We start from the raw sequence: 57671 nt of genomic DNA, 5'->3' as shown, positions 1-57671 counted from the left end.
CGGTAACGAATCGAGCGCGACCTTGACCTGCAACGTGCCGGTCTGCGCCGAGACGGCAGGCGTCACTTCGCGCACCTTGCCGCTGACTTTTATATTCGGGTTTTCGAGCAAAGTGACTTGCACCGGCTGATTGACAGGCGGCTGGACAAACAGCGATTCATACACGTTGAACACCGCATCGCGCTCGCCGTCACGGGCCAGATCGAAAATCGGTGCAGTAGCTTGCACGACTTGTCCGACCTCAGCCTGACGCGCAGTGATCACCCCTGGCGCATCTGCAATCAGCGCGGTGTAGCTCAGTTGCTCGCGAGCATTGGCCAGCTGCGCCTGCGCCGCTTTCAACGAACTCTCGCTACCGCGCACAGCCGCCTGAGCAGAGTCATATTCACTGCGGCTTGTGTAGCCCTTGGGCAACAGCTTTTGCTGGCGGACGAAAGCTGCGCGGGTCTGGCTCACGCGAGCCTGCTCGGCAGCCACCGAGGCAGCGGCGGAATCGACATTGATCTGCAGATCCTTGGGATCAAGTCGGGCCAGCACCTGCCGGGCAGTGACGCGATCGCCGACATCCACATTGCGCTGGATGATCTTGCCGTTGACCCGGAAAGACAGGCGGGTCTGCACACGGGCCTGAACATCGCCCGTCAACGCCACGCTGGCCGCGAAGTCGGCACTTTTTACCGTTTGCACATAAACCCTTGGCAGCTCCGGAGCGAGCGGCTTTTCCTCGCCACACCCCGCCAGCATCGCCAAGGCAGCAGCGAGACCGAATGTAATCAGTCTAGAAGGACGAACGGGCATGCAGACTCCTTGTGCGGCAGCCAGGGGTGGGGAGATATCAGGAGAGAATAACGTGAGCATGCGACTTTGCGCGAGGGGCAGGGTTCATTGGGCGAAGAACTTTTGCACTGGAATAACCCGGCGTGGGCCAGACCTGCGATGTCTTTTTGAGCCGAAGAGCAAGAATGAGTGATCTGACGAGGAGGATTACCCTCCGATGCCCCTCAGAGACGCCGGCTGGGAAACGCGGGGTCACCGGTGCAACATGAACAGCCGCACACAGTGCCCCTTAAATCCACACATCTTTATTCAGCGCTTTCTTTGTAGATATTCACACAGGATAATTTCCCGTCAATACCGTCTTTATAAAGCCCCTCAAAATATTCCAGCCCGTCTGTTACATCACCCGGCGGAAGGTCCGGCGCTAGAGAGTTAGGCCAGAAATTCTCTATAGACTTGGTCAATTTGTACTTATAATAATCGTCGTCAAAACGATTGCCGTCATTGCATCTATCGTCATAAAAAGCGATGACGGTCGGAGTGCCGTCTAGAGGATAAACATTGCTTAACCTGTAGGCAGTAGCAGCATCATTGTCGCATGAATAGTCGCCGCCCATTTGAACGAGTTTTTGACCCCACGGAATGCTGCAGGTCATTTTCCACCCGCCAGGAGCATTCTTGTCTCGTTGCCATAATTCCAGTGCAGCGGCTTTGCCGGCAGAGTGTGGCACCTCAAGAGGTACTGTCGGGGTGGTCATGCGAGGCTGACAGCCCAGCAATGTCGACAGTACTGTCACCGTCGCTATCGTTTTGATAAGAGTACTGTGCGGCCTGCACCCTTTTTTTATATATACCGCCGTCTTAATATTCATGACCTCTCCGTGCTGTCAACCATCAAACTTCCGTTTAGCGCAACATGACGCAGCATGTTGCAGGGAACGTCAGAGTGGCACGAGGGGTTGTCAGAAAATACTATCAACGTCGATAGGTATTTAGATCAGCGCTCAGATACGTATGACCTATAAGCGGGTCACTTCATCTTCGTTACGGATATTTGCAGTTCGGCGTGCCGCGCGCTTTGCCGCTTCTGTACGCGCAAAACCCCAGCTACGCATGCCTACAGTTGGAACAAAAAAAGCTACAGCGACCGCTGTCAATGGGAGAGCGACAGCTGAGTCAGGATCGACATTTCGGACAACAAAAGAAGAGGCCCACGTAATACCACTTGCCACCGCCCCTATCGCAACAACAGCTGAAATTCTCTCCGTCGTATTTGCCTTTCTTCTGGGCACCGTGACGAGCTGACCGGGAGGTGCATCCAGATCGGAATTCACCTTTACTCCTTTGATCACCGCTCTTATCGATGAACGATTAAGCATCAGACCAATGCCTGCCGTGAAAAGACCCCCACCGATATAGACAGATGAGAGTAATACATCTATGAACTCACGTCCGTCCGGATCAGCGCGATTAACCGGATCCCCCCCACAATATGCATACGCATTCAGCCCGCCTTTGCCGAATGGGCTGAGACTGTCGGGGCTGTTGAAGCGCATCAACACGGGGTTGTAGGCGCGGTAGCCATTACCCAGTAAATAGTGACCGGTAATGGAATCAAGCAACTCGCCATTGAAACCCGGCAGCGGGCCGGACTGCCGGGATACCTTCGTGATGGCCTTGGCGAGCGGTGTGCGGGTCGCGATACGGTCAAGCGCGTCGTAACGGTATCGGCACAGACTGATTTGCTGAGGCATGGCGAGTAACCAGGTAGCGGTGGGTAAAGCGAGGCACGCCTCACTGCTCCTCACAGTGAAGGGTTGAAGAGGCATCCGCTACTCGTAGAGTTGCTAGGTTTTCATACACTGATCAACTGCCGTCAGTACCCTGCGCTTCTTCGAAAAAGTAATCCTTCCAGCTCGCGGCCTTGTTTTTCAGCACGCCCAGCTCATGCAGTTTCTCGGCGTAGATGAAGGTGCGCTGCGGGGTGATGGTGAAGTCGATTTCCGGGTCCGAGACGATTTTCTCTACCAGCGGCAGCGGCAATTTCGATTGTTCGACGCGGATGTAGGTCTGCGCGGCAGCCGGCTTGTCGGCCTTGATGATCTTCTCGGCTTCGGCCAGTGCGGCGTAGAACGCCTTGTAGGTCTTGGGATTTTCGTCGTGGAATTTTTCGGTGGTGTAGAGCACGTTGAACGTCGCCTGACCACCCAGCACGTCATAAGAGCTGAGCACCTTGTGGACATTGGGGTTTTCCAGTGCCTGATACTGGAACGGCGGGCTGGAGAAATGCGAGTTGATTTCCGAGCCGCCAGCAATCAACGCTGACGTTGCATCCGGGTGCGCAAGGCTCACCGAGATGTTGTCGAATTTCTTGTAGTTGTCGTTACCGAATACCTTGGCGGTCTCGATCTGCAAGGTGCGCGACTGAAAACCCACGCCGGCAGCAGGTACGGCTATGCGGTCCTTGTCAGTGAAATCCTTGATGGTTTTCACGTTGGGGTTGTTGGTCAGCAAATAGTTGGGCATCGATCCCAGCGAAGCGATGGCCTTGACGTTCTGCTTGCCCTTGGTACGGTCCCAGATGGTCAGCATCGGTGGCACGCCTGCCGATACAACATCCAGAGCACCGGCCAGCAGCGCCTCGTTCATTGCCGTAGCACCGGAAATGCTGTTCCAGTCGACCTTGATGTCAAGCCCCTGCTCCTTGCCGTGTTTCTCGATCAGCTTCTGATCACGCACCACGTCGAGGATCAGGTAGCCGATACCGAATTGCTGAGCGATGCTGATCTTGCCTTCCGCCTGCGCGCCGCTGCTGAGCAAGGCACCGCACAAGCCGAGAGCGGCTGCCAGCACAGTCAGTGCCTGGCGTTGAAATGCAGTTGTCATGTGGTTCTCACCCTGATTATTCGAAAGAAGAAGGCGTTTCAACGCTGCATGCCCCAGCGCTTGACGGTCAGGCGCTCAATGTTGGCAAACAGCAGGTTCTCGACCAGCAGCCCAATGAGGATCACTGCAGCCAGGCCAGCGAAAACCTTGTCGGTATACAGCTCGTTACGATTCTGGAAGATGTACCAACCCAGCCCGCCTTTGCCGGACGAGGCACCAAATACCAGCTCGGCGGCGATCAGAGTGCGCCAGGCAAAGGCCCAACCGATTTTCAGGCCGGCGAGAATCGATGGCAGGGCAGCAGGAATCAGAATGTGCCAGACGAAGCGCAAGCCCTTCAGGCCATAGTTGCGCCCGGCCATGCGCTGGGTTTCCGAAACGCCGAGAAAGCCCGCGTAGGTATTGAGCGCCAACGCCCACAGCACCGAATGCACCAGCACGAAGATCAGGCTGTTCTGCCCCAGTCCGAACCACAACAGCGCCAACGGCAGCAGCGCAATGGCAGGCAGCGGGTTGAACATGGCGGTCAACGTGCTCAGCAAGTCGCGGCCCAGTTGAGTGGACACTGCCAGTGTGGTCAGAGCGAACGCCAGTACGATGCCGATCAGGTAGCCCTGGATCAGCACCGTCAGAGAGATCCACACCTTGCCCGGTAGCTCGCCGGAGATCAGCCCGTCATAAAAGGCGGCGGCCGTCTGCAGGAAACTCGGCAGCAGCAGATCGTTATTCTGCAGCCGAGCCGCAAGCTCCCAGATAACGGCCAGGGCGATCATGATCACGCTTTTGCGCACCCAGCTCAGCTGCCAGATGCGCTGCGCGAGCGGCAGGTCTCGGGCCAGGTCTTCCTGAGTGAAAGGCTCCAGCGTGATTTCGTACTCTTCGCGAGCAGGAGGTGCGAGGCTCATGGTTTGGGTTTCTCGGTAGTCGTAAAAAGCGTATACACAGCGCTCTGGGAAACGGTTTTTTTGTGAGAGCGGACTTGTCCGCGAAAGGGCCGGTGCACTCTCTGAAGATGCATCGTCTGAACTACCGTCTTCGCGACCAAGCTCGCTCCCACGCCCCTGCGGGCAGAAGCGCGTATCAATAAGCGATCCGGATGTCCTGGAAGTTCAGTTCCCGATCGACCGGCTCAGTCTCACCTTCGTCAAACAGCAGGCGATGAATACGCTGGGCGGTTTGCTGAAAGCCGACGCCGCCAAGGCTTTTCAGATCGTATTGATGGCTGTTGATTTCCGCCCGCACACGTCCCGGATGCGGCGACAGCAACAGGATGCGATTACCTACCACCAGCGCCTCTTCGATGGAATGCGTGACGAACAGCAAGGTGAAACGCACCTCCTCCCACAGCTCCAGCAGCTCTTCCTGCATCTTGCGTCGGGTCAGTGCGTCAAGCGCGGCGAACGGCTCGTCCATCAGCAGTATTTTCGGCTGCATGGCCAAGGCTCTGGCAATCGCCACACGGGCTTTCATGCCACCGGACAGGGTATGTGGATAGGCGTCGGCAAATGCGCTGAGGCCCACCTTTTCCAGGTAATAACGTGCGCGCTCCAGCGCCTCGGGGCGCTTCAAGGTGCGCGATGCCAGCAGCGGAAACATGACGTTCTCGATCACGGTTTTCCAAGGCGGCAACTGGTCGAACTCCTGAAACACCACGATGCGATCCGGACCGGGCTCGGTGACCTGGTTGCCAGCCAGACGAATCTCGCCTTCGCTGGGCTGAATGAAACCGGCCACCGCCTTGAGCAAAGTGGACTTGCCGCAGCCAGATGGACCAAGCAGCACGAAGCGATCTGCCGGGTCGACCTCGAAGCTGACCTGATGCGTTGCCCGCACCACACGTTCTGGCGTGCGGTATTCGAGGCTGACGCCGCGAACCTGCAGCAAGGGTTCGGCGGTGTGCTGAACAACCGGTTGCAGTTGGGCACTCGTGCTGGCCGTGTGGCCTTGCGCGACAGCATTCATGAAAGGCTCTCCTGACTCAAAACGGCGCGGAGCCTTGAATGGTCGTGCGATGCAGCTTGCGTCGCAGATGGGCCGGGCAACCGGCAGCCAGGTGAATCAGGGACCGGTTGTCCCAGAACACCATGTCGCCGGGCTGCCACTGATGCCGGTATATGTGCTCGGGCTTCACGCTGTGGGCGTAGATTTCGTCGAGAATCTGCCGGCTTTCAGCTTCAGGCAGGCCGAGAATACGCGTGGTGAAACCCTCGCTGACAAACAATGCCTTGCGACCGTTTTCAGGATGAGTGCGCACAATAGGGTGACTGACCTCGACCACCTGAGCCAATTGCTCGGCTGTCAGGGTCGGCCGCCAGCTAGCGGCGTTATGGCCTTCGGCATAGCGCGCGGTATAGCTATGAACCGCCGAGCGGCCTTCAACGGCATCGCGCAGATGTTGCGGCAATGTGTCCCACGCCTGGTGCATGTCCGCGAACAACGTGTCGCCGCCCTCACTGGGCAGTTCCTGGGCGTAGAGCATTGAACCCAGGCTCGGCAGTTCTTTATAGGACAGATCCGAATGCCAGTATTTACCGGCATCGCCCAAACCTACCGGCTGACCGTTTTCGACGATGTTGGAGACGATCAGGATTTCCGGGTGATCGGGCAGCAGAAACTGCTTGAGCACGTGGATCTGCAGCACGCCAAAGCGACGGCTGAAATCGATCTGCTGTTGCGGCGTGATGTGCTGGTCGCGGAAGACCACGACGTGATGATTCAGGTGCGCTTGATGCACACGTGCAAAGTCTGCGTCCTTTAAAGGTCTGGACAGATCCAGCCCGACGACTTCAGCGCCCACCTTGTCGGTGAATGGACGCACATCAAACGATTGCGAGGCGATGTGAGCGGACGATGAAGCGAGGGAGGCTGCTGGCATGAGAACTCCGACTCCAGAACAGACAATACTGAAAGAAGAAACTCTATAGGCATAAGAAAGAGTTTTTAAATACCGTTAGGGAATATCGATAGCGCTGAATATTTCATACCCATTTCACGCAGGCCTGATTCACCATAAATGTGTCATGACAGTTACATCGAAGTGTCAGAACTGCTTGCTAGGGTCGGCGCCTCATCCGAATCGAGTGAAGCGCCCGCTATGCGATCCAATAAACCGGTTGCCCATGTAATAGTGTCGTCATTGATACTTTCGTTGCTCGCCGTATCCGTTCAGGCGGCAAGCCGTTCAGGTGACAACCGTATAAACGGTGTCGACCTGCTTTCCGGGTTCAATACCTTGTGGACCACCGGTGCAACCTGGGATACGGGCACGCCGACCGCTCTGGGCCAGAGCCTGCTTCGGCGCAACCTGCAGATCGTGGTCGATCGCGCGAACTCGCGTACCCTGGCGCAGGAAACAGCCGCCTATTTTGACGACCGCCGCGATCAAAGCTACAGCGCAATCAGCGGTCTGGGTTCATTGAGTGCAGCCTACAAGACCGGCGCGGGTGCCTTCACAACCATCACTCAATTCGATGACAGCAACAAAACCGTCAAGTACGACGATAAAGGCAACGGCGCCGGCAGCTCGACTTCGGCACTGGGCAAGGTGGTCGATCTGGTAGGTGCTGTGCGCAACGATGCATCCACCACACCGGCCAAATCCCACTATCTGTACCCACGCCCGTGGCGACAGAGCCTGGACGGTCAAAACCTGGCGTTCGTGGTTGCGCCGTCCCTGCGCCCGGCCGAAAGCACCACGCCAGCCAGTGACTCGGGCTTCCCCAGTGGCCACACCAACGCGGCTTATCTTTCTTCCTACGCACTGGCCTACGCGATTCCCGAACGTTTCAGCGAGTTGATGCTGCGCGCTTCGGAAATTGGCGACAACCGCATCGAAGCCGGCATGCACTCGCCCTTCGACGTGATGGGCGGGCGCATTACCGCAACCTATTTCGCCATCGACAACCTGTCCAACCCGGCTAACGCCCAGTTACGCGCCGACGCCCGTGCGCAGGCACTGAGTTATTTCACGACGCAGTGCGGCGGCGACGTCAACAACTGCATGGCGAGCATCGACCCGGCTACCGATCGCACGTCCCAACACGCACAGGACAAGACGCTGTACACCTCGCGCATGACGTACGGCTTCGATCCGGTAGGCCCGACCAACCTGGCGCCAGTGGTGCCGACCAACGCTGAAGTCCTGCTGGAAACCCGCTTCCCGTACCTGGACGCCAGCCAGCGCCGCGAGATTCTGGCGACCACCGAGATTTCGTCCGGCTATGCAGTCATCGACCAGTCTGGTGGTTACGGCCGCCTGAACCTTTACGCAGCGGGCGACGGTTACGCGGCGTTCAACTCAAATGTCACGGTCAACATGAATGCCAGCCTTGGCGGCTACAACGCCATCGACGCATGGCGCAACGACATCAGCGGCAGCGGCGCGCTGATCAAGAACGGTACCGGCAATCTGATGCTGACCGGCAACAACACCTACTCGGGCGGCACCGTGATCAACGGCGGCGTGCTGACCGGTCACGCTCAGGCCTTCGGCAGTGGAACGATCACCGACAACGCGACGCTGGTGGTCGATCAGTCCACGAACGACACACTCGCCAACACCCTGGCGGGCAGCGGTGCGTTGATCAAACGCGGTGCCGGTTCGTTGAACCTGACCGGCAACAACAGCCTGTCGGGTGCAACCACTGTGCAAGCGGGTCGCCTGGCGGTAAACGGCAACCTGGGCAACTCCATCGTCAGTGTGCAGCAAGGCGCCACACTGGGCGGCAATGGCACGGTCGGCGGCATCAACGTTGCTCAGGGCGGCGTGGTTGCACCTGGCAATTCGGTGGGCCAGTTGAACGTGAACGGTAACGTCAACCTCGCTCAGGGCGCGGCTTACCAGGTAGAGTCTGACGCCAACGGCAACGCCGACCGCATTGTCGCCAGTGGCCGCGCAACCATCAATAACAGCACGCTGTCACTGGTCGAAGGCGGCAGCTGGCTGGCCGCGAGCCGTTACTCGATCATCTCGGCAGCCGGCGGCGTGAGCGGCGCGTTTACAGCAGTGCAAACCAACTTTGCGTTCCTTACGCCTACATTGAACTACACCGCGACCGATGTCGGGTTGACGCTGGATCGCAACGCACAGAGCTTTTCCAGCCTGGCGACCACCGACAACGCCCGCGCCGTCGCGCAAGGCCTGGACAGCGCTGGCGCTGGCAATGCGCTCTGGCGTCAGGTGGTGCAAGATGATGCGTCGACCGCGCAGGCTACGTTCAAGGCGCTGTCCAACGAGCTGCATGCATCGACGCAGTCTGCGCTGATCGAAGACAGCCGTCTGGTGCGCAACGCCCTGAATGACCGCATGCAGCAAGTGCAGTCCGCACAGGCTTTCGGCAGCTCGACACAAACCCTCGCCGGCGACGCTTCACGTGGCGTGGTCTGGACTCAAGCCATCGGTGCTACCGGCAAGACTGAAAGCACCCGCGATGTCTCGGGCCTCGACACGCACACCAGCGGCTTGCTGTTCGGCGCTGACGTACCGCTCGACGACACCTGGCGCCTGGGCGCAATGGCCGGTTTCAGCAACAGCAGCTTCGACCTGCGCCATGCGACGGGCTCCACTGACAGCGACAACTACCATCTGGGTGTCTATGCCGGGGCCAAGTGGGGCCAACTGGGCCTGCGCCTCGGTGCAGTGCGCACCTGGCATGAACTGACAGCCAAACGCACGCTGGACCTGCCGGGCTCGTCCGAGCATTTCAAGGAAGATTACAAAGCGGCGACCAATCAGGTCTTCGGCGAACTGGGTTACGCCATCGACATGGGTAACGCGCAGCTCGAACCCTTCGCCAACCTCGCACACGTACGGCTGGACACTGACGCGTTCGATGAAAACAGCAACGCGATCAGCCTGGAGAACAAGTCTCAGGATAATCACATCACCTTCAGTACCCTCGGCCTTCGCGCAGCCACGCGTCTGAGTGTCGGCAGCGTCGCCGTCAAACCCAACGCCACGCTGGGCTGGCGTCGAGCTTATGGCGACGTCACTCCGGAAAGCCGTGCAGCGTTCAGCGGCGGCAGCACCTTCGAACTCTCCGGCGCACCGATCGCACGCAGCGCAGCGGTACTCGGCGCAGGTGTTGATCTGGGGTTGAGCGATACGCTGAGCGTAGGGCTGAGCTACAACGGACAAGTGAGCAGCGATGCGTCTGATCAGACGCTGAATGCGCGGGTGACGTTGGCGTTTTAAAACTGAAAATTCCCAACTGTGCAGCTCTCTGCAAGTTTAGAGAGCTGCACTGCATGCAGGACTTTGCGACTCAACGTGTAGGACCCATCAGAAAACCTCAGGTCGCTTTGACTTCATTATCGGCCTTCTCTATCGTGCCCCTACCAGCCGGAGCAGTCAGGGAGACGCCGAATGCCGTTATGGAGCATTGTGCCAACGTGGTTCGATATAGAACGACGTTTTAGCCGAAGCATGGGCTACCAGCCTGGAGCCAGCTTCCAGCGCAGCCCCAACAATGAGCCTGTTTCGACGTTACAGCTCAACCTTCGCCGTATCAGCAATATCAGAACCGCATTCATCCGCGCCGAATGGCAAGCGGCCCGCCGACTTGGGCGGCGTTTCGCAGACATCGACATCGCCAGCATCATCAACGACCTGATAGACGTGGTTAGCCAAATGGCCATGATCGTCGCGGGCAGTACGCTCGTCGGGGGCGCGATAGGCGCGGGGATCGGCTTCGGTTTCTTTGGGATCGGCGCGCTTCCTTCTGGCGCAGCGGGTGCAGCAATCGGCCTGGAAGTCAGCACCTGGATTTTGGCGATTCTCGGCCTGGCCTCCATCGCCGAATTTTTCGTCGACGGCCTTCCTCAGATTGTCGACCATTACGTGCGCGGCATCAAAGTCGCCTGGGAAGGCACCCGTGGCGAGCCTGGCCTCAACCCCTTCGGCGGCGATGATCCCCAGGTTGTAGACCGCGCCGCCTATCACATCGCCCAAGGCCACGAAGAAGTGGTGATACTGCTACTGGGCGCCATCGTCGCCTACCTGACGCGCGGCCGAGGCAATGCAAGCGTGCTTGCCAGCGAAATGCAGGCCAGTTCAAAAGGTGCGAAGCTGGGCCAATGGATGCTCCAGCACGAAGAAGCCCTGAAAAGACACCCCGACCTGCAAAACGCCGGCCCTCGTAGAGGGGCGCTGGACAAACCGGAGTCACCGCCCCCGCCTCCACCACCCAATCGACGTGCGGATGAACCTGAGCCGAAGAAACCGTTGGGTATGGCGGAGCATGAGGTGCCATGCTTTAGATTAAGTGAAAAGCACCGCAACCTTGCTAAAGAGTTTGATGACCAGCTAGAAGCTCAGCAAAATGGGCTGAATGACCTGACGGTGGATGAGTACCTGAAAGGGCGGAAGGCTTTTACGGATGGCGATGTTGTAAGGGATCCTAAGGTGGCGAGGGATGCACGCAATGAATTTAGACAAAAGTTAAAACAAGACTTCATAGATGAACTAAGGTCAAAAAATATAAGTGCATCGGAAGCAGAGAGTCAAGCAGAGCTACTGGCCGCACAAAAAATGTCTACATTAGCAGCCTTGCATAATCCTGACTTATTTGCCGGAGGAAAAGACATTATCGGGGGCTTTGGTGACAAACGGATCAATTCAAGCATAGGCCCTCAGTGGTCGAACCGTATAGGCGGATTGGACAGCGCTGCCAACGATATTCCTGAGTCAATTCGTGATAGCACGAAGATTAACGCGAAACTTGAAAGATGTGATAAGAAAGGGGTTAAAAATGGATGAGGATTTCGCTTTTTTTCTAGAAAAATTCGGCACAGAATTTAGCCGCCAAGAGGTTCCCACATCAAGTATTGATCGGTACAAAAACAAACTACCTAATCAGCTACTTGAATACTGGAAAGATCATGGCTGGAGCGGATATGCTCAAGGAATATTCTGGACGGTCAACCCTCAAGACTATGAAGAATTACTTGAACAATGGCTTGTGGGCACAGATATATTTGAACAGGACAACTATCATGTTATAGCCCGTAGCGCTTTTGGCAAGCTTTATGTGTGGGGTGAAAGACAAGGTAGTTGCCTGACCATTAACAGCTACTTAGCCCGATACACTCCACGAACCTCTAAATTTACAGGCGAAAAGCTTGACTTCGGCATAAAAGTTTTTTTCTCGTCAAAAAAACCTGACGAAAGCGATTTAGACGATCTATTCAGACCGGCTCTCGAAAAACTCGGCCCACTCAAAAGTGACGAAATGTACGGCTTCGTTCCTGCGTTGGCACTCGGTGGTCCAATGGAATTAAAAAATCTGCAAAAAGTAAAAACCATCGAACACTTAACATTCCTATCTCAGCTCTCTCCACTTCAGGACTGGGGATTTCCTGATGTTTGAATTCGGGAACCAGAAATTGGCTTTCTTTGTAATAATGCTAGCTTGGACTGCATGATGGACGAGCACTATGCTTTTTTTCTCAAAAAATTTGGCCCTGCAGTTGAACGACAGCTGGTTCCAGCGCCAAGCATTGCCAGGTACACAAACAAACTTCCTGAACAGCTATTAAATTATTGGGAAGATTTTGGCTGGTGCGGATACGCTGAAGGCCTGTTTTGGACTGTGAATCCGCTGGATTACGAGAGCCTGCTCAACACTTGGTTTGCAGGTATAGAAGCTTTCAAAAGTGACAACTACCACGTCATCGCTCGCAGCGCATTCGGAGAGCTTTGTGTGTGGGGAGAGAAAAGTGGCTATAGCCTGTCCATCACCAGCTATATGTCAAGATACTCAACCAGAAACTCTACATTTACGGGAAGCAAATCCGATCTTGGAGTTAAAGTGTTTTTTCTATCAATGAATCCTGAGGTCATTAATGTTGCAGATCTGTTTGAGCCTGCCCTGGAGAAACTGGGAAGGCTAGACAGTGACGAAATGTATGGATTTGTACCTGCTATAGCCCTTGGTGGTTCCATGGAGCTGAAAAGCTTACAGAAAGTAAAAGTTTTCGAACACTTAGAGTTTCTATCCCAGCTCTCGCCACTTCAGGATTGGGGTTTTCCTGATGTCTAAATTCGGAAACCATGAACTGGCTTTCTTTATGACACTGCTGGCTCGGACTGCATGATGGATGAAGACTTCGCTTTTTTCTCAAGAAATTTGGCCCTGCAGTTGAACGACAGCTGGCTCCAGCGCCAAGCATTGCCAGGTACACAAACAAACTTCCTGAACAGCCATTAAATTATTGGGAAGATTTTGGCTGGTGCGGATACGCTGAAGGCCTGTTTTGGACTGTGAATCCGCTGGATTACGAGAGCCTGCTCAACACTTGGTTTGCAGGTATAGAAGCTTTCAAAAGTGACAACTACCACGTCATCGCTCGCAGCGCTTTTGGAGAGCTGTATCTTTGGGGAGAAAAAAGCGCAGACAGCTTGTCAATAACCAGCTATATGTCACGCTACTCTACCAACAGCTCAGTATTTGCTGGCGAAAACCTGGACTTTGGAATTAAAGTATTTTTCTCATCAATGCAGCTTGAGCATAATGACTTAGACAGCCTTTTCAAGCCCGCGCTAAAAAGTCTTGGCCCGCTCAAAGCGGATGAAATGTATGGCTTCGTACCCGCATCGGCGCTCGGCGGACCAGTGGAATTAAAAAATCTGCAAAAAGTAAAAACCATTGAGCACCTTACGCTTTTATCTCAGATCTCTCCACCTCAGGATTGGGGATTTCCTGATGTTTAAACTCGGGAACCAAAAGTTGGATTTCTTTGTGACGCTGCTATCACGGACCGTGTAATGGACGAGCATTATGCTTTTTTCCTCGAAAAAATCGGCCTGGCGATTGAACGCCATGAAGTACCGGTATCAAGCATTGCCAAGTACAAAAATAAACTTCCCGATCAGTTATTAGACTACTGGGAGGAATATGGCTGGAGTGGCTATGCGAATGGAGCGTTCTGGACTGTCAACCCACAAAATTACGAATACTTATTAAAAAGCTGGCTTACGGCTGTTGATATGCCAAAAGAGAATTACTGTGTCATAGCGCGTAGTGCATTCGGCAAGCTATATGTGTGGGGCGAAAAAAGCGGATGGTGTTTAACTATATCATCATATAGCCCTCGCTACTTTAGGCGAACATCTAAATTTACAGGTGAAAACTTGACTTTGGCGTGAAAGCCTTCTTTTCATTCGTTGATCCTGAACACAATGACTTGGAGGGACTTTTTCAACCTGCCTTTGGTCATCTTGGCCCACTAAAAAGTGATGAAATGTACGGTTTCGTTCCTGCTTTGGCACTCGGCGGACCGATGGAATTAGAAAATTTACAAAAAGTAAAAACCATCGAGCACTTAACATTCCTGTCTCAGCTCTCGCCACTTCAGGATTGGGGATTTCCTGACGTTTGAATCCCCCAACGGATCAGCGCTCACGGAGGTATTGACCCGGATTGCGTAATGGACAAAAACGGTGCTTTTTTTAAGGATTCAGCCCCGGCTCTCGCCTGATTCGGCGAAACGGAGTCAGCCCTATTTTTCATTTTCCGGCATCCCGATCAGCCTCAAGCATCGAGGGCGGGAATGGCGCGTGGGCCTTTGCAAACCACCACACTGCGCCTGCCCCGAGCATGGAGGTCAGCACGGCCAGTATCAGGATTACCTTTTGGGTGCCCAAGGGTGCGGCCAGCAAAGCCACCAGCAAACCTGCCAAAGGCTGGGACAGGTTGTTCAGCAACGTGATCACGCCCACTGTCTTGCCGAAGTCCTGGGCCGGTATCACCCGCTGCCGGATAGTGCGCATGTAGACGTTGAACATCTTGTCGAAACCGACGATCAACAGAAACCCCACCGCATAGCCGATCAGGTTAGGGCTCAGGGCGCTGATAAATGCCCCGATCGCAATCATTGAATACCCGACCCCGCCCAGAACCCGCAGAGGCAGCACGACACGGGCCAGAAAGAACAGGATCACGATAGTGGTCACCGCACCCGCCGCCTGCAGTCCTGCATAGTTGTCTTTGCCTGCGCTGTACTCGCCGATCATCATGGCTGCCGAGGTCGCCAACGTCACACCGACGATCAGGTTGACCCCTACCGCCAGCGTGATGATCTTTTTCAATTCCGCCAGGCCACGGATGTGCCCAACAGCAATCCGCAAAGGTTGCAGCCAGATGTCCTGATGCTGCTCGAACACCGCAAGCGTAATACGGCTAAGACGTTGCCACGCCAACATACTCAGGTCTGCCAGCAGGAATAATCCGGCGACCCAGAGCACCACCCAGTGCCAGGCCCATACCTCCAGCATCAGAGCCGCCACCAGAGGCCCGAGCACCAGCCCCGTTTGGTCGGCGATCTGGGAATAGGACAACGTTTTGGTGTAGCTGTAGTGCTGAAAGATATGGGGCATGAGCACTTCGCGAGCCATGATGCCTTGCGTGGTCAACACCCCGCACAATGCCGAAAGCACCACAAGCCATCCAATGCCACCAAAGATTGCGTAGAACCCCATCGCCAGCACGCAGAGCAATGCCCGGTAGACCTGACTGATGTGCAGAATTCTGATAGGCGAGTACTTGTCGCACAGGGCACCGCACAACGGAAACGCGAGAAATCTCGGTAAAGATTCGACAAAGAAAGCCAGCCCGGCCCATGAGGCGCTGTTGGTGGTCTGGAACACCACCAGCGGCACGATAAACAACAGGATCTGATCCGCCAGTCTCGATAGAAAAAGCGAGATAAAAAAAGCGAGGTAATCCTTACGCATGGAGAACTCCTATCAGTAAGCAGTGTGGCATAGCGGCCAGAAGAAACATCAGTAGGCGGATCCCGTACCGTCATTGAGGTTATGTCGCTCGTCCCCACGCAAAGGCGGATTGAAGACGCTGACCAGTATCAGGTCCTGCTCCTTGCCTCCGCGCAGAAAGTGCCGATCATGCTGGTCAAGCACATACACATCCCCAGGCCGGATCGGAAATACGTTGCCTTGCATGTCCTCGACTTCGCCTTCGCCTCCAATGCAATAGCACGCCTCAAGATGATTACGGTAATGCAAGAGCGACTCTGTGCCCGCGCGGACAATGGTGTGGCACAGCGTAAAGCCCATAGCATCACGTTCAGTGAGCAGACGGTGACTGGTTCCGGCGCCCCATTCGACGAAATAAGGGGTGTTCTCGACATCGGTTTTGTTGCGAACAAACATGTGAAATCTCTCTGAGGTGGCCGACGGGGGGAAACTCAATTCTTTTGAGCGTTGTCAGTGGCAGGCCGCAGAATCGCGTCGCCACAGGCCTGCATCGTTTCGTTCCAGGCCACGTCTCGGTGCGCGGCCATCGCCTGGATATCACGCCAGTGACGCTGAAGCGGGTTACTGGCGACCAAGGAAGACGCACCGAGCCTTTCCACTAACCGGTGCACGGCATGCACGCATTGTTGCGCCAGATAGGCGCGGTCGCGCTTGAGCTGCAACAATTGCGCTGCGTCCAGAACCCGGTCACTGAGTCCCGCCTCGTGCAGCCGGGAGATCAACGAGTCATACAACAGCTCGACGCTGTAGAGCTGTGCGGCCGAGTGAGCAGCCTGTTCGGCGATCCGGGGATCACTTACCGCCCATGAACTGTTGAAGGCAGCTACAAACGCGGCAAGAGCACCCTCTGCACAGCCCAGTAGCGGGCCAATGATCGAGGTGGTCAGATAGGGCACGAGGGGCAACCTGTCGATGTAGTCGCACGCCAATGCAAGCGGGTCCTGCGCAAACACTTCGTGCAGCGCGAAGACGCGGTCATGCGGCACCAACAACCGCCGGAGCAGCACGTCGTGAGAACCGGTTGCCGCCATGCCGCAGCTGTCCCAACTGTGAAGCCTCTCCACTTCGTTGGCGGCGACCAGCACCAGAAAGCGCGGGGTGCAAGCGGCTTCGGGGTGGTCAGCGCAGGGGGCGTTGAGCATTAACCAGGTAGCATCCTCAATGCCCGAACTGAAGCGCCAGCGCCCGTCAACCCGAACACCTTCTGGCTCAAAGGACAGCAGGCTATCGGTACTGGTAGATGCTGAAGCGAACAACTGTCGTGGACCATGCCTGTAAAGCTGGTCTACGCAGGAGGGGGGCAGTCGCCGGGCGATTGAGCCGTGACCACCCACCAACGCCAGCATCCAGCCTGTAGAGGCACACGCCCGAGCCGCAATCCGTGCGCTTTCTACCAGAGTGGGCCAGTGACCCGTACGTGTGACAGGCGCGCGTGGCGACACCAGATCCAGCCAGCCTTCGGTAAACAGTTCGTCGAATGTGCTACTGCTCAGCCGGCGATTTTTTTCGGCCACAGCAGCCCGCTCTCGCCACAAAGGCAGATACGCGGCCGCCCGCTGACACATTAAGAACACTACGTTGCGCTGGAGCGCTTGCTCGGCAGGCTCAAGCATCGCCAAACTCCACAACACCTTTTTGCGAAGGAGCTATGGCGCCAAGACGCGAACGTTCAAAGCAAAAATCCGCTGGCTGGACTGTCGGGCCCAGTAGATCCAGAAACTGTTCTAACTGTTGCGGGTCGTCCGAGGCAACGAACTCACAGAAGTTGCTGCTGCTCCATAGAAGGTGCACACATTTGAAGCGAGCGCAAAGAGCGCTCACCAGCACCTCCAGCGCGACTTGACCGTTTTGCATGTGTTCGAGCATCTGCTGGCGCTTCCAGCGTATCTCTTCTTCACTGAAGTAGCGGGTCTTGAACAGCTCATCCTTGATCCGCTCCCGCAAAAGGTATTCTTCCGGCTCGGGGTGATCGAGCTTCTCCAGAAAAAATACCAGGCCGCCCGGCTTCAGAAATTGCTTGATGTGGGAAATCTGGCCAACGCGGTCACGGGTATAGAACTGGAATGCGGCCATCTCATAGATGAAGTCGAATCCCCCCCTGAAGCGATCGTATTCGGGGGTAGCCAACAGAGCGCCTGTTACCTTGAACACCGACTGCGCAAAGAACAACGACAACGCCGGGTCGGCATGCCGATTGAAGGTAATCTGATTGGCTGCGTTCGGAGAGGACGTAAAGCTTTGAATCAAGCCATGCGAATGACCCGCGAGTGCGCGGCCGTTACTTCCGTCAAAGGCGTCCACTTCGAACAGGCTGAAGGTTTGACCTGTTTCCCTGCTATTTAGCTGAGCAAAACGGGTCAGCGCAACGCCGACTCTGGCCAGTTCCTCGAGGATGTAGGGCACGCTGGCCAGAAAGTGGGAAAATAATGGCCCGGCACCCGAGATGAGTCGATCGTGGTAATCAAGGACCTGCGGGTCCTGGATTTCGCACCGTAGATGACTGTCCAGGGACTGCAAGGGCACTTGAGTGGCACCTGTTGCCAAACTGTGGAAGTGTCCTGAAAGTTTCAACATCGCACTCTGTTGCAGGTCACGGTCGAGGGGCGTGTCGACATTTGGCTGGAGTGACGTCTTCATGGCATAGCTCCTTCTATCAGATTAGTCCTTTGGCGGAAAACTTGCCCGAATCGGTTTTTGGCAGAGCCTCAAGAAACACGCACTGAGTCGGGACCATGTGCCAATCCAGATGCGCCTTGCAATAGTCGATCAGCGTTTGTCCGCTGGTCTGACGGTGGTCGCTATCAAGCACGATGCAAGCCTTGGGCACATGCCCGGCCGACTCGTCAGCGACCGGCACCACCAGCACTTCGGCAACCGCCGGGTGCGAAGCCAGACACTGCTCGATCTCCCGCGGGTTCACGTTCCAGATATTGCGCGCAAATACGTCGTCCTTGCGGGCAACATAGTAGAGATAGCCCTCTTCGTCCTGCTTGAACAGATCGCCCGTGCGGTACAGCCGCGAGTGACCGAAAGCATTGTGAACAAAGGCTCTGGCGTTCGCTTCAGGCATGTCCCAGTACTCAAGCATCAGGTAGTCGCTTGTCACCAGCAGCTCGCCAACCTGCCCAGGCTGGTCGATCACCCGGTCATGCTCGTCCAGCAAGTACAGACTGACACCGGGCAGAGGTTTGCCTACAGATGTTGGCCGGCGATCAATTTCCTCAGGGGGCAGGTAGCTCACGCGCTTGCATTCAGTGAGTCCGTAGTTAGAGAAAATCTGCACCTGAGGCAGCGCCTGGCGAATGCGCTGAATGTGACGGCTATGAAGGGCCTGTCCGCTGCTGGAGATATAACGCAAGGCAGGTACCCGTGCCTGCCACTCAGATCCGGCATTGGCCAGCAGGAAAAATACCGGAGGAAAGACATGCATTGCGGTCACCGCCTCGCGTTCGACGACCGCGAGTATTTCTTCTGCACTACCTGCAGGCCGGCTCTCAATGACACTGGTAGCCCCTGCGTACAACGGCATCATTACGTTATAGACGCCGTAGTCCGATGCCAGTGTTGAATAGCTGAGGATTCGGTCATCGGCTTCGTTACCCAGGTAAGCCGTGACCCGACTGCTGGCCGCCAACATGATGCGGTGATTGACGAGTACGCCTTTCGGATTGAAGGTCGATCCCGAGGTATAAAATATCGATGTGGGGCGTTCAGGGTCATCGGTCAATAATGAGGCTACGGCGCTCACTTCCTCGCGGTACCCCGAGACAGCCTCGGCAAGTTGAATAACCCCAGGTATTGCTGTTGGAATCGGGACGGTGAGCAAAACAAGCTCGAGACCGGCCTCATTGATCAAGTCAGGCAACTCATCAGTGCAGTCGGTGATCAGCACCCGGGCACCGGAATGCTTGAGTTGATGAATCAGCTTGGTACGGCTGAGGGTGTGATGAGTCGCAGCGGTGATCACTCCGGCTTGCAGCATACCCAGATAGCTTGCGATCAGGTCAATGGAGATAGGCGCATAGAGACCTACACGGTCGCCAGGGAGGATACCGAGCGTTGCAAGCAACGACGCGATGTCATCTACCCGCTGTTGCAATTCCCGATAAGAAGTCGCTTGCCCGTCTAGAATAATGGCCGGCTTGGTCGGATATCGACTGGCGTTATCTGCGATAACCTGATGAAATAACTGCATCGTTTAACTTCCTTTTAAGCGAAACATCCCTGGCATCACTTACGTTTTTTAGCACACACCGACACATAAGTACCTTGCCAAGTATAAGGCTCTATTGGCAGGCTTACGGAGTCGGTAAGTGGCCAACTTTGATTATCAAAAAAGTGACTAAAATCAACAATATCGAATCCACTAAGCCATCGATCAAAAAAGCCCTCGCTGTCCTGAATGGAGAGCCCGGCTTCTTTATCCCAGATAAACGGCTCTCCCGTAGCTTGAAAGAAACGAGTCAAGTCGGACAACAAGTCCAGAACGATATACCCGCCGGGTTTCACTGCACCGATTATTTTCGGCATGACCTGTTGAAGCTCATCTTTAGTGAAAAAGTGGAGCACTTCAGAACACACCAGTACGTCGTAACCTTCAGGTGCTGGAGTGTAGTTCAGGATATTCGCTTGCTGAAAATTCATGTCCTTTAGCCATGGGTTGAGCTGGCGGCTATGTACCGTGCTGTCAACCATGTCCACGCCGCTAAGGCTGTAGCCTTTAAGCGCCAAAGCCGCGAGGTTGCGACCGTCTCCGCAGCCAAGCTCCAGCACATCACCAGGACCATCAGGCAAGTTTGATAAAAACCGTTTTAACTCCTCCCTTAACTCGCCAAACAAAGTACCACTACTGCACGCACTGTACTCGCTGTCGTACCACTTTTTCAGAACGGAACTGTCCACTACTCTCATAGTAACTCCCTGTCCATTTTAGAGGTCAATGTACAACACATTGTTTCGCGCTACCGGCGCGACCTGCAAATACCAACAATGATATTATGGACTTTGAAGCGCTGTAGCGAATAGAAGATGGCGATCGAGACAATAGGGCATCATTTAAAATCCATTTTATTATTAGTCGTGTCGCATCCATTTTTAACAGCCTAATAAACGGATTGCAGCGGGCGAAATATCTACACCTAACCCCACTTTCTGTCAAGAAAAATCAAGGTATTGGATCCGGTGTTTTGTCACCGACGAATGTCAGGATCCATCCATATGAGGGTCTTAGTTCAAAAGTACGAATAGAATAGCAGGCTTGCTCACATCGCTCGATTCATGCACTGGACCTGCTGCACTCAGTGACGCTGGTACTTCAATCGGCTTACTATCGAAGACACTGATACACCCTCTCCTGTGAACGTGCGGAGAAATATTCATGTACTCGTCGCCAGGATCCTCGACCGCTCTGGTCGCCTTGCTGATAGCTCTGCTCACAGGCTGTAGCGGAGCACCAGGCACTAGCGCGAAAACTGTCGCCGCTACCCAGCCAGGCGAAGGCGGTGTTCCCGCGTTTTACGCATGGACAGATAAAGTGCCGTCAACGCCCGGACGAATGCTGCGCGCCGAGCCACTGACGCCCATTCAGAGCCTTGATAATGCTGGCCAGAATGTCCGTATTTTGTATACCTCCACCGATGGGCTCAACAACCAGCCAGTCGTAGTCTCCGGCGCACTGTTCACTCCCAAGGGCACGCCGCCGAACGGTGGATGGCCGTTGATGGCGTGGGCGCATGGCACGGTTGGTAGTGCGGATGTCTGCGCGCCTTCTTTTGCCGGGCGCAGTGGTCGCGACACGCGCTATCTGAATGAATGGCTCGGGCGCGGTTACGCGATTGTGGCCACTGACTATGAGGGTCTGGGGACGCCGGGGCTGCATCCATTCGGGCTGAGCAGCCCGTTGGCTTACGGCGTTCTGGACAGCATTCGTGCGGTTCAGGGGGCGGATTTCAATCTGTCTTCGCGGGTTGTTGTGTTTGGTCAGTCGCAGGGCGGTCGTGCTGCGTTTGCGACGGCGGCCTACAAGAAAACCTACGCACCGGAGTTGAATATTGTCGGTGTAGTTGCGACCGGGACGCCTTATCCGATGGCTTCAGGGTATGCGGGGGTTATCGGGCGGGACACGTCACGCGATCAGGTCACGCCATCCTTGGCTTACAACCTGCTGCGGCTGAGCACTGCCGGGCTGATCAACCCGTCGTTCGTGCCCACTGATTATCTGAGCGACCGTGCACTGCCTGCGTTTGGAGTCAGTCAGCGTGATTGCCTGCATGCCATTGAGCGTGAGGTTGTTGCAGATGGGCTGACGTTCAACAACAGTTTCAGGCGCTCGCCGGAGGCTGCGCTTGATCAGGTGAACCGCGAGTCGTCCTACCCGACGTTGACGTCGGACATCCCGATTTTTATAGGTACAGGCGGCAAGGATGTCGTTTCACCGGTCCGCAGCCAGATCGCGCTGGTCAAGGATGCGTGCGCCGCTGGTGACCGCGTTGAATGGCATTACTATTCGCAACTGGATCATTCGGGGGCTGTGAACGGCTCTCTGCCGGACTCGACACGTTTTGTCGAGAAAGCGTTTTCGGGGGAGTTTATGGCGGGGAACTGTGGGGCGATTGGGGCGATGCGCCAGCGCTGATCTTGAGCCAGGCACTTATCGTTCCTCACGCTCCAGCGTAGGAATGCCGTGGGTGACGCTCCGTGTGTAAAAGATCGGACGCGGAGCATCCAGAACGGCATGCGACGCTGAGCGTCGCACAATAGTTGAGATTATCGTTCCTCAGCGCGGGAGCGATAATCAGTGGGTCAGAACGCAGGCAATACCGCGCCTTCATACTTCTTGTTGATGAAGTCTTTGACTTGCTGGCTGGTCAGCGCTTTCGACAGCTTTTCGATGGCGTCGGTGTGGGCGTTATCTTCGCGAGTGACGAGGAAGTTCACGTACGGCGAATCCGCACCTTCGATGATCAGCGCGTCTTTCTTCGGATTGAGTTTGGCTTCCAGCGCGTAGTTGGTATTGATCAGCGCAAGATCAACCTGATCCAGTGCGCGCGGCAGTACCGCCGATTCCAGCTCGCGGAACTTGAAGTTCTTCGGGTTGCTCGCGATGTCTTTCGGGGTAGACAGTGCGTTGGTCGGATCTTTCAGAGTGATCAGACCACCCTTCTGCAACAGCAAAAGCGCACGCCCAGCGTTGCTGCCTTCATTTGGGATGGCGATGGTTGCGCCTTTAGGCAGATCGGCAAGGTTCTTGTACTTTCGGGAATAGCCGCCAAACGGCTCGACGTGGACACCAACACCAGTCACCAGATTAGTACCCTTGCCTTTGTTGAAGCCATCCAGGTATGGCTTGGTCTGAAAGTAGTTGGCGTCCAGACGCTTTTCGCTCAACTGAACGTTCGGCTGTACGTAGTCAGTGAAGACCTTGATTTGCAGGTCCACACCTTCCTTGGCCAGGGTTGGTTTGATCAGTTCAAGGATTTCCGCATGGGGCACCGGCGTCGCGCCGACCACCAGCTTTTCGCCGGCATGAGCCAAGCCAATCGAGAATACTGCCGCCAGTGCGGTCATCAGAAACGTCTTTTTCATGCGGTGTCCTTAGCAAGATCCAGGAGCGTCATCAAAAGATGGCGCCTTAATATTCAGGGGTTTGCCGCAGCCTTATCCAGTGCTGCGACATCATGTAGACATTACCGATGTTTTATATTCCGAGAAAAGACTTTTTAAGCGAATGCTTATGCTTTTTCGCGCAGTGCATGTCTGAGTGGGCCCGCCACCGATTTGTCAGGCGGTCTTTTGGTCAAGTTGTGCAGTGACGGCTTCCAGCAGTTTGCGTAACCCGGAAAGCTGTTCGCGGTTTCCTTTCTGCAGCAGCAGACGCGCCTGGCGCTCGATCAGCGTCAGCGGGGTGGCGATGTCCGGCAAGTTGATGTCTTCGGCCTGAATCTCGTCGCCGCTGCTGACCAGCAAGGCAAAGTGGATGACGTTCTCCAGCTCGCGAGTGTTGCCGGGCCAGCTGTGTGCTTCAAGCGTGCGTTGCGCGTCTTCGCTGATCAGTTGCACTGGCAGGTTAAGGCGCTGGCTATAAATGCCGACAAAGTATTCGGCCAGCGGCAGGATGTTGCCCGGCTGCTCGCGCAATGCAGGCAGGTCTAGCCGCCCTTCGCTGAGATAATGGTAAAGCCGCTCGTGAAATTTCCCGGCGGCCACCGCTTGCGCCAGATCGATACTGGTGGCGGCAACCAGGCGTACATCAACCGGGCTGGGCTGGTGTGCGCCTACACGGGTGACTTCGTGATTTTCGAGCGCGGCGAGCAGCTTGACCTGAATGGGCAATGGCAAATCGCCGATCTCATCCAGATACAGGGTGCCGCCATTGGCAGAACCAAACCATCCTGCCCGGCTGCTGACGGTTCCAGTGTGGGCTCCGGCTGCGTAGCCAAACAGTTCGGCGTCGGCATAGGTCGGGCTGATCGCTCCGCAGTTAACCGACACGAACAAGCCAGCGCGATCACTGCCGCGATGAATATGCCGTGCCAGCAATTCTTTACCGGTCCCCGACTCGCCGCGGATCAGAACAGGCAGCGAACGAGGCGCCAATTGCTCCATCTCCTCGCGCAGACGACGCGAACGCGGATCGATGAAAACCAGCGCCTTGGCGCGGATACTGAGGGGGCTTTTTTCCGCATCGGGAAAGGTCAGCAGCGGCTGGCCGAAAGTTTCGTGAAGGCTCATGACACACTCCCGCGCGAGCCCTTGCGACGGCTGACGCGTTAAAAAAACAGGGCCAGACAGGCCCGATAAACAGGTAGTCCGGTCATGCGCGACGGCGCGCGCGTTGCTCCAGACGATTTTGCAGCCTGTAGAGATAGGCAAAACCCTGTTCCCACCGCTTATGGCCGGACTTGACGTTGATGTGCCCGGCCTGACTCAGAAAGCCGAGTTCGGCCCCCCAGTGACGCGCTATTTCGATAGCACGCTGGGAGCTGACGGCAGGATCGTTGTCGGAGCTGACAATCTGTGTAGGAAACGGCAGCAGGTCACCAGGAATCGGGGCGAAGTTGCGCAACGCGGGTGGGCAATTAGGGCGCTCGACATCGGCGGGCGCGACCAGCAGTGCGCCTTGCACCTGGCGTAGCGTTTCCAGCGGCGCGAGCTGTGCCCAGTGCGCGACCGTGACGCACCCCAGGCTGTGAGCGATCAGGATCACCGGCGTGCTGTCGGCCGCAATCGTGCGCTGCAATTCGCCCACCCAGTCTTCACGGCGTGGTTTGAGCCAGTCGGCCTGCTCCACGCGTGTGCTGTTGGGCAGGCTGTTTTGCCAATGGGTTTGCCAATGATCATCAGGAGACCCTTGCCAGCCTGGCACGATCAGATACCGGATCGACTCTTTATGCATGGATTCGCCTCCTGCACATATGCGTTCATAAGGCGAGTATAAGGATCGAAGCGTAATCCTCTAAGGAATAAGAAGGTATTTATTAATTCCCAAAAGGAATATTAATTCACAGGCAAAAAAAAAGGGACTGCACCCTGCCTTCAAGGAACAGCCCCTAACAAATCACTTTCAGAGCAAAGACTACTCGTCGTTGGTTACAGGAATACGACGGACCTCATGTCGCCGGCACAGGACGCACGCCTGACTGGCAGGTCTCCGGCATCGCCAACGCGTCGGTCTGCGGGACTTCCCGAGCCACGTTCCAGACCACGATCGCAGCGATCAGATCGAACACCGCCAGCACCACGAATAGTGGGCTGTAACCGATTTTGGTGACCAGCACGCCAAACACCATCGTGAATGCCGCCGCACCAAAAAAACCGAACATCCCGCCCATGCCGGTGGCCGTGGCGACCTCGTTTTTGCCGAACGAATCCGAGGTGATCGAGTACAGCGCACCTGACAGGGTCTGGTGTGCGAAGCCGCCGATGCACAGCAATGCGATCGCCGTATAAGGGCTCTCGACCAAGCCAATACAGGCGGGTCCGATCATGCAGGAGCAGCCGAACAGCATGACCATCTTGCGGGAAGTGAACAGCGATACCTTGCAGTATTTGTGAAACAGCGGGCTGAGGTAACCGCCCAGCACGCAGCCGACATCAGCCGCCAGGAACGGCAGCCAGGCGAACATCGCGACTTCCTTGATGTTCATGTGGCGCTCCGTCATCAGGTACAGCGGAATCCACGCGTTGAAGGTTTGCCAGGCAGGCTCGGAGAGGATGCGCGCTGAAGCAATGGCGTAGAAGTTGCGGTTCTTGAAGAGCCGCTTCCAGCTGCCTTTTTGCGCGGGAGCATCCTTCAGGCGTGCTTCCTGGCCACTGAGGATGTAATCGCGCTCAGTGTCGCTCAGCAGCTTTTGATCGCGGGGATGCTTGTACAGCAGCATCCATACACCGCTCCAGATTATTCCCAGTCCACCCACGATCAGAAACGCCAGCTCCCAGCCACTTTGCAGAATCGCCCAGACCACCAGCGGCGGTGCAAGCAATGCACCGAACGACGAGCCGATGTTGAACCAGCCAATGGCGACCGAACGCTCTTTGGCCGGGAACCACTCGGTTGTGGTCTTCACGCCGGCAGGCAGGCCGGCAGCTTCGGTGAGGCCGAGCAGACCACGGAAAATCGCCAGACTCTGCCAGCCCGTTGCGAACGCTGCCGCCGCACAGGCTGCAGACCAGGCCACCGCGAAAATGGCGAAGCCCATCTTGGTGCCTATTGCATCAATGATGTAACCCGCCACCGGCTGCATAACGGCATAGCAAAGCTGCCAGGCAACAACGATGTGCGCGTATTGCTCAGTGGAAATGCTCAGCTCACTCATCAGCGTCGGCGCTGCGACGGACAGCGTGTTACGTGCGAGGTAGTTGACGACCAGGCCGGCCGTGACCAGGCCCACCATCCACCACCTAATGCCTTTTATCTTCATCTCTTCACCTGATTATTTTTAGATTGGCGATGAGCGTCCCGCGGCCGAAACCGAGAGGCGGCTGGATTTATGTAACGTCAGATTTCAATTGTACAGGGAGGGAAAACGCCACTGATCGCAGCTTTTCGTGCAAAAAATAAGATTTTTTTGCGTAACGCAGGCGTATTTATTGCCTGAAGGAAAAGACTGACCATAGACTTGTTACTCTTTGAATTATTTTTATGGTTGCAATTTTATCGAAGTCTTATGTTGTCGTACAACATGCCGCAGTTATAGTCATTTGCCATGACGCTGTCAATTGTCAAAACGGTGCTCGACCATGCTGTACGGACGCCCGAAGGGTTTTTCGATCACGGCTAGCCTTTCGCGTTATACGACAACTAGCGTAAACCGGCGATTTTGGGCGGCGCATCGCCCTTATGGCTGCCGACTTCCAGCGGGCAGTGCCAAAAGATTTCAGACCGAATGCAAGAAACCTCTTCAGGCGCTTGCACAACGGTCACAAATGATCTCATTCTGGCGCTGGTGTCAGGCAATGGAACTGCTGGCGACATCTGTCCGGGCCTGACCCGGTGTTAACTGCCACCGATCCAAGGAAGAGGCGCCCGCATGCCTGAACCAAGCAGTCTCGCCAGCTGGAACCGCGCTCTGCGCAAGCAACTTGACGCTGTGGACACGGACAGCGAAGCGCTGTGCCGCAGGGCCGGAATAGACCCAAAGTCGCTGGACGACGCGAGCATGCAATTTCCGGCAGACGTCACCGCCAGGCTTTGGCAACTGGCGGTTGCATCCAGCCGCGATCCGGCGCTCGGGCTGCGCGTTTCGCGCTTTGTCAGCCCCACTGCGTTCCATGCGCTGGGCTATACGCTGGTGGCCAGCGGTTCACTGCGGGAGGTTTTCGAGAGAATCGTGCGTTACCGCTCGACGGCTGAGGACTCTCTGGAGCTGGACTTCAGAACAGTCGGCGAGCGCTATGAATTCCGCTTCGGCACACCGAAGTCGTGCCAATCGCCGGTTCATGAACTGCTGGACGCTTTCGCAGCCATTTACGTGCGCACTTGTCGCAACCGGCTGGGCAGAGGCTATGCCCCTCTGGCCATACACCTGCAACGCCCCGCGCCTGAAGATCCCCGACCATGGGAAGACCTGTTCCGTTCGCCGTTGAATTTCTCGGCAAACGAAAACCTGTTGGTGTTTGGCGGCGAAGATTTCGACAGTCATCTGGACGATGGTCCGATGCAGGTAAATGAGCAGGAAAGCACCAGCGATCTTCTACCTTCGCTGATCTGGGAGCAACGCGTGCGCTCGGCCATCGAGACGTTGCTGCCGGATGGCGAGCCCACTGCGCAAAACATCGCAGAAGCCCTGCACCTCAGCCCCCGCAGTCTGGAGCGCCATCTGGCAGATGAGGGCTGTTGCTATGACCTGCTGCTCAACCAGTGCCGACAGAATCTGGCGCTGCTGCACATGAGCGAGCCACAGACTTCATTGAGCGAGATTGCCTGGCTACTGGGTTTCGGCGATACCGAGAGCCTGAGCCGCGCGTTCAAACGCTGGACAGGACTGACGCCCGAGGAGTATCGAAGTGCATCGGGGCGGTGATCCCGACTACCGTGCGACGCTCCACGTCGGCATAACGCTCTGGGCGCTCTGCGTCCAATCCTGAACAGGCCGTGCGGCGCAGATCTGTGACGCAGAGCGTCACCCAAGGCATTCCCACGCTGAGCGTGAGGAACGATAAGTGCGGGTGGACACTATCGCTCTGCGTCGAGCCTAGCGGGCGTCGATACGCGCCAGCTCAGGCAAGTCGCCGGACAACCCCAGTGCTTCGCGCACGAACAGGGCTTTCGCTTCCGGCATCTGATTGACCATCTTGAGCCCGGCATTACGTAACCAGCGCAAAGGCAGCGGGTTGGCCTGGAAAAGACGCTCGAAGCCTTCCATCGCAGCCATCAGCGCCAGATTGTGCGGCATGCGGCGCCGCTCGTAGCGACCCAGGACACGTGTATCCGCCACGCGCTCGCCGCGCAGTGCAGCGTGCGTCAACACCTCGGCCAGCACGGCAGCGTCAAGAAACCCCAGGTTCACACCCTGCCCCGCCAGCGGATGAATGGTGTGCGCAGCATCACCAATCAGTGCCAGCCCTTTGGCCACATAGCGTTTGGCGTGACGCTGGCGCAGCGGCACACACAGGCGTGCGTCGGCACTCAATACCTGACCGAGCCGGCCCTCGAACGCGCTTTCCAGCTCGCGGCAGAACGGCTCGTCATCCAGCAGCATCAAGCGTTCAGCCTCGCTCGGCGTGACCGACCAGACGATCGAGCACCAGTGTTCACCCTCGCGATCCAGCGGCAGAAAAGCCAACGGGCCGTCGTCGGTAAAACGCTGCCATGCGGTTTTTCTGTGGGAATCGGCCGTCCGCACGCTGGTGACAATCGCGTGGTGCTGGTAATCCCATTCCCGGGTTGGTGTTTCGGTGAGACGGCGCACCGCCGAGTTCGCTCCATCGGCCGCAACCACCAGCGGCGCCCGCAGCAGGCGCCCGTCGGCAAGCGTCAGCAGCCAGTCATCACCGGAATGACGCATCTGCTCGAGACGCGCATTGGCCAGCAACCCGATATCGCTGTCATGCAGCCGGTCGAGCAGCGCATCCTGCACCACACGGTTTTCGACAATATGACCCAACACATCGGCATGCACGCTGGAGGCAGAAAAGTGAATCTGCCCGGTGCCGCTACCATCCCAGACGTGCATGTGCGCGTACGGGCTGGTACGACGTGACACGATGCCTTCCCACACACCGAGGCGCTGCAGGATCCGCTGGCTGGCGGCCGACAGGGCACTGACCCGCGGCTCGAACGTTGACTGCCTGTCGAACGGCTTGACGCTCATCGGGCCACCATCGACCACCAGCACGTCAAGCCCGCTTTCCTGCAAGGCCAGCGCAAGAGCGCTGCCGACCATTCCGGCTCCGACAATCAGCACATCTGCGCGCGTTTCCATGGTCAAACCATTCTCGCTTGCGGCCGTAGCCGGTTATTGAAATTGTTTGTTTCACACATCGGTTCGCGTCCCCAACCCCATGGCCTGACGAGCAAACCAGCGCTTGGCAACGGGCAGCAGGTCCAGCCCCAGCAACCCAAGATTACGACCAGTGGCGACTGCCGACCGGCTGCTGCCGAAAAGGCGCGTCACCTTGTCGGAAAAGCCAACGGTCAACTGCTGATCCTGCCGCTGACGCTCGCGGTACAGCTCCAGCGTCGGCAGGTCGCCGAGCGGTGCGTCGCTGTTCAGCAATGTCTCGGCCAGTGCATCGGCATCGCGCAATGAGAGGTTGAAACCCTGCCCCGCAATCGGATGCAGGCTATGGGCAGCGTTGCCCAGAATAACCAGATGCGAGCGCACCTGTTCCTCGGCCTCGACCAACGCCAGCGGGTACACATGGCGCGCGCCGACCTGACGCAATGCACCCAGACGATAACCGAATACGCCCTGCAGCTCTTCGAGAAAGCTGCGGTCATCCAGTTCGGCCAGTCGCTGAGTGTCGTTGCCAGGACGCGTCCAGACCAACGCACAGCGATTGTCAGGCAACGGCAACAGGGCCATCGGCCCGTCATCGGTAAAACGCTCGAACGCCTGACCACAATGGGCTTCGCTCGGCGAAATGTTAGCGATCAGCGCGCTCTGGTCATAGGGACGCTGCCGCACACCAATCCCCAACTGGTCACGCAGACTGGAACGACCACCGTCGGCAAGCACTGCCAAGTCGCACTCCAGCTCGGAGTCATCGTTCAGCGTCAGACGATAACCATCAGCCAGCGGCTGCATTTGCCTGACCTCTGCCGGCACCCGCCAGCTGACGACATCCCGATCGAGCCCGGCCCAGAGAGCCTGTCCGAGCCAGGCGTTTTCCACCACATAGCCGAGCGCCGGAACGCCCTCTTCGATCGCGGACAAACGGGTGGCGCCGAAGCGGCCCCGGTCCGAGACCTGAATTTGCAGGATCGGCTCGGCGCGGCGGGAAATCTGTTGCCAGATACCCAGCCGCTCGTAGATACGCCGGGCACCGAACGACAGTGCCGAAGAGCGGGCATCGTAACTGGGCTGCCAGGCTTCGCCAGGCGCAAAAGGCTCGATCAGCACGATCTTCCAGCCGCGCGCCTTGGCTCCCGCCTGAAGCGAAAGCGCAAGACTTGCACCAACCAGACCACCGCCGACAATCGCGATATTGAACCGGCTCATGCGACCTGCCCCCGTGCAGCAGCCATCAGCGCCTCGATTTCGGCGACGGTCTTGGGTACGCCGCCGGACAGGATTTCACAGCCCTGCCTGGTTACAACCACGTCATCCTCGATTCGCACACCTATACCTCGCCATTTCTTCGCGACATCCAGATTGTCGGGGGATATATAGATCCCGGGTTCGACGGTCAGCGTCATGCCAACCTCCAGAACTCGCCATTCGCCGCCGACCTTGTATTCGCCGACGTCATGCACATCCATGCCCAGCCAGTGGCCGGCGCGGTGCATGTAGAACGCTTTGTAGGCCTCAGTCTCGATCAATTGATCGACATCGCCGCGCAACAGTCCCAGCTCGACCAGGCCCGCAGTAATAACCTGGACCGTCGCTTCGTGCGCCTGGTTCCAGTGCTTCTCGGGGCCGATGGCGTCGAACGCTGCGTACTGGGACTTGAGCACCAATTCATAAATGGCTTTTTGCTCGGCTGAAAACCTGCCATTCACCGGGAAGGTGCGGGTGATGTCGCTGGCGTAACAATCGATTTCGCACCCTGCGTCGATCAGCACCAGATCACCGTCCCGCAAGGCTGCGTCATTCTGCTGATAATGCAGGATGCAGCCATTACGGCCCGAAGCGACAATCGAGCCGTATGCCGGCATCTTCGAGCCGCCCTTGCGGAACTCGTAATCCAGCTCGGCTTCCAGGCTGAACTCGTGCAGACCGGCGCGACAGGCCTGCATCGCACGCACATGAGCACGCGCGGAGATAACTGCCGCCGCCCGCATGACCTTGATTTCTGCTGCAGACTTGTAAAGACGCATATCATGCAGCAGATGATCCAGCGCGACAAACTCCTTGGGCGGCTGGGCGCCCAGGTGCGCCTTGGAGCGAATCACGTTGATCCAGTCCATCAGGTGCCGGTCAAACTCGGGGTTGCTGCCCATCGCCGAATACACCCGGTCGCGGCCTTCTATCAGCCCCGGCAGGATCTCGTCGATATCCGTTATCGGGAACGCATCGTCCGCACCAAAATCCCGAATCGCGCCTTCCTGCCCGGCGCGCAAGCCGTCCCACAATTCCCGCTCGGGGTTTCGCTCGCGGCAGAAGAGCACGTACTCGCCGTACTCGCGTCCGGGAATAAGCACCACCACCGCTTCTGGTTCGGGGAAGCCGCTCAGGTACTGAAAGTCACTGTCCTGCCGGTAGACATGCTCGACATCGCGATTACGAATGGCAACCGCAGCAGCCGGCAGTATCGCGATACTGTTCGGCTCCATCTGAGCCATCAGAGCTTTGCGGCGGCGGGCGTATTCGGACTTCGGGATTTGAATCATTGGCAGCATGAGTCCTGATGGAGTCTGCCGGCGCAGGCGGTATCAGCCCGCGCCGGTGTCGCAGTAGTCGCTATCGGTCAGTGCAGGGAAGGCTTTGGTTCCGGCGCGGCAGGTTCGTTGAACTCGGTGAACAGCAGCAACGGTGCCACGCGCATGTATTCCATGACCTCCATGTAATCGGTCTCACCGTCCTCGGACTCTTCCAGCGCATCCTGCACCTGGGCGATGGCAGCCAGGTCTTCGAGCACCGCTTTTGCTTCGCTGCCGAGCTCCTTGTCGCCGATGGCCAGGCCAAAGCCCGACAAAAAGCCCTGACACCACTGGCCCAGTGCGGCGGCGCGCTCGGTGAGCGGCTCGTCATCACCGGGCAGCAACAGCACGACAGTCATGTCGTCGCCGGTGAGCTCACCTTTGGCCATCTCTTGCAGACCGACCAGCGCAGCACGAATGTTATCTTGCGGCTCGGTTTCGAGCAGCATCGAGGCATCGGCGAACCAGCCTTCGCTGTCGAAGCCGGCCCCCGCGCAACTGCGGCCCAACAGCAGGCCGTGCAGCTCGGCAGGTGATACGTTGTGACCGCCACTGTTGAGCAGAGTGGCAAACGCTTTGTACGGAGAATTCTGAATGGGCATGGGTAGCTAGTCGCCAAACGGCGCAATGTCTAGAATGGAGGCCTTGTATCCTAGACTATCCGCGCGACAAGATCACCCGGACGGCGGTTCGAGCTTGAGCATGAGCATCGCTCCCCCCTGCCATTCATCAGAAAGTATCCAGTGGAAAACAATGGAAGACACCGACCTGCAAGCGCTGATGAAACGTGTGGAGTTGCTCCTGAAGTACGCCGAGCAACTTAAAGGCCAAAACGCACTCCTATTAGCTCAGGAAAAGTCCTGGCGCGAGGAACGCGCCCAACTCATTGAAAAAAACGAAATCGCCCGGCAGAAGGTCGAGTCAATGATTTCGCGCCTCAAAGCCCTGGAGCAAGACTCATGAGCAATGGCAACAGCGTTACCGTTCAAATCCTCGACAAGGAATACTCCATCATCTGCCCTCAGGAAGAGCGCACCAACCTGGTCAGCGCCGCCCGCTACCTGGATGGCAAGATGCGTGAAATCCGCAGCAGCGGCAAAGTCATCGGGGCCGATCGCATCGCCGTGATGGCTGCCCTGAACATCACTCACGACCTGCTGCACAAGGAGCACGTGCCTGACGTGCAGACCAGCGGCTCGACCCGTGAACAGGTGCGCGACCTGCTCGACAAGGTGGATCTGGTGCTGGCCACAGACACGCCCGGCACACCGGATTCAACTCGGGGCTGATTATTTCGGGGCATTTCTGTATACTTGCGCCGCTCCCTGGAGTGCTTGCCAGTCGGTCATGTCCCTGAGCCGATACGCACAACCACGGGGGTTGCACGTTGGGGTTGGTGTGCATGTCCGCTAGACGGAAAGCCTTAAAACCTCCTGCAATCTCCACCTTGAACTTTCGGGTTCAAGGGCTACACCGACAGCGGTACGTCGGGGAGTCCATATTCAACACGTTGCCTGGCAACCCGCCTGGCAACGACGATCCAGCTTTGGTTTCAACCTCTCGGATCAGCCTGCATGACCTCTCTCATGATCAGCGCTCAAACGCTCACACGTCCGCAACTGCGTCGCCAGCTACGCACGGCGCGCAGGGCGCTGAGTAAAGTCCAGCAGCGCCAGGCCGCCCGTGGCATCTTCCATCAGCTGGCGCAGCACCCGTTGTTTCGTCGCGCCCGGCACGTTTCGCTGTACGTGCCGATGGATGGCGAGATCGACCCGCGCCTTCTGCTGCGCGAAGCGCAACGTCGTGGCAAGGCAACTTATCTCCCGGTACTCAACGCATGGCCGCGCACGCGCATGGTGTTTCAGCGCGTGCGACCCGGCGAACGGTTCGTCCCCAATCGCTTTCGCATCCCCGAGCCACGCATCAACCGTGCGAAGCAACGCAGGGTCTGGGCACTCGATCTGGTTTTGATGCCACTGGTGGGTTTCGATGACGAAGGCGGTCGCCTCGGTATGGGCGGCGGCTTCTATGACCGCAGCCTGGCTTACCTGGCGCGCAGAAAGACTTGGCGCAAGCCGATTCTGCTGGGACTTGCTCACGAATGTCAGAAAGTGGATCGGCTGGCACAGGCCAGCTGGGACGTACCGCTACAAGGCACGGTGTCGGACAGGAACTGGTATTTGAATAAAGGTATCTGAAAAGCGCACTCTGATCGCGAGGCATTCAACGATCAGAGTATCAACAGGGCTTAATGCCTGCCGGGGACTTTCTGCTGTTGCTGAGTGATCTCTACAGGCGCGTTGTCCTTGGTGGTCCACAAGCTCTGCGCATAACCCGTTGTTACGATACCCAAGCCAAACAAAATAACCAGAATCCAGAGTAAATCAGGCTTGCGCTTCAATGACTGCCCTCCTTAGGCAAATCAATACACTGTCCGCACCGGTTACCTGAGCAACCGTGCAGCAGCGTGGAACTTGAAAGGTCGGCATTTTGCGGTAACGTGAACCAGTACGCAAATAGTGGCGCCAGCCGACTGTCGGTTTGTCATACAACTTTTTTTGCTTACGTGAACTTTCTGCCTCTGGAGCATGCACGATGGCCTATTGGCTGATGAAGTCCGAGCCTGACGAATTCTCGATCAGCGACCTGCAACGACTGGGCAAAGCGCGCTGGGACGGTGTCCGCAATTACCAGGCGCGTAACTTCCTGAGGGCGATGGCCGCAGGGGACGAATTCTTTTTCTATCACTCCAGTTGCCCGGAGCCGGGCATTGCCGGCATCGGCAAAATAGCTCGAGTTGCGTATCCAGACCCGACAGCCCTTGACCCCGACAGCCACTATCACGACGCGAAGGCCACTGAGGAGAAGAACCCGTGGAGTGCCATCGACGTCGAGTTTGTGGATATCTTCAAAAAGGTGCTGGGGTTGGGTTATCTGAAGCAACAAAGCCAGCTTGAGCAATTGCCGCTGGTGCAAAAAGGCAGTCGGCTCTCAGTCATGCCAGTCACCGCCGAACAATGGGCGGCGATCCTGGCATTACGCTGACAGGGGCTTACTGAACGATGAAGTTATTGAACAGCAAGTCTTCGACAACCGGCTTGCCCTCTTCATCATTCATGACACGCTGCACCTGTTTGAGCGCTTCCTGACGAATGTTTTCCTTCGCTTCGGCGCTGCTCATGGAGTCAACCGTCTGCTGCGTGAACAACGATACCAACTGATTGCGGATCAAGGCATCGTTGCGCTTCACGGCAGCTTCGGCATCGGCGCCGGTCACACGCAAGGAGATATCAGCTTTGTAGACGCGCAGTTTGGGGCCGCCATCCAGCGCGTAGTTGCCCACGAATGGAGGCGTCAGCGACACATATGCCGCTTTGGGCGGGCCCCCTTCTTCCTTAGCTTCTTCCTGCGCCATGACGGGCAATGACAAGGCCAGCAATAACAGAATCCACGCTTTCACAGTCCACTCCTTAATACGGTTTGCCACGTAGCTTACAGCTTATGTGTGCTTATCAGGCAGGGCCATGCTTGTTGACCCGAGAACCCACTTAACTGACTTTATCGGCCATTACCGGAAAAGGAATAGCCCGATGAAAGCCCTGTTATGCAAAGCCTTCGGTCCTGCCAGCACGCTGGTGCTCGAAGACGCGCCCAGCCCCGAGATCAAAAAGAATGAAATCCTCCTTGATGTGCACGCTGCCGGGGTCAACTTCCCCGATACGTTGATCATCGAGGGCAAATATCAATTCAAGCCACCCTTCCCCTTCTCACCGGGCGGTGAAGCAGCCGGCGTGATAGCGGCAGTGGGTGAAAAAGTCACTCACCTCAAACCCGGCGATCGCGTGATGGCCCTCACCGGCTGGGGCAGCTTTGCCGAGCAGGTCGCCGTGCCTCACTACAACGTATTGCCGATCCCGGAAAGCATGGACTTCACCACCGCCGCTGCATTCAGCATGACTTACGGCACCTCCATGCACGCCCTCAAACAACGCGCCAACCTGCAACCCGGCGAAACCCTGCTGGTGATTGGCGCCGCTGGTGGGGTTGGCCTGGCAGCCGTCGAAATCGGCAAAGCCCTCGGCGCACGCGTCATTGCCGCCGCCAGCAGCGCCGAAAAACTTGAAGTGGCCAAGAACGCAGGCGCAGACGAACTGATCAACTACAGCGAAACCAGCCTCAAGGACGAAGTAAAACGCCTCACCAACGGCAACGGCGCCGACGTGATCTACGACCCGGTCGGCGGCGACCTCTTCGACCAGGCCATCCGCACCATCGCCTGGAACGGCCGCCTGCTGGTCGTCGGCTTCGCCAGCGGCCGCATCCCGGAACTGCCCGTCAACCTCGCCCTGCTCAAGGGCGCTTCGGTGGTTGGCGTGTTCTGGGGCTTGTTTGCCCAGCGACAACCGCAAGATAATGCGGCGAACTTCACGCAGTTGTTTGCATGGTTTGAAGAAGGGAAGTTGAAGCCGCTGGTATCGACGGTTTATCCACTGGAAAGGGCTGGAGAGGCGATTGATTTGTTGGGGGGCGGAAGACTGTGGGGAAGGTGGTGGTTGCAATAGGCACCGCACCAAAAAAAACATAAACCCAACTAGAAAACCAGGCAACATAATATGTATGTCATTAACACTTGAGGACTGAAACAACATAGCCATACAGACAAGGAGAACTGTATGGCCACACGAAAAAAGCGACGAACAAATATATTGCATGACCAGACAAATGGAACTGTAAACATAAGTCACGGTAGCTCAACCAAGCCTCAAAATACTGGTTTCTTCGGAGGGGCTTTACCAATACAGGAGCATCAAGCAGTAAGCGAAGACGCAGGCGATTAAAGGCGCGAGCACAACAGCAAGCAGCACAAGCTCAAGCATATGCTGAAGCTCAAGCGCAGGCAGAGCGGCAGGCTACAGAACATGCAGCGGCTCAAGCAAGAGCGCAGACAGAAGCTGCAGAACGAGCACGCATTGAAGCGCAAGTACGTTCGCAGACCGAAACAGATCAGGCCCATAGACAGGCTCTTGAAACGCTGACAAATGCCTATCCATCTTTACAATCTGGATTGGCACAAAACTATTCGCAGACATCTGGAAGGCTGCCGAATTCTATTCAGGAAGAAATAGCGTCGAAGCTCGATCATAATGTCGACTACTCAAACGAACAACAAATTCGCGACCTGATACTTCAGGAAAAGGCCAGGATAAATTATTTAATTGAATCCAAAAATTCGCTACTGGAAGAGCGTTGCGCTCAGGCTCTTGGTCTCACCGGCCAAGAACTTGATCATTCCACACAAAAAGACCACCTGAACTATCTGGTGCACTACAGTCAGGGGGATCCTCAACGTGTGCAGCAGGCCCATGAAGCGTGGGTAAACGCTTTATCTCAAACCTACGAAGCAAAGCTTCTTGCCGATTCGGTCACGCTTCTCAATGAGCAATCAGCAGCGCTTTCCATGCGCCATGCTGAATTGTCGCTGGCCAACAAGGCGGCGAGTCAGCATGCAGAGCGGGCATCAGTACGACAGGCCGCTGGCATCGACAAGCTGTGGTCAGCTGTTGCCCCCGCTGCAACCACCACCGCAGCATCGGGCATCAGAACCATTGCGACCAACATCGTGAAAGACCAACTCGTCAGGGTTGCGACCAGAACGCTGGGCAGCAATCTGGTCACGTTGTTGGCGATGTATCCACAACCGTTGGGCGACTCAGAGCTGCCGCCTGCTGTGATCGCCACACCTCTGTCGCAGCTCAACCTGCCACCGCATATCGATCTGCAATACCTTGCCAACGTCAAAGGCACGCTAGATGTGCCTCATCGGCTGACGTCCCGCGAAGCCGGAACAAGCGGCGCTGTGCGCTGGGTGGCTGCGGACGGTGTGACAGTCGGCACCAAGGTGCGTGTAAGAAGTTTCACCTACAACGCACAGAACAATTCCTACGAATTTATCCGAGACGGAGAGTCCACACCAGCACTGATATGGACGCCAATAGCACGACCGGCGGACAGCTCGACAAGCTCACCCGTCGGGCCGCCAGCCTTGCCGGTAGATCCAGGCAACGTGGTGACACCTTTTGTACCGGAGCTTGAAGCTTACCCGGCAGTTGATCGAGATGATCCTGATGACTACATTCTCATATCGCCGATTGATTCCGGGCTGCCCGATAGCTATCTACTGTTCAAGGACCCGAGGTCGATTCCAGGGGTTGCGAGTGGGTTTGGTGAGCGCATAACAAACACTTGGTTAGACGCTAGGACTCGGGCTGAGGGGGCTCCAATTCCTTCTCAAGTTGCAGATCAATTGCGTGGGGTACGCTTCAGCAATTTCGGCCGTCAGAGAGAAGCCATCTGGAAAGATGTGGCAAATGACTCAGAAATCAGTCAACAGTTTAGTCAGCGGAACCTGCAATTAATGAAGGCCGGTAACGCGCCGCATCCAAAATTAGAAGATCAGGTAGGACGGCGTACGAAATTCGAGATTCATCACAAGGAAGAAATTGCAAACAGCGGATCGGTGTATAACATGGACAACCTAGTCATCATGACACCAAAACAACATATAGAGCATCATAGGAACCGTTCACAATGATTATGAAAGAAAAAATTGAAGATTACACTGAAGAAGAGTTTCTTGATTTTTTGAGGGAGTTCTCTCCCGAGCGCAACAAGCTTGAAGGGAAAGAATATGGGGCATATGTCGACGTGTTGTTGCAGCATTTCATTAAAGTGACCGAACACCCCGCACAGTCAGACGTCATATTTTATCCTGAGGAAGGCCAAGAGGACAGCCCTGAAGGGGTTCTGAAGGTAATCAAAGAATGGCGAGTTCAAAATGGCAAGCCAGGCTTCAAGACATCTGCCACCTCATAGTCGACTATCAATTTCAATATAAAAGGAACACTATCCATGGACGAATTAACTCATCACCTCAATCAACTTCCCGACTTCCTGCATTTGGAGGTTTCTCATCATGCTGGAAATACTGACGGACAACCGCCGTCACACGTAGTAGAGCGTTATATTAATGCTACGCATCATCTTATGACTAGTAAGCGCGTCCCTTTGCGCCAAGACCATATTGACAACATAACATTCATGTGGGGCGACACCAGATCCTCAAAACAAGATATGGAAAACAGGGCATTGATCCGCAACATGCCAGGTGGAGGGCAAACTGACTTTTTTCAATGACGATTGACGCTGATTTTTATATGCAGAGCATTCGATTCTTGGGTGAGTTCAAGATCAGCCTCGAATCACTGCTCGCTCGATTAAAAGAACAAGAACGCCAACACGCAGAGCGCATGGCCCAAGAAGCCGCACAACGCCAAGCCGAAGAAGCAGCGCGCGCAAGAGCCGAGGCTGAAGCGGCAGCTCGACGACTCGCGGAAGAACAAGCAGCGCAGCAGCGAGCCATAGAGGCTGCGTTACAACTTGCACAGCGTCAGGTCGAAGAAGCGGAGCACGCATTGGCCCTACGCAACGCCGAGGAAGCTCGCACCAGAGAGGCCGAATCCCGCCATGCGGTCGAGGTGACTTTTGGACCTGAGGCATCGCGAGAAATCGATGACGCGATCAAAGTACTGAGAGGCACTATCGAAATCGCGATCACAGACTTCTCGAACGCGATCAACCCTCACGGCGCGCTCGACATGAGCCAGCTTGAAACGATTCAGAATATGAGCACTACTCACTAATCTCTTGTGACAAGGCCGGGGCCAAGGCGATGATGCCTTGGCCCCGACACTGTGCATCAAGTGGAACTGATGCAAGTCTTCAAAACAAACCAGACTGTTACAAAGCATTCCTCACATTCTCCGGCAAATAATCAACATACCTGCGCATCGGATTCTTTTGACATTGAGCGACAATACTCTGCACCGCCTCCAGCAGTTCAAGAACCAGTGCCTGACGCTCGTCCAGGGTGAGGAATTGCTCTATGACCGGACCGCTCGACAGGTACAGCTCTGTTCGCATTATCACGTCCGGCTTGATGTCCTTGCGCCATTTGCGACCCTCGAACATTTCCATATTCAACTGCCAGCACAACTCCTGCTTCAGCTCGGCATTGGATGTCAGCGGCGGGTTGCTGTGCGGTCGCCCTGTGAAGGTAAACGTGACCGTGACTGCTTCGCCCTCGGGATGAGAGTCCGGTGGCTCCCAGGGTTCGAAGGTCCACTGTTCAACAGCACTTCGGGTCAGGCTGATGAACCTCGGATCAGTTGCCCCCCGCACTTCAAGAAAGCGCAAACCTCCGTCGGCCTGAATGAAAATCCTGACGGTGACACTGTTTTTTACCAAGGCATAACGCACTGACACCGGATAGTCCGGCTCCGGCATGTACAACGGCACCGGATACGACGGCAACGCCTGTGCTGCCCCCGCCCAAAGCAACCCCGCAAGCACAATCACACTCAGCCCGCGGCTCATTCGCTACCCTCAGCCAGCCCCGCCATCAACACCCTCACCGGTGCTGGCAGATAATCCCCATACCGGTGGTCAGGATTGCTCCTGTAGTTGCTCACCACTGTCGGTATCGCTGCACCCAGTTGTTCCAGCAACGCTTTGCGCTCGGGTTCAGTGCGCTGGTGCGCAACATGGCTGCCGAACAAGGCTTGCCCGGTATAGGAAAACACGTCGACTTTACTCAGCGGCTCTTTGGGGTAGCCCTGGCGGGCGGATTTCACTTCGTGGTTGAGGTAGCCGCAACGAATGTTGCCGAGGCCGACGGTGACTTCGGTGTTGAAACGCCGATAGCCGTGGGAGCCGAAAATCACCGGGACGGTGCCGATCCAGGGCTTGTAGCGCCATTGGCGGAGCGTTTGCTCTACCGCTTCGGTGAGCTGCGGGTGGCAGCTCTCGATGGCCCTGACTTCGCGGATCTGGCCGTCGGACTTTATCCACAGTTGCGCCCGAACCTTGCCGGCGTAGCGGGTCTTGATCAGCTCGGCGGGAAAAACCGGTGTCGGCGTGTGCATCGGCACCAGAAATGACTCGGCTGCGCTGACAGGCAGGGCCAATGCTGCTGCAATCATGAACGCGGAAATTCTCATTGTTGTATGGGCTCATTGTCTTGATGCGCCCCGTTGGCCCAGTGACGACGATGGTAAAAGGCTGTCGGCCGGCCAGTCAGCGCGCGACTTCCGATAGACCTGTAGGAGTAATCCCAAACTCTTGATACACAAACAAACATTTGCCGAATGTTCATAAAAGAACAGGAAAACGTCCGTAATCCCTGCAAAGAATCAGCCGGGAGGCACTGCTTTTTTCTGTAACGAAAATGTAATATTCGCTTTCGCAAGAAAAACAATAATCAGGAGCATCTCCATGTTTGGTTTTTTCCGTCCCGCCAGGCACCAGACACCCCTTCCCGAAGAAAAAGTCGACAGCACGTATCGCCGCCTGCGCTGGCAGATCTTCGCAGGCATCTTTATCGGTTACGCCGGCTACTATTTGCTGCGCAAGAACTTCTCGCTGGCGATGCCGTACCTGATCGACGAAGGCTATACGCGTGGTCAGCTAGGCGTGGCGATGTCTGCCATCGCAATTGCTTACGGCCTGTCGAAATTCCTTATGGGGATCATTTCGGACCGCTCCAACCCTCGTTACTTCCTGCCATTCGGCCTGCTGGTCTCTGCCGGGATCATGTTCATCTTCGGGTTTGCACCCTGGGCAACGTCCAGCGTCACGATCATGTTCGTGCTGCTGTTCATCAATGGCTGGGCACAGGGCATGGGCTGGCCACCGAGCGGGCGGACGATGGTCCACTGGTGGTCGCAGAAAGAGCGCGGCGGCGTGGTGTCGGTTTGGAACGTGGCGCACAACGTCGGTGGCGGTCTGATCGGCCCGCTGTTCCTGCTCGGCATGGGCTGGACCAATGACTGGCATGCGGCGTTCTATGTGCCGGCGGCTGTTGCGTTACTGGTCGCAGTCTTCGCCTTCGCCACGATGCGCGACACGCCGCAATCAGTGGGCCTGCCACCTATCGAGCATTACAAGAACGACTACCCGGAAGGCTACGATGAAAGCCATGAGGAAGAGTTCAGCGCCAGGGAAATCTTCGTCAAATACGTGCTGCGCAATAAATTCCTGTGGTACATCGCGATGGCCAACGTGTTCGTCTATCTGTTGCGCTACGGCGTACTGGACTGGGCACCGACTTACCTGAAAGAGGCCAAGCACTTCACGGTCGACAAGACCTCATGGGCTTACTTCCTCTACGAGTGGGCGGGCATTCCGGGCACGCTGTTGTGCGGCTGGATGTCCGACAAGATTTTCAAGGGCAATCGCGGCCTGACCGGCATGGTATTCATGTTTCTGGTGACCATCGCCACGCTGGTGTACTGGCTGAACCCTGAAGGCAACCCGACCGTCGACATGATCGCGCTGGTGTCCATTGGCTTTCTGATCTACGGCCCGGTAATGCTGATCGGCTTGCAGGCGCTGGAACTGGCGCCGAAGAAGGCAGCAGGTACAGCGGCTGGCTTTACTGGACTGTTCGGCTACTTGGGCGGCTCGGTCGCGGCCAGCGCGGCGATGGGCTACACCGTGGACCATTTTGGCTGGGATGGCGGCTTCGTGCTGTTGATCGGCGCATGCATCATGGCGATGGTGTTCCTCGCGCCGACCCTGAGGCACAAGCAGGTCGCCAGTACGTCCAGAGACGCACCCGAAACCAAGGGCCAGTCAGGCAGTCTCTGACCAGCAGCGCTTGAGCCGCGCCTCCAGATTCAGGTCTGGCATGGCGTGGCTACGCAGGGCCTTGGCAGTCTGCTCAACGTATTCGCGGGTGGTTCCATAACGCCCGCTGGCGGTGGCCAGCACCTGGCTCAACACGCTGTCTGGCAGGTTGCCCGCGTAGCTGGGCAAATGCCGCTCCAGCACGAACCCCAACGCCTGCACTTTTCGACCATCTTCAAGACGGCAGTTGAGCCAGTGCGGTCGATACGAGGGATAAGGCATCTCGCGCTCCCACAAGGCCAGCAGCGATTTTTCCAGGCACTCATCCGGCAAGCGATAAGCGAAACCGGTGCATGAGCCGCCACGATCCAGCCCGAATACCAGGCCAGGCGCTTCCGGCGTACCGCGATGTTCATGGGACCACAGGTAAAGGCCACGATGATAGCCGTGCACGCGAGCGCGCTGGCTTTCTACGGCAGTGCATTCGGGGCGCCAGATGAGCGAGCCGTAAGCGAACAGCCAGACCGGGCCACCCTTGTGGCTGCGCATGGTGGCGCTCATGGATGCGAGCAGTTGCTCGCGAGTAAGCTGAGGGCCCATATCTATAACGGGCGGGTACGTCAGGCCAAGGCCGTCGTGTACCGCAGCGGCCAATTCGTTGAGTGGATTCTCCATTTGCCTCCCTGACAGGCTGACTGTCAGTCTTTACCGAGCCCCGCTGAATCGCTCGTGGGTGAGCGGCATCAAGGTATCGTGGTTCGGTTAACGCTCAAGGCCGAAGGCCTGTCTTGCCAAAAATCGTCTGGCTACTCAATGACATCGCCAGAAACTACAAAAAGTTGAAGCAATTTACACTCCAGTTGTGTTGCCGTCAGTCCGGCGTCATGGACGAGGTGCGTAGGCAAATACATCTGCGCGCATCTGATGGGCGTCCATACCGGCATTGACCAACGCATCGAGCGTTCCGTAAATCATCGCAGGCGAGCCGCTGGCGTAGACATGCACGCCGGACAGGTCCTTGATGTCCTCGCAGACGGCCTCGTGCAGCAGGCCGCAACGCCCCTCCCACCCGCACACATCGCTGACGACCATGTGCAGAAAGAGATTGGGCAGCTTCGCCCACTCATCCCAGTGACTGACCTGATAAAAATCGTCAGGCCGCCGCACGCCCCAATACAGGTGTACCGGGTACTTGAAGCCCCGGGAACGACAATGTTCGATCAGGCTGTTCATCTGCGCCATGCCCGTACCGGCAGCGATCAGGACCAGCGGCCCTTCAGGCAGCTCGGCAAGGTGGGTGTCACCGAACGGCAGTTCGACGCGCGCCATTTTGTTGCGTTGCAACTGCTCGATCAAGCTGCGCGCACTGTCTTCGCGAGCCAGTACATGCAATTCAAGATCACGCCCGTTGTGCGGAGCAGAGGCGATGGAGAATGCCGACTTGTCGCCATTATCCCGCTCGATCATCAGGTACTGCCCCGCGTGATAACGCGGCGACTTGCCTGCAGGAGCGCGCAGGCCGACACGCCAGACATCGCCTCCCACCTCGACACACTCGCTCACCTGGCACGCAAAGCTGCGTACCGGTAATTCGCCCTTGGCCAGCACGCCATCCCAGAGCACCACGCAATCTTCAAGCGGCTCGGCCACACAGGTATGAATTTCGCCGTGATCCAGAACCTGACCCGACTGTGTCACGCGGCCTTCGACCAGCAAGGCCGAGCACACATGGCAATTGCCGTTGCGACAGCTCTGTGGGCATTCGTGGCCCAGGCGCTGTGCAGCATCAAGGATCCGCTCGCCCGGCAGGGTTTCCAGCACTGCCCCTGAAGGCTGCAAGGTTACACGCATCAATCTATTCCCAGCTGAGTCCAGATCTCGTCCACACGGCGTGTGGTGGCTTCGTCCTTGACGATCGCCCTGCCCCACTCGCGCGTAGTCTCGCCTGGCCATTTGTTAGTGGCATCCAACCCCATTTTCGACCCCAACCCCGAGACCGGAGACGCGAAGTCGAGGTAGTCGATGGGTGTGTTGTCGATCATGACCGTGTCGCGCTTGGGGTCCATTCGGGTGGTAATGGCCCAGATAACGTCATTCCAGTCGCGCGCATTGATGTCGTCGTCGGTGACGATCACGAACTTGGTGTACATGAACTGGCGCAAGAATGACCAGACGCCCAGCATCACGCGTTTAGCGTGGCCGGGATACTGTTTCTTGATGGTCACCACCGCCATGCGATACGAGCAACCTTCCGGCGGCAGGTAGAAATCGACGATTTCGGGAAACTGTTTTTGCAGGATCGGCACGAACACTTCGTTCAGGGCGACGCCAAGAATCGCAGGCTCATCCGGTGGCCGTCCGGTGTAAGTGCTGTGATAGATCGGCTTGATGCGGTGCGTGATGCGCTCGACGGTCAGCACCGGGAAGCTGTCGACTTCGTTGTAGTAACCGGTGTGGTCGCCGTAAGGCCCTTCGTCAGCCATTTCGCCCGGATGAATCACGCCCTCAAGCACGATTTCAGCGCTGGCAGGCACCTGCAGGTTGCTGCCACGGCATTTGATCAGCTCGGTGCGCGAACCTCGCAGCAGGCCGGCGAAGGCATACTCGGAGAGGCTGTCCGGCACGGGTGTTACGGCACCGAGAATGGTCGCCGGGTCGGCGCCCAGCGCGACGGCAACCGGATAAGGTTCGCCAGGGTGCTTGGCGCACCAGTCCCGGAAGTCCAGCGCGCCGCCTCGATGGCTCAGCCAGCGCATGATGATCTTGTTACGGCCAATGACTTGCTGGCGATAGATTCCGAGATTCTGACGCTCTTTGTTCGGACCTTTGGTGACCGTCAGGCCCCAGGTGATCAGCGGTGCAACGTCGCCCGGCCAGCAGGTTTGCACAGGCAGCATGTCGAGATCGACGTCGTCACCTTCAATGACAACCTCCTGGCAGGGTGCGTCATTGACGACCTTGGGCGCCATGGCAATGACCTTGCGGAAAATCGGCAGTTTGGACCAGGCATCCTTCAAGCCCTTGGGCGGCTCGGGTTCCTTGAGGAACGCCAGCAACTTGCCGATCTCGCGCAGCTCGCTGACCGCCTCGGCGCCCATGCCCATCGCGACGCGCTCGGGCGTGCCGAACAGGTTACCCAGCACCGGGATATCAAAGCCGACCGGTTTTTCGAACAGCAGGGCCGGCCCCTTGGCGCGCAAGGTACGGTCACAGATTTCAGTCATTTCCAGCACTGGGGAGATAGGCATGTGGATGCGTTTCAACTCTCCGCGCTGCTCAAGCTGCTGCACGAAATCCCTTAGATCTTTGAATTTCATTAACCCGGCCATTTATCCAAATAGACACACATCCTACCTGCTCCAGCCCTTCAAGGCAGCTAATCCGCGGCGCACAGGCAAAAAAAATGGTGCCCCGAAGGACACCATTTTTTGAGCCAGCCTGTCTGTTACTTGCGTTTCATGGACAGGAAGAACTCGTCGTTGGTCTTGGTCTGCTTGAGCTTGTCGATCAGGAACTCGATCGCCGCGACTTCGTCCATCGGGTGCAGCAGCTTGCGCAGGATCCACATGCGCTGCAACTCGTCATCAGCGGTCAACAGCTCTTCGCGGCGGGTGCCGGAGCGGTTGATGTTGATGGCCGGGAACACGCGCTTCTCTGCGATCTTGCGATCCAGAGGCAGCTCCATGTTGCCGGTACCCTTGAACTCTTCGTAGATGACTTCGTCCATCTTCGAACCGGTTTCAACCAGCGCGGTGGCGATGATGGTCAACGAGCCGCCCTCTTCGATGTTTCGCGCAGCACCGAAGAAACGCTTTGGTTTCTCGAGTGCGTGAGCATCGACACCACCGGTCAGTACCTTGCCGGAGCTCGGGATGACGGTGTTGTAGGCGCGAGCCAGACGGGTGATGGAGTCGAGCAGGATGACGACGTCTTTCTTGTGCTCGACCAGGCGCTTGGCCTTCTCGATCACCATTTCGGCAACCTGTACGTGACGGGTTGGCGGTTCGTCGAATGTCGAAGCAACCACTTCGCCGCGCACGGTGCGCTGCATTTCGGTTACTTCTTCCGGGCGCTCATCGATCAACAGTACGATCAGATGCACTTCCGGGTTGTTACGCGTGATGTTCGACGCGATGTTCTGCAGCATGATGGTCTTGCCCGCTTTCGGCGGAGCAACGATCAGACCACGCTGACCTTTGCCGATCGGTGCACACAGATCGATCACACGACCGGTCAGGTCTTCGGTGGAACCGTTGCCGGCTTCCATCTTCATGCGGATCGTCGGGAACAACGGCGTCAGGTTTTCGAACAGAATCTTGTTCTTGGCGTTTTCCGGACGATCGTAGTTGATCGTGTCGACCTTGAGCAGAGCGAAATAACGCTCACCTTCTTTTGGTGGACGGATCTTGCCAACGATGGTGTCGCCGGTACGCAGGTTGAAGCGCCGGATCTGGCTAGGGGAGACGTAGATGTCATCCGGGCCGGCCAGGTAGGAAGCGTCTGCGGAGCGCAGGAAACCGAAGCCGTCCTGGAGAATCTCCAGCACGCCATCACCGGATATTTCCTCGCCACTTTTGGCGTGCCGTTTAAGCAGGGAAAAAATGACGTCCTGCTTGCGCGAACGGGCCATATTTTCTATGCCAGCCTGTTCGGCCATTTCGAGCAATTCGGTAATCGGCTTTTGCTTGAGTTCAGTCAGGTTCATATGGGGAATGACGTAATCGTGTATGGAGGGGGAATTAAGCTTTTGGCTTAATGAGGCCGCGCCGCAGAGAAGGCGACAGGATCGCGTACTAAATCGATAAGGAGAGCGTCGGCGACGGCTTGCAGGGGGCAACGGAGAAGCCGTTGCGGGGCCGAATGTACCACCTGATTTTCCGGGCGTCTAGTATGACGCCTGAAAAAAACCCCGCTATTTGCGGGGCCTTGAAGTGCTTCAGATGTTGGCGTCGAGAAATGCAGCCAGCTGCGACTTCGACAACGCGCCCACTTTGGTCGCTTCAACATTGCCGTTCTTGAACAGCATCAGCGTAGGAATACCACGCACGCCATGCTTGGCCGGGGTGTCCTGATTTTCATCGATGTTCAGTTTGGCGACAGTCAGCTTGCCTTGGTAGGTAGTGGCGATTTCGTCCAGTACCGGGGCAATCATCTTGCACGGGCCACACCACTCAGCCCAGTAATCAACAAGCACCGCACCATCAGCCTTGAGTACTTCGGCTTCGAAAGTGGCGTCGGTGACGTTTTTGATCAGGTCGTTGCTCATGGAAGTCTCCGAGGTCATAGGCTACAAAAGACGATCATCATAGCTCCCCTTATGCTATTCAGGAAGCGATGCTTCATTGACTCTGGCTATGGTGGCGCATGACTGGAGTTATGAGGGATGCCTAGCTTGATGGCGAGACAAAAACGATGCCGGTGCGCAGCGCTGCGCCGCGAATATGCTCCTGCATGGCTTTTTGTGCGGGGCCTGATGCGTGGCGGGCCAGCGCACGCAAGATCTTGCGATGCTCTTGCCAGGTTTCCATGACCCTCGCCGCACGGATGAATGGCATCTTCTGGCTTTCAAGAAAAATATCGGCACCTGCCGTCACTATCCCAAGCATCGCCTGGTTACCGCTGGCAACCAGAATATGCCGATGAAACTCGAAATCCAGCCTGGCTGCGGCCTCGAAGTCGCCGCCACGTAACTCGAGACGCATGGCTTCGACGTTGTCTTCAAGCACATCGCGCTCGTCAGCGGTCAGGGTGACTGCGGCCAGACCTGCGGCAAAACCTTCAAGGGCATAGCGCAATTGAAAAGTGTCTGCTGGCGAAACCCGGGCTTCAAATGGCCAGGAAAATCCACCCGTGCGCTGTTCTGGTTCAGAAATCGACTGCACGAACACGCCTTTTCCCGGCTGGACACTGACCACGCCCAAGGCTGTGAGTGAGGACAAGGCTTCACGCAGCGATGCACGACTGACACCCAGCAACGCCGCCAGGTCGCGTTGCGACGGCAGGCTTTCGCCGGGTTTGTAGCCTTGCTCGGCAATCAGTTTGCGAATGGCCCTGAGGGCCGATTCGGGTACTGCGAGTGAAGTATGCGGCATCACTGTTCAGGCCAGTCAGTCCAGTAAAAAGCCCTTTTATCGCCATCCCGCAGATTCGGCAAGCGACGCCCAGCACTGGGGCGGCCGGGCATTCCGGCGCGCCAAAGCAGGGCGCACGGAGCATCAACTGGTCAGACCAGTAAGACCATAATCGTGCGGAACACCTTGAGTTGCGGCAGCAATGAGCGGATGGCATGCGCTGTGCACTGGAGAATGGCCAACACTTTTCGTTTCGCCCGGAGACTTCACATGACCAAGCGTTACAGCGCCCTGCTTACTGCATTGTTTGCCAGTCTGATGCTGAGCCAGACACCCGCCCACGCCAACGGGCTGGACGACGTCGTAGCGCGCGGCACCTTGAAGGTCGCCGTACCGCAGGACTTCCCGCCGTTCGGCTCGGTCGGTCCGGATATGAAGCCACGTGGCCTGGACATCGACACCGCGCAACTGCTGGCTGACAGGCTGCAGGTCAAGCTCGAGCTGACGCCGGTCAACAGCACCAACCGCATCCCCTTCCTCACCACAGGCAAGGTTGATCTGGTAATTTCCAGCCTGGGCAAGAATCCTGACCGCGAGAAAGTCATCGATTTCTCCCGTGCCTACGCGCCGTTCTATCTGGCGGTGTTCGGTCCGCCCGACTCTCCGGTCAAGGATGTGGCTGACCTGAAAGGCAAGACGATCAGTGTGACCCGTGGCGCGATCGAGGACATCGAGCTGTCGGCCGTGGCGCCTGAAGGCACGACCATCAAGCGTTTCGAAGACAACAATTCGACTATCGCGGCTTACCTGGCAGGTCAGACCGACCTGATCGCCAGCGGCAACGTGGTGATGGTCGCCATCAGCGAGCGCAACCCCAAGCGCATTCCAGCGCTGAAAGTAAAACTGAAGGATTCGCCAGTCTACGTTGGCGTCAACAAGGGCCAGCCAGAGCTGTTGGGCAAGGTCAACGAAATTCTCAACGCTGCCAAGGCTGACGGCGCTCTGGAGAAAGCGTCCGAGACCTGGCTGAAGCAACCGCTGCCTGCCGATCTCTGATTATTGCTTTTCGGTCACAGGATCCACCAATGGCTTATCACTTCGACTTTACACCGGTCCTGCAAAACCTCGACGTGCTGTTGCGCGGGGCTTTGTTCACGCTGGAGCTGACGGCCATCGGCACGCTGCTCGGTGTCAGCCTCGGCATCGTCGGTGCCGTCGTCAGGGCCTGGAAGATCCAGCCTTTTGCGACGATTTTCGCCATCTATGTCGAGCTGATCCGCAACACGCCGTTTCTGGTCCAGCTGTTCTTCATCTTCTTCGGTCTGCCGTCGCTGGGCGTGCAGATTACCGAGTGGCAGGCGGCTGTGCTGGCGATGGTTGTCAATCTGGGGGCCTATTCGACCGAAATCGTGCGGGCCGGTATTCAGGCGATCCCCAAAGGTCAGCTTGAAGCATCGGCGGCGCTGGCGATGAATCGCTATGAAGCCTTTCGTTACGTGGTGCTGGTGCCAGCGCTGGGCAAGGTCTGGCCAGCGCTGAGCAGCCAGATCATCATCGTGATGCTGGGTTCGGCGGTCTGCTCGCAAATTGCCACAGAAGAACTGAGCTTCTTCGCCAATTTCATCCAGTCGCGTAATTTCCGGTCGTTTGAAACCTACATCGTGACCACGCTGATCTATCTGGCAATGGCGCTGCTGATCCGCCAATTGCTGGCCTGGATCGGCCGACGTTACATCTCGAGGAGCCACTGATGGATTTCACCCTATGGGACATCGTGCGCAACTTGCTGATCGGTCTGCAATGGACGCTGGCCCTGTCGCTGGTGGCCTTTATCGGCGGCGGACTTATCGGCTTGCTGATAATGGTCATGCGCACTTCGGAAAAGTCCGGGCCGCGTGTGATGGCCAAGCTTTATATAGAGCTGTTTCAGGGCACACCACTGCTGATGCAGCTGTTTCTGGTGTTCTTCGGCGTCGCCCTGATGGGCCTGAACATTTCTCCTTGGGCAGCGGCTGCACTGGCGTTGACGCTGTTCACCAGTGCTTACCTCGCCGAAATCTGGCGTGGCTGCGTTGAGTCGATTTCCAAGGGTCAGTGGGAAGCATCCGCCAGCCTGGCAATGAGTCCACTCGAACAGATGCGCTACGTGATCCTGCCTCAGGCACTGCGTATCGCGGTAGCACCGACCGTGGGCTTTTCCGTTCAGGTGGTCAAAGGCACCGCAGTGACCTCGATCATCGGTTTCACCGAACTGACCAAGACTGGCAGCATGCTGGCCAACGCCACGTTCGAACCTTTCATGGTCTACGGCTTCGTCGCCTTGGGCTATTTCATCCTTTGCTACCCCTTGTCGCTGTGCGCGCGCTACCTGGAAAGGAGACTGCATGCCTCTGCTTAGAATTTCCGCCCTGCATAAATACTATGGCGATCACCACGTGTTGAAGGGTATCGATCTGTCGGTCGAGGAAGGCCAGGTCGTGGCAATCATCGGTCGCAGTGGTTCGGGCAAGAGCACCCTGCTACGCACGCTCAATGGTCTGGAGTCGATCAATGATGGGGTGATCGAGGTCGATGGCGAGTACCTGGACGCAGCACGCGCCGACCTGCGCACTCTGCGCCAGAAGGTCGGCATGGTGTTTCAGCAGTTCAATCTGTTCCCGCACCTGAGCGTGGGCGAGAACGTGATGCTCGCGCCGCAGGTCGTGCAGAAGGTGCCGAAGGCTGAAGCTGCAAGGCTGGCGAAAAAGATGCTGGAGCGCGTCGGGCTGGGCGAGAAGTTCGATGCCTTCCCGGATCGCCTGTCTGGCGGCCAGCAGCAACGCGTGGCGATTGCCCGGGCATTGGCGATGTCGCCCAAGGTGCTGCTGTGTGACGAAATCACCTCGGCGCTGGACCCGGAACTGGTCAGCGAAGTACTCAGCGTGGTTCGCCAACTGGCTGCTGACGGCATGACCCTGATCATGGTCACCCACGAAATGCGCTTCGCCCGTGAAGTGGGCGACAAACTGGTGTTCATGCATCAGGGCAAGGTGCACGAAGTGGGCGACCCGAAGGTGCTCTTCGCCAACCCGAAAACCCCCGAACTGGCGAATTTCATCGGCACTGCGGAGCACGCGTAGTCAAAACCGGACGCAGAGCGCCCAGAACGGCATGCCCACGCGGAGCATGGGCACGATAGTGATCTGCATGAAGACTATCGTTCCGCACGCTCCAGCGTGGGAATGCCTTGGGTGACGCTCTGCGTCACAAATCTGCGCCACGCCACTGCCTGCGCAGAGCGGGGCGCGATAGTTACAGGCCCCTCACGTCGACCCTATAGCCATAAGCCACGTCCGAGAGTAATACCGGGTATTTCCGCTGCCTGAACAGCTTCGCGTTGGCGACAGACATGGATCGTGGCACGATGGTGCGGTTATCGAACTGGATTTTCTGACCATGCCGCATTCAACACCCAAGAATCTTTCACTGATCGCCGCCATCGACCTGGGCTCAAACAGCTTTCATATGGTTGTGGCGAAAGCCAATCAGGGCGAAATTCGCATTCTTGAGCGCCTGGGCGAAAAGGTGCAGTTGGCAGCCGGCATCGATGAAGAGCGCCAGCTGACTGAAGAGTCCATGCAGCGCGGTCTCGACTGCCTGAAACGCTTTGCCCAGTTGATCAACGGTCTGCCGCTCGGCGCTGTGCGCATCGTGGGCACCAATGCCCTGCGCGAAGCCCGCAACCGCAACGATTTCATTCACCGCGCCGAAGAAATTCTCGGCCATCCGGTGGAAGTTATTTCCGGACGCGAAGAAGCGCGCCTCATTTATCTGGGCGTCTCGCATACGCTGGCTGACACACCTGGCAAGCGCCTGGTTGCCGACATCGGCGGCGGCAGTACCGAATTCATCATCGGCCAACGCTTCGAGCCGCTGCTGCGTGAAAGCCTGCAGATGGGCTGCGTGAGTTTCACTCAGCGCTATTTCCGCGACGGCAAGGTGACACCCGCGCGCTACGCCCAGGCCTACACCGCTGCGCGGCTTGAAATCATGAGCATCGAACACGCGCTGCATCGCCTGAAGTGGGATGAGGCCATCGGCTCATCGGGCACCATTCGCGCTATCGGTGTGGCGCTCAAAGCCAATGGTTACGGTGCAGGCGAGGTCAACGCCGAAGGCCTGGCATGGCTCAAGCGCAAACTGTTCAAACTGGGTGACGTCGAAAAAATCGACTTCGACGGCATCAAGCCCGACCGCCGCACCATTTTCCCGGCGGGCCTGGCGATTCTCGAAGCCATCTTCGACGCGCTTGAACTCAAGCGCATGGATCACTGCGAAGGCGCATTGCGCGAAGGCGTGCTGTACGACCTGATGGGCCGTCACCATCACGAAGACGTGCGTGAGCGCACGCTCAGCTCGCTGATGGAGCGGTATCACGTTGATCTGGAACAGGCGGCACGCGTCGAAGCCAAGGCGCTGCATGCGCTGGAGCAGGTTGCCGACAGTTGGGAGCTGCAGCACGAAAGCTACGCCGAACTGCTGAGCTGGGCCGCCAAGGTGCATGAGATCGGGCTGGACATCGCCCACTATCACTACCACAAGCATGGCGCCTACCTGATCGAGCACTCGGATCTTGCCGGGTTTTCACGCGAAGACCAGCAAATGCTCGCCCTGTTGGTACGCGGTCATCGCCGCAACATTCCCAAGGACAAGTTCGCCGAGTTCGGCGCGGAAGGCATCAAGCTGATTCGTCTGTGCGTGTTGTTGCGCTTTGCGATTCTGTTTCACCACATTCGCGGCACCCAGGAGATGCCGCGTGTGGTGTTACGTGCCGACGGCCCGAATCTGGACGCCGAGTTCCCGAAAGGCTGGTTGGAAAACAACCAGCTGACTCAGGCCGACTTCGCGCTGGAAGCGGAGTGGCTGACCCGAGTCGGCATCGTCTTCAGCGTACGCTGAGGACAGGGTTGCTCAGGCGCTCCAGCAGGGTCGCCTGGGCACTTCGCGGGTTCTGATTGCCAGTCGGCGTACTGCGCACATAACGTCCGTCTGACTGCAGCAGCCAGCTGTGGGTGTTGTCGGTCAGGTAACTTTCCAGCTCCTTCTTGACGCGCAGAATCAGCTTCTTGCCCTCTACCGGGAAGCAGGTCTCGACACGCTTGTCGAGGTTACGCTCCATCCAGTCGGCACTCGACAGGAACATCTGCTCGTCGCCGCCATTGAGGAAGTAGAAGACCCGCGTGTGCTCCAGGAAGCGACCGATGATCGAGCGCACATGGATGTTGTGCGAGACCCCGGCAATACCCGGACGCAGACAGCACATGCCGCGTACCACCAGATCGATACGCACACCAGACTGACTCGCCTTGTACAACGCACGGATGATCTTCGGATCAGTCAGCGAGTTGAACTTGGCAATGATGTGCGCAGGCTTGCCGTCGAGCGCAAACTGCGTCTCGCGGGCGATCATGTCGAGCATGCCCTTCTTCAGCGTGAATGGCGCATGCAGCAGCTTCTTCATACGCAGGGTCTTGCCCATGCCGATCAACTGACTGAACAGTTTGCCGACGTCTTCGCACAGCGCATCGTCGGAGGTCAGCAGGCTGTAGTCGGTATAAAGACGCGCGTTGCCGGCATGATAGTTACCGGTGCCAAGGTGCGCGTAACGCACGATTTCGCCCGCCTCACGGCGCAGGATCAGCATCATCTTGGCGTGGGTCTTGAAGCCGACCACGCCATAGATCACCACCGCACCGGCAGCCTGAAGACGACTGGCCAGTTGCAGGTTGGACTCTTCGTCGAACCGCGCACGCAGTTCAATCACTGCGGTGACCTCTTTGCCGTTACGCGCGGCATCAACCAGCGCATCGACAATTTCCGAGTTCGCGCCGCTGCGGTACAGCGTCTGACGTACCGCCAGAACGTGCGGGTCCTTGGCGGCCTGACGCAGCAGGTCCACCACGGGAGTAAAGGACTCGAAAGGGTGCAGCAACAGAATGTCCTGCTTGCTGATCACGCTGAAAACGTTTTCGCTGTTCTGCAGCAGCTTGGGAATAGCCGGGGTGAACGGCGGGTATTGCAGTTCTGGATGACTGTCCAGACCAGTGATGCTGAACAGGCGCGTCAGGTTGACCGGCCCATTGACCTGATACAGTTCGGACTCGTTGAGGTTGAACTGCTTGAGCAGGTAATCCGACAAGTGTTTGGGGCAGGTATCCGCCACTTCCAGACGTACCGCATCGCCGTAACGACGCGAGAACAGCTCGCCGCGCAGGGCACGCGCCAGGTCTTCCACGTCTTCCGAGTCCAGTGCCAGATCGGCGTTTCGGGTCAGGCGGAACTGATAGCAGCCCTTGACCTTCATGCCCTGAAACAGGTCATCGGCATGCGCGTGGATCATCGACGAGAGGAACACGAAGTTGTCCCCTGGCCCGCACACCTCTTCTGGCACTTTGATTACGCGCGGCAACAGGCGCGGTGCGGGAATGATCGCAAGGCCCGAATCACGACCGAAGGCATCGATACCTTCAAGCTCGACAATGAAGTTCAGGCTTTTGTTGACCAGCAATGGAAACGGATGGGTAGGGTCCAGGCCGATCGGCGTGATGATCGGTGCAATCTCGTCACGGAAATAGCGACGCACCCAGGCCTTGAGCTTGGCGGTCCAGTGACGACGACGAATAAAACGTACCTGATGCTTTTCAAGCTCGGGCAGCAGGATGTCATTGAGAATCGCGTACTGGCGATCCACATGACCGTGAACCAGCTCGCTGATTCTGGCCAGAGCCTGATGCGGCTGCAAACCGTCGGCCCCTGCCTGCTCGCGGGCAAACGTGATCTGCTTCTTCAGGCCGGCAACACGAATCTCGAAGAACTCATCAAGGTTGCTGGAGAAGATCAGCAGAAACTTCAACCGCTCCAGTAACGGGTAGGACTCATCGAGCGCCTGTTCCAATACCCGGATATTGAACTGCAACTGGGACAGTTCGCGGTGGATATACAGACTGCTGTCGTCCAGGTTCGGAGCGACAATGGCGGGCACCGGAGCGGCAGGCGCCTCGATGGCCGGGATTACTTCGATATCAGGTTCAACCAAGGGTGTTGCCTCCTGAGCATCGACTTCAACAGCGGCTTCGATGAGTGCTTCGGTATTCATGAATGTTCCTGTGAGGCTATTGCCCCTTCAACAGTTGAGCGGCACGAACGGCAAAATAAGTAAGAATGCCGTCGGCACCTGCGCGTTTGAAGGCAGTGAGGGATTCCAGAATCACCCCTTCACTCAGCCAACCGTTCTGGATTGCTGCCATGTGCATCGCGTATTCACCACTGACCTGATAGACAAAGGTAGGCACCTTGAACTCATCCTTGACCCTGTGAAGGATGTCCAGATAAGGCATGCCTGGCTTGACCATCACCATGTCGGCGCCTTCAGCAAGGTCGGCCGCCACTTCGTGCAGCGCCTCGTTGCTGTTGGCAGGGTCCATCTGATAAGACGCCTTGTTGGCCTTGCCCAGGTTCAGTGAAGAACCCACCGCATCGCGGAACGGACCGTAGTAGGCGCTGGCGTATTTGGCCGAGTAAGCCATGATTCGTACGTTGACGTGCCCTGCCAGCTCCAGAGACTCGCGAATGGCCTGAATACGGCCGTCCATCATGTCCGAGGGCGCAATAACCTGCGCACCGGCATCGGCGTGGGACAACGCCTGTTTGACCAGCGCATCGACAGTAATGTCGTTCTGCACATAGCCTTCTTCATCAAGAATGCCGTCCTGACCGTGGGTGGTAAACGGGTCCAGCGCCACATCAGTGATGACGCCCAGCTCTGGGAAACGGTCACGCAGGGCGCGGGTTGCACGCTGGGCGATACCGTCGGGGTTCCAGGCTTCGGCGCCGTCGAGGGATTTCTTTTCCGGCGGTGTTACCGGGAACAGCGCCAGCGCGGGAATACCCAGCGCCACCCAATGCTCGGCTTCCTTGAGAAGCAGATCAACGCTCAGACGCTCGACGCCTGGCATCGATGCGATGGACTCACGACGGTTTTCACCATCGAGCACAAATACGGGGAGAATCAGATCGTCAACGGTGACAACGTTTTCACGCACCAGCCGACGGGAAAAGTCATCGCGGCGATTACGGCGCAGACGAGTGAGAGGAAACAGGCGGTTTGCGGGGGTAAAGCTCACGGCGAGACTCCTGAGCCCGCTTACGCGGGCAAGCGCGACAGTTATAAGCCGCCATTATGACCAATGTGTGACAGTCATGGTTCGACCTGCGACTGCACGTCGCGGTCACAGACTTACAGGGGATGCAACCATTGTGGTTGCAAGAATCTTTAACGTCGAGACACATATCGACACTTTCATGATTCCGTCCGGCGCGTTAGGCTGCGCGTTCATTTCGCCAGCATCCAGACAATGCTCCAGAATTTCTTGAACGAATTCGGCTACTTCGCCCTGTTCCTCGGCACCTTTTTTGAAGGCGAGACCATTCTTGTTCTTGCCGGCTTTCTGGCGTTTCGCGGTTACATGGACCTCAACATTGTCATCGTAGTCGCCTTTTTTGGCAGCTATGCGGGTGACCAGCTGTGGTACTTCATGGGGCGCAAGCACGGACGCAAACTGCTGGCGCGCAAGCCGCGCTGGCAACTCATGGGCGACAAGGCGCTCAGGCTGGTGCGCAAGCATCCGGACATATGGGTGCTGGGCTTCCGATTTGTCTATGGCCTGCGGACCGTCATGCCGGTAGCCATCGGCCTGTCCGGCTATCCGCCCGGGCGCTACCTGCTGCTCAACGGCATCGGCGCTGCGGTCTGGGCAGCGGCGCTGGGCTCGGCGGCCTACCACTTCGGTGCGGTTCTCGAAGGCCTGCTGGGCAACGTCAAGAAATACGAACTCTGGGTGCTGGGCGCTCTGATATTGCTCGGCCTGGCCCTGTGGATACGCAGGCGCATCAAGAACGCACGCATCGCCCGTGAAGAACGTGA

The 57671-nt window shown here is 57.1% G+C and carries 52 protein-coding genes, 1 other RNA gene and 4 pseudogenes (2 of these 57 running past the window's edge); 24 read left to right on the top strand and 33 right to left on the bottom strand.

All coding sequences use genetic code 11. From position 1 onward, the window contains the following. The 7 genes from POR16_RS01415 to POR16_RS01385 all read right to left on the bottom strand — a co-directional run. Nucleotides 1–798, bottom strand: partial view of an efflux RND transporter periplasmic adaptor subunit gene (locus tag POR16_RS01415; protein WP_005888117.1) — the 5' portion only. 321 nt of this gene lie to the left of the window's left edge; only the first 798 of its 1119 coding nucleotides appear in the window; it begins with the start codon at nucleotides 796–798; its stop codon lies beyond the left edge, outside the window. Nucleotides 799–1082: 284 nt separating this feature from the next. Then, the gene (locus POR16_RS01410; protein WP_005888115.1) at nucleotides 1083–1649 is read right to left on the bottom strand and encodes a hypothetical protein; all 567 of its coding nucleotides are present in this window, start codon (nucleotides 1647–1649) and stop codon (nucleotides 1083–1085) included. A gap of 147 nt (nucleotides 1650–1796) precedes the next feature. Then, nucleotides 1797–2531: an RHS repeat-associated core domain-containing protein gene (locus tag POR16_RS01405; protein WP_042932076.1), complete on the bottom strand. Its 735-nt coding sequence runs from the start codon at nucleotides 2529–2531 to the stop codon at nucleotides 1797–1799. 112 nt (nucleotides 2532–2643) lie between these two features. Next, nucleotides 2644–3663, bottom strand: coding sequence for an ABC transporter substrate-binding protein (locus POR16_RS01400; protein WP_005888111.1), 1020 nt, complete (start codon nucleotides 3661–3663; stop codon nucleotides 2644–2646). A gap of 38 nt (nucleotides 3664–3701) precedes the next feature. Next, the gene (locus POR16_RS01395) at nucleotides 3702–4568 is read right to left on the bottom strand and encodes an ABC transporter permease (protein WP_005621338.1); all 867 of its coding nucleotides are present in this window, start codon (nucleotides 4566–4568) and stop codon (nucleotides 3702–3704) included. 175 nt (nucleotides 4569–4743) lie between these two features. Then, nucleotides 4744–5625, bottom strand: a complete 882-nt coding sequence (locus POR16_RS01390; protein ID WP_024668702.1) for an ABC transporter ATP-binding protein — start codon at nucleotides 5623–5625, stop codon at nucleotides 4744–4746. A 16-nt stretch (nucleotides 5626–5641) separates the two neighbouring features. Further along, a complete protein-coding gene (locus POR16_RS01385; protein WP_005888106.1) occupies nucleotides 5642–6538 on the bottom strand; it encodes a TauD/TfdA dioxygenase family protein in 897 nt (298 codons plus the stop codon). Nucleotides 6539–6757: 219 nt separating this feature from the next. On the opposite strand from POR16_RS01385, the gene POR16_RS01380 reads away from it, so the two are divergent. From POR16_RS01380 to POR16_RS01355, 6 genes and pseudogenes are all read left to right on the top strand, one after another. Beyond that, entirely contained in the window at nucleotides 6758–9856 is a 3099-nt protein-coding gene (locus POR16_RS01380) for an autotransporter domain-containing protein (RefSeq protein ID WP_042932023.1), read from the top strand. 171 nt (nucleotides 9857–10027) lie between these two features. After that, nucleotides 10028–11419 carry a DUF6861 domain-containing protein gene (locus POR16_RS01375; protein ID WP_122379434.1) on the top strand — a complete coding sequence of 464 codons (1392 nt, stop codon included), beginning with the start codon at nucleotides 10028–10030 and terminating at the stop codon, nucleotides 11417–11419. Beyond that, entirely contained in the window at nucleotides 11412–12029 is a 618-nt protein-coding gene (locus POR16_RS01370; protein WP_005888101.1) for a GAD-like domain-containing protein, read from the top strand. Before POR16_RS01375 ends, POR16_RS01370 begins: the two co-directional genes overlap by 8 nt. A 54-nt stretch (nucleotides 12030–12083) precedes the next feature. Next, the gene (locus POR16_RS01365) at nucleotides 12084–12701 is read left to right on the top strand and encodes a GAD-like domain-containing protein (RefSeq protein WP_122381204.1); all 618 of its coding nucleotides are present in this window, start codon (nucleotides 12084–12086) and stop codon (nucleotides 12699–12701) included. A 54-nt stretch (nucleotides 12702–12755) separates the two neighbouring features. Further along, a pseudogene (locus tag POR16_RS01360) lies at nucleotides 12756–13372 on the top strand (GAD-like domain-containing protein). 54 nt (nucleotides 13373–13426) lie between these two features. Next, nucleotides 13427–14040 (top strand): annotated as a pseudogene (locus tag POR16_RS01355) (GAD-like domain-containing protein). Between the two features lie 127 nt (nucleotides 14041–14167). On the opposite strand, the gene POR16_RS01350 reads toward POR16_RS01355, so the two are convergent. The 6 genes from POR16_RS01350 to POR16_RS01325 are packed head-to-tail and all read right to left on the bottom strand — an operon-like array spanning nucleotide 14168 to nucleotide 20344. Continuing rightward, nucleotides 14168–15394, bottom strand: coding sequence for an MFS transporter (locus POR16_RS01350; RefSeq protein ID WP_122381203.1), 1227 nt, complete (start codon nucleotides 15392–15394; stop codon nucleotides 14168–14170). Between the two features lie 48 nt (nucleotides 15395–15442). Continuing rightward, on the bottom strand, nucleotides 15443–15829 hold the full coding sequence (locus POR16_RS01345; RefSeq protein ID WP_003403190.1) for an ectoine synthase: 387 nt from the start codon (nucleotides 15827–15829) through the stop codon (nucleotides 15443–15445). A gap of 35 nt (nucleotides 15830–15864) precedes the next feature. Then, on the bottom strand, nucleotides 15865–17046 hold the full coding sequence (locus POR16_RS01340) for an acyl-CoA dehydrogenase family protein (protein WP_122381202.1): 1182 nt from the start codon (nucleotides 17044–17046) through the stop codon (nucleotides 15865–15867). Next, complete coding sequence (locus tag POR16_RS01335; protein WP_005888092.1) at nucleotides 17039–18070, bottom strand: hypothetical protein; 1032 nt, start codon at nucleotides 18068–18070, stop codon at nucleotides 17039–17041. The genes POR16_RS01340 and POR16_RS01335 overlap by 8 nt, the downstream gene beginning before the upstream one ends. Before the next feature lie 16 nt (nucleotides 18071–18086). After that, nucleotides 18087–19628, bottom strand: a complete 1542-nt coding sequence (locus POR16_RS01330; RefSeq protein ID WP_005888090.1) for a class I adenylate-forming enzyme family protein — start codon at nucleotides 19626–19628, stop codon at nucleotides 18087–18089. A gap of 35 nt (nucleotides 19629–19663) precedes the next feature. Continuing rightward, complete coding sequence (locus POR16_RS01325; protein ID WP_005888089.1) at nucleotides 19664–20344, bottom strand: class I SAM-dependent methyltransferase; 681 nt, start codon at nucleotides 20342–20344, stop codon at nucleotides 19664–19666. A gap of 466 nt (nucleotides 20345–20810) precedes the next feature. Here POR16_RS01325 and POR16_RS01320 point away from each other — a divergent pair, with 466 nt between their 5' ends. Then, nucleotides 20811–22067, top strand: coding sequence for a lipase family protein (locus POR16_RS01320; RefSeq protein WP_024690260.1), 1257 nt, complete (start codon nucleotides 20811–20813; stop codon nucleotides 22065–22067). 167 nt (nucleotides 22068–22234) lie between these two features. Here POR16_RS01320 and POR16_RS01310 read toward each other — a convergent pair whose 3' ends face one another. From POR16_RS01310 to POR16_RS01295, 4 genes are all read right to left on the bottom strand, one after another. Continuing rightward, nucleotides 22235–23017, bottom strand: a complete 783-nt coding sequence (locus POR16_RS01310) for a MetQ/NlpA family ABC transporter substrate-binding protein (RefSeq protein ID WP_005888085.1) — start codon at nucleotides 23015–23017, stop codon at nucleotides 22235–22237. Nucleotides 23018–23212: 195 nt separating this feature from the next. Further along, nucleotides 23213–24163, bottom strand: coding sequence for a sigma 54-interacting transcriptional regulator (locus tag POR16_RS01305; protein WP_005888083.1), 951 nt, complete (start codon nucleotides 24161–24163; stop codon nucleotides 23213–23215). 82 nt (nucleotides 24164–24245) lie between these two features. Beyond that, nucleotides 24246–24827 carry an alpha/beta hydrolase gene (locus POR16_RS01300; protein WP_005888081.1) on the bottom strand — a complete coding sequence of 194 codons (582 nt, stop codon included), beginning with the start codon at nucleotides 24825–24827 and terminating at the stop codon, nucleotides 24246–24248. Nucleotides 24828–25041: 214 nt separating this feature from the next. Further along, on the bottom strand, nucleotides 25042–26325 hold the full coding sequence (locus tag POR16_RS01295) for an MFS transporter (RefSeq protein WP_024668693.1): 1284 nt from the start codon (nucleotides 26323–26325) through the stop codon (nucleotides 25042–25044). Nucleotides 26326–26961: 636 nt separating this feature from the next. Between POR16_RS01295 and POR16_RS01290 the strand changes: the two genes are divergently transcribed. Beyond that, nucleotides 26962–27954 (top strand): AraC family transcriptional regulator, encoded by a 993-nt coding sequence (locus POR16_RS01290; RefSeq protein WP_005888075.1) that lies wholly within the window; start codon nucleotides 26962–26964, stop codon nucleotides 27952–27954. Between the two features lie 171 nt (nucleotides 27955–28125). On the opposite strand, the gene POR16_RS01280 is transcribed toward POR16_RS01290, so the two are convergent. The 4 genes from POR16_RS01280 to POR16_RS01265 all read right to left on the bottom strand — a co-directional run bounded on the left by POR16_RS01280 (nucleotide 28126) and on the right by POR16_RS01265 (nucleotide 32557). Continuing rightward, nucleotides 28126–29355: a 2-octaprenyl-3-methyl-6-methoxy-1,4-benzoquinol hydroxylase gene (locus POR16_RS01280; protein WP_005888074.1), complete on the bottom strand. Its 1230-nt coding sequence runs from the start codon at nucleotides 29353–29355 to the stop codon at nucleotides 28126–28128. A gap of 51 nt (nucleotides 29356–29406) precedes the next feature. Then, nucleotides 29407–30594: a 2-octaprenyl-6-methoxyphenyl hydroxylase gene (gene ubiH, locus POR16_RS01275; RefSeq protein ID WP_005888072.1), complete on the bottom strand. Its 1188-nt coding sequence runs from the start codon at nucleotides 30592–30594 to the stop codon at nucleotides 29407–29409. Next, nucleotides 30591–31925: a Xaa-Pro aminopeptidase gene (gene pepP, locus POR16_RS01270; protein WP_005888070.1), complete on the bottom strand. Its 1335-nt coding sequence runs from the start codon at nucleotides 31923–31925 to the stop codon at nucleotides 30591–30593. Before pepP ends, ubiH begins: the two co-directional genes overlap by 4 nt. Nucleotides 31926–32002: 77 nt before the next feature. After that, nucleotides 32003–32557, bottom strand: a complete 555-nt coding sequence (locus tag POR16_RS01265; protein ID WP_005888068.1) for a YecA/YgfB family protein — start codon at nucleotides 32555–32557, stop codon at nucleotides 32003–32005. A 151-nt stretch (nucleotides 32558–32708) separates the two neighbouring features. Between POR16_RS01265 and POR16_RS01260 the strand changes: the two genes are divergently transcribed. The 4 genes from POR16_RS01260 (at nucleotide 32709) to POR16_RS01245 (ending at nucleotide 34153) form a co-directional block, all read left to right on the top strand. Beyond that, a complete protein-coding gene (locus tag POR16_RS01260) occupies nucleotides 32709–32918 on the top strand; it encodes a TIGR02449 family protein (RefSeq protein WP_003380080.1) in 210 nt (69 codons plus the stop codon). Next, the gene (locus POR16_RS01255; protein WP_005888066.1) at nucleotides 32915–33244 is read left to right on the top strand and encodes a cell division protein ZapA; all 330 of its coding nucleotides are present in this window, start codon (nucleotides 32915–32917) and stop codon (nucleotides 33242–33244) included. Before POR16_RS01260 ends, POR16_RS01255 begins: the two co-directional genes overlap by 4 nt. 30 nt (nucleotides 33245–33274) lie before the next feature. Next, a non-coding RNA gene (ssrS, locus tag POR16_RS01250) (6S RNA) lies at nucleotides 33275–33453 on the top strand. Nucleotides 33454–33541: 88 nt separating this feature from the next. Beyond that, nucleotides 33542–34153: a 5-formyltetrahydrofolate cyclo-ligase gene (locus POR16_RS01245; protein ID WP_005888064.1), complete on the top strand. Its 612-nt coding sequence runs from the start codon at nucleotides 33542–33544 to the stop codon at nucleotides 34151–34153. Between the two features lie 50 nt (nucleotides 34154–34203). Here POR16_RS01245 and POR16_RS26220 read toward each other — a convergent pair whose 3' ends face one another. Then, nucleotides 34204–34356, bottom strand: a complete 153-nt coding sequence (locus POR16_RS26220) for a hypothetical protein (protein ID WP_005888062.1) — start codon at nucleotides 34354–34356, stop codon at nucleotides 34204–34206. A gap of 194 nt (nucleotides 34357–34550) precedes the next feature. Here POR16_RS26220 and POR16_RS01235 point away from each other — a divergent pair, with 194 nt between their 5' ends. Next, complete coding sequence (locus POR16_RS01235) at nucleotides 34551–35000, top strand: EVE domain-containing protein (RefSeq protein WP_005888061.1); 450 nt, start codon at nucleotides 34551–34553, stop codon at nucleotides 34998–35000. A gap of 7 nt (nucleotides 35001–35007) precedes the next feature. Here POR16_RS01235 and POR16_RS01230 read toward each other — a convergent pair whose 3' ends face one another. Then, nucleotides 35008–35415 (bottom strand): flagellar basal body-associated protein FliL, encoded by a 408-nt coding sequence (locus POR16_RS01230; RefSeq protein WP_005888059.1) that lies wholly within the window; start codon nucleotides 35413–35415, stop codon nucleotides 35008–35010. 130 nt (nucleotides 35416–35545) lie between these two features. Between POR16_RS01230 and POR16_RS01225 the strand changes: the two are divergent. The 4 genes and pseudogenes from POR16_RS01225 (at nucleotide 35546) to POR16_RS26950 (ending at nucleotide 39655) form a co-directional block, all read left to right on the top strand. Continuing rightward, nucleotides 35546–36540 (top strand): annotated as a pseudogene (locus POR16_RS01225) (NADPH:quinone oxidoreductase family protein). A gap of 384 nt (nucleotides 36541–36924) precedes the next feature. Further along, nucleotides 36925–38547: an S-type pyocin domain-containing protein gene (locus tag POR16_RS01220; RefSeq protein WP_042932018.1), complete on the top strand. Its 1623-nt coding sequence runs from the start codon at nucleotides 36925–36927 to the stop codon at nucleotides 38545–38547. Next, nucleotides 38544–38828, top strand: coding sequence for a bacteriocin immunity protein (locus POR16_RS01215; protein ID WP_005888049.1), 285 nt, complete (start codon nucleotides 38544–38546; stop codon nucleotides 38826–38828). The genes POR16_RS01220 and POR16_RS01215 overlap by 4 nt, the downstream gene beginning before the upstream one ends. Before the next feature lie 36 nt (nucleotides 38829–38864). Further along, nucleotides 38865–39655, top strand: a pseudogene (locus POR16_RS26950) (hypothetical protein). Between the two features lie 97 nt (nucleotides 39656–39752). Here POR16_RS26950 and POR16_RS01205 read toward each other — a convergent pair. Next, nucleotides 39753–40388 carry a hypothetical protein gene (locus tag POR16_RS01205; RefSeq protein ID WP_005888043.1) on the bottom strand — a complete coding sequence of 212 codons (636 nt, stop codon included), beginning with the start codon at nucleotides 40386–40388 and terminating at the stop codon, nucleotides 39753–39755. Beyond that, on the bottom strand, nucleotides 40385–41011 hold the full coding sequence (locus POR16_RS01200; protein WP_005888041.1) for an energy transducer TonB: 627 nt from the start codon (nucleotides 41009–41011) through the stop codon (nucleotides 40385–40387). Before POR16_RS01200 ends, POR16_RS01205 begins: the two co-directional genes overlap by 4 nt. Nucleotides 41012–41285: 274 nt before the next feature. On the opposite strand from POR16_RS01200, the gene glpT reads away from it, so the two are divergent. Beyond that, nucleotides 41286–42659, top strand: a complete 1374-nt coding sequence (gene glpT, locus POR16_RS01195) for a glycerol-3-phosphate transporter (protein ID WP_005888039.1) — start codon at nucleotides 41286–41288, stop codon at nucleotides 42657–42659. Here glpT and POR16_RS01190 read toward each other — a convergent pair. The 6 genes from POR16_RS01190 to POR16_RS01165 all read right to left on the bottom strand — a co-directional run bounded on the left by POR16_RS01190 (nucleotide 42645) and on the right by POR16_RS01165 (nucleotide 48730). Further along, the gene (locus tag POR16_RS01190; RefSeq protein WP_024669145.1) at nucleotides 42645–43313 is read right to left on the bottom strand and encodes a gamma-glutamylcyclotransferase; all 669 of its coding nucleotides are present in this window, start codon (nucleotides 43311–43313) and stop codon (nucleotides 42645–42647) included. The genes glpT and POR16_RS01190 overlap by 15 nt on opposite strands. Before the next feature lie 207 nt (nucleotides 43314–43520). Further along, the gene (locus POR16_RS01185) at nucleotides 43521–44489 is read right to left on the bottom strand and encodes a CDP-6-deoxy-delta-3,4-glucoseen reductase (RefSeq protein WP_005888035.1); all 969 of its coding nucleotides are present in this window, start codon (nucleotides 44487–44489) and stop codon (nucleotides 43521–43523) included. After that, the gene (gene ubiD / locus POR16_RS01180; RefSeq protein ID WP_122358106.1) at nucleotides 44489–45955 is read right to left on the bottom strand and encodes a 4-hydroxy-3-polyprenylbenzoate decarboxylase; all 1467 of its coding nucleotides are present in this window, start codon (nucleotides 45953–45955) and stop codon (nucleotides 44489–44491) included. Before ubiD ends, POR16_RS01185 begins: the two co-directional genes overlap by 1 nt. A gap of 128 nt (nucleotides 45956–46083) precedes the next feature. Then, entirely contained in the window at nucleotides 46084–47343 is a 1260-nt protein-coding gene (gene rho / locus POR16_RS01175) for a transcription termination factor Rho (protein WP_002551560.1), read from the bottom strand. Between the two features lie 231 nt (nucleotides 47344–47574). Then, on the bottom strand, nucleotides 47575–47904 hold the full coding sequence (gene trxA / locus POR16_RS01170) for a thioredoxin TrxA (RefSeq protein ID WP_005888029.1): 330 nt from the start codon (nucleotides 47902–47904) through the stop codon (nucleotides 47575–47577). Between the two features lie 121 nt (nucleotides 47905–48025). Continuing rightward, nucleotides 48026–48730: a FadR/GntR family transcriptional regulator gene (locus POR16_RS01165; RefSeq protein WP_005888028.1), complete on the bottom strand. Its 705-nt coding sequence runs from the start codon at nucleotides 48728–48730 to the stop codon at nucleotides 48026–48028. Between the two features lie 249 nt (nucleotides 48731–48979). Between POR16_RS01165 and POR16_RS01160 the strand changes: the two genes are divergently transcribed. The 5 genes from POR16_RS01160 (at nucleotide 48980) to ppx (ending at nucleotide 53647) form a co-directional block, all read left to right on the top strand. Further along, nucleotides 48980–49765: a transporter substrate-binding domain-containing protein gene (locus POR16_RS01160; RefSeq protein WP_005888026.1), complete on the top strand. Its 786-nt coding sequence runs from the start codon at nucleotides 48980–48982 to the stop codon at nucleotides 49763–49765. 29 nt (nucleotides 49766–49794) lie between these two features. Further along, nucleotides 49795–50460, top strand: a complete 666-nt coding sequence (locus POR16_RS01155) for an amino acid ABC transporter permease (protein WP_005888024.1) — start codon at nucleotides 49795–49797, stop codon at nucleotides 50458–50460. Further along, nucleotides 50457–51107, top strand: coding sequence for an amino acid ABC transporter permease (locus POR16_RS01150; RefSeq protein ID WP_032618371.1), 651 nt, complete (start codon nucleotides 50457–50459; stop codon nucleotides 51105–51107). The genes POR16_RS01155 and POR16_RS01150 overlap by 4 nt, the downstream gene beginning before the upstream one ends. Continuing rightward, a complete protein-coding gene (locus tag POR16_RS01145; protein WP_005888022.1) occupies nucleotides 51094–51828 on the top strand; it encodes an amino acid ABC transporter ATP-binding protein in 735 nt (244 codons plus the stop codon). The genes POR16_RS01150 and POR16_RS01145 overlap by 14 nt, the downstream gene beginning before the upstream one ends. A gap of 316 nt (nucleotides 51829–52144) precedes the next feature. Beyond that, nucleotides 52145–53647, top strand: coding sequence for an exopolyphosphatase (gene ppx / locus POR16_RS01135; RefSeq protein WP_005888021.1), 1503 nt, complete (start codon nucleotides 52145–52147; stop codon nucleotides 53645–53647). Here the strand turns inward: ppx and ppk1 are convergent. Beyond that, entirely contained in the window at nucleotides 53634–55844 is a 2211-nt protein-coding gene (ppk1, locus tag POR16_RS01130) for a polyphosphate kinase 1 (protein ID WP_005888019.1), read from the bottom strand. The genes ppx and ppk1 overlap by 14 nt on opposite strands. Nucleotides 55845–55860: 16 nt before the next feature. Further along, on the bottom strand, nucleotides 55861–56871 hold the full coding sequence (gene hemB, locus POR16_RS01125) for a porphobilinogen synthase (RefSeq protein WP_024669175.1): 1011 nt from the start codon (nucleotides 56869–56871) through the stop codon (nucleotides 55861–55863). A 231-nt stretch (nucleotides 56872–57102) separates the two neighbouring features. On the opposite strand from hemB, the gene POR16_RS01120 reads away from it, so the two are divergent. Next, nucleotides 57103–57671 carry the 5' portion of a DedA family protein gene (locus POR16_RS01120; protein WP_005888013.1) on the top strand. The gene runs 94 nt beyond the window's last position, so only the first 569 of its 663 coding nucleotides appear in the window; the start codon lies at nucleotides 57103–57105; its stop codon lies off the right edge, out of view.

Origin of the sequence: Pseudomonas coronafaciens pv. oryzae str. 1_6 (assembly GCF_000156995.2) — a bacterium.
Taxonomy (GTDB): domain Bacteria; phylum Pseudomonadota; class Gammaproteobacteria; order Pseudomonadales; family Pseudomonadaceae; genus Aquipseudomonas; species Aquipseudomonas tremae.
The sequence above is the reverse complement of the archived record's forward strand: the minus strand, read 5'-3'. Positions and strand labels throughout refer to the sequence as shown.

Coding starts and splice junctions, on each gene's coding strand:
- POR16_RS01295 (WP_024668693.1), bottom strand. CDS start 26,325: ATGGTGGGCCTGGTCACGGCCGGCCTGGTCGTCAACTACCTCGCACGT.
- POR16_RS01245 (WP_005888064.1), top strand. CDS start 33,542: ATGATCAGCGCTCAAACGCTCACACGTCCGCAACTGCGTCGCCAGCTA.
- POR16_RS01255 (WP_005888066.1), top strand. CDS start 32,915: ATGAGCAATGGCAACAGCGTTACCGTTCAAATCCTCGACAAGGAATAC.
- ubiH (WP_005888072.1), bottom strand. CDS start 30,594: ATGAGCCGGTTCAATATCGCGATTGTCGGCGGTGGTCTGGTTGGTGCA.
- POR16_RS01375 (WP_122379434.1), top strand. CDS start 10,028: ATGCCGTTATGGAGCATTGTGCCAACGTGGTTCGATATAGAACGACGT.
- POR16_RS01400 (WP_005888111.1), bottom strand. CDS start 3,663: ATGACAACTGCATTTCAACGCCAGGCACTGACTGTGCTGGCAGCCGCT.
- pepP (WP_005888070.1), bottom strand. CDS start 31,925: ATGATTCAAATCCCGAAGTCCGAATACGCCCGCCGCCGCAAAGCTCTG.
- POR16_RS01165 (WP_005888028.1), bottom strand. CDS start 48,730: ATGCCGCATACTTCACTCGCAGTACCCGAATCGGCCCTCAGGGCCATT.
- POR16_RS01385 (WP_005888106.1), bottom strand. CDS start 6,538: ATGCCAGCAGCCTCCCTCGCTTCATCGTCCGCTCACATCGCCTCGCAA.
- POR16_RS01200 (WP_005888041.1), bottom strand. CDS start 41,011: ATGAGAATTTCCGCGTTCATGATTGCAGCAGCATTGGCCCTGCCTGTC.
- POR16_RS01405 (WP_042932076.1), bottom strand. CDS start 2,531: ATGCCTCAGCAAATCAGTCTGTGCCGATACCGTTACGACGCGCTTGAC.
- POR16_RS01340 (WP_122381202.1), bottom strand. CDS start 17,046: ATGCTTGAGCCTGCCGAGCAAGCGCTCCAGCGCAACGTAGTGTTCTTA.
- POR16_RS01160 (WP_005888026.1), top strand. CDS start 48,980: ATGACCAAGCGTTACAGCGCCCTGCTTACTGCATTGTTTGCCAGTCTG.
- POR16_RS01330 (WP_005888090.1), bottom strand. CDS start 19,628: ATGCAGTTATTTCATCAGGTTATCGCAGATAACGCCAGTCGATATCCG.
- POR16_RS01280 (WP_005888074.1), bottom strand. CDS start 29,355: ATGGAAACGCGCGCAGATGTGCTGATTGTCGGAGCCGGAATGGTCGGC.
- POR16_RS01395 (WP_005621338.1), bottom strand. CDS start 4,568: ATGAGCCTCGCACCTCCTGCTCGCGAAGAGTACGAAATCACGCTGGAG.
- rho (WP_002551560.1), bottom strand. CDS start 47,343: ATGAACCTGACTGAACTCAAGCAAAAGCCGATTACCGAATTGCTCGAA.
- POR16_RS01325 (WP_005888089.1), bottom strand. CDS start 20,344: ATGAGAGTAGTGGACAGTTCCGTTCTGAAAAAGTGGTACGACAGCGAG.
- POR16_RS01320 (WP_024690260.1), top strand. CDS start 20,811: ATGTACTCGTCGCCAGGATCCTCGACCGCTCTGGTCGCCTTGCTGATA.
- POR16_RS01145 (WP_005888022.1), top strand. CDS start 51,094: ATGCCTCTGCTTAGAATTTCCGCCCTGCATAAATACTATGGCGATCAC.
- POR16_RS01290 (WP_005888075.1), top strand. CDS start 26,962: ATGCCTGAACCAAGCAGTCTCGCCAGCTGGAACCGCGCTCTGCGCAAG.
- ppx (WP_005888021.1), top strand. CDS start 52,145: ATGCCGCATTCAACACCCAAGAATCTTTCACTGATCGCCGCCATCGAC.
- POR16_RS01350 (WP_122381203.1), bottom strand. CDS start 15,394: ATGCGTAAGGATTACCTCGCTTTTTTTATCTCGCTTTTTCTATCGAGA.
- POR16_RS01185 (WP_005888035.1), bottom strand. CDS start 44,489: ATGCGTGTAACCTTGCAGCCTTCAGGGGCAGTGCTGGAAACCCTGCCG.
- POR16_RS01155 (WP_005888024.1), top strand. CDS start 49,795: ATGGCTTATCACTTCGACTTTACACCGGTCCTGCAAAACCTCGACGTG.
- POR16_RS01190 (WP_024669145.1), bottom strand. CDS start 43,313: ATGGAGAATCCACTCAACGAATTGGCCGCTGCGGTACACGACGGCCTT.
- POR16_RS01410 (WP_005888115.1), bottom strand. CDS start 1,649: ATGAATATTAAGACGGCGGTATATATAAAAAAAGGGTGCAGGCCGCAC.
- POR16_RS01215 (WP_005888049.1), top strand. CDS start 38,544: ATGATTATGAAAGAAAAAATTGAAGATTACACTGAAGAAGAGTTTCTT.
- POR16_RS01305 (WP_005888083.1), bottom strand. CDS start 24,163: ATGAGCCTTCACGAAACTTTCGGCCAGCCGCTGCTGACCTTTCCCGAT.
- POR16_RS01310 (WP_005888085.1), bottom strand. CDS start 23,017: ATGAAAAAGACGTTTCTGATGACCGCACTGGCGGCAGTATTCTCGATT.
- POR16_RS01205 (WP_005888043.1), bottom strand. CDS start 40,388: ATGAGCCGCGGGCTGAGTGTGATTGTGCTTGCGGGGTTGCTTTGGGCG.
- glpT (WP_005888039.1), top strand. CDS start 41,286: ATGTTTGGTTTTTTCCGTCCCGCCAGGCACCAGACACCCCTTCCCGAA.
- POR16_RS01390 (WP_024668702.1), bottom strand. CDS start 5,625: ATGAATGCTGTCGCGCAAGGCCACACGGCCAGCACGAGTGCCCAACTG.
- POR16_RS01335 (WP_005888092.1), bottom strand. CDS start 18,070: ATGAAGACGTCACTCCAGCCAAATGTCGACACGCCCCTCGACCGTGAC.
- POR16_RS01365 (WP_122381204.1), top strand. CDS start 12,084: ATGGACGAGCACTATGCTTTTTTTCTCAAAAAATTTGGCCCTGCAGTT.
- trxA (WP_005888029.1), bottom strand. CDS start 47,904: ATGAGCAACGACCTGATCAAAAACGTCACCGACGCCACTTTCGAAGCC.
- POR16_RS01380 (WP_042932023.1), top strand. CDS start 6,758: ATGCGATCCAATAAACCGGTTGCCCATGTAATAGTGTCGTCATTGATA.
- ppk1 (WP_005888019.1), bottom strand. CDS start 55,844: ATGAATACCGAAGCACTCATCGAAGCCGCTGTTGAAGTCGATGCTCAG.
- POR16_RS01265 (WP_005888068.1), bottom strand. CDS start 32,557: ATGCCCATTCAGAATTCTCCGTACAAAGCGTTTGCCACTCTGCTCAAC.
- POR16_RS01235 (WP_005888061.1), top strand. CDS start 34,551: ATGGCCTATTGGCTGATGAAGTCCGAGCCTGACGAATTCTCGATCAGC.
- POR16_RS01260 (WP_003380080.1), top strand. CDS start 32,709: ATGGAAGACACCGACCTGCAAGCGCTGATGAAACGTGTGGAGTTGCTC.
- ubiD (WP_122358106.1), bottom strand. CDS start 45,955: ATGAAATTCAAAGATCTAAGGGATTTCGTGCAGCAGCTTGAGCAGCGC.
- POR16_RS01345 (WP_003403190.1), bottom strand. CDS start 15,829: ATGTTTGTTCGCAACAAAACCGATGTCGAGAACACCCCTTATTTCGTC.
- POR16_RS01300 (WP_005888081.1), bottom strand. CDS start 24,827: ATGCATAAAGAGTCGATCCGGTATCTGATCGTGCCAGGCTGGCAAGGG.
- POR16_RS01370 (WP_005888101.1), top strand. CDS start 11,412: ATGGATGAGGATTTCGCTTTTTTTCTAGAAAAATTCGGCACAGAATTT.